Below are 54497 nucleotides of genomic sequence, written 5' to 3' on the forward strand. Positions count from 1 at the left end.
ATGGCGTTGGTCGAACGCCTGTACCCGGCCCTCGATGACATCGTCCGTCGACCCGTCGCGAACCAGATCGTGGTGTCTCACGGGTCCGCATCGAGCTATCTGATTGCTGCCTGGATCGGCATGCCCATGACGTCGACGGACCGGGCCTTCTTCCCCCTGACGTCAGGCAGCATCACCACCCTCCTCCGCAACGACACCCACTTCAGCCACCAGGTCGTCTCCCTGAACGAAACCCAGCATCTACACGACCTCGGAGAGCCGCGGCCGGGCGCGACCTGATGACTCACCTCAGTCCGCGCTTGACCTCTCAATTCGGCTGTAGACAATCCGCTCTTCGGGTGCGTCGGCGGCGGCGTCGTCCGGGTAGTGCCACGTGCCGACGTACTCGGAGTTGTCGTCATTGAAGCGAGCCTCAAAGTACGTGTCCGACGTTTCGTCACTCAGGCTGACGCGGAGATTCTGGCCGTCCAGCACCCATTCGTAGGTGGACTCATCGCCCATGGTGTCCATGTAGTGAGCCCGCAGCATGTCGGCATCTGGATTGTAGGTGATGTGCTGGATGACCTTCATTTCGGTGCCGTTGACAACAAACTCGACGCTCACGACCAGAAGAAGGCCTTCCCGCGCAGACTTGTATTCGGCCTTGCCGTCGATACCGCGTCCTTTGACCCGCCACCGCCCGCTGAGGCGCTCGGTCAACTCGGTGAGCTTTGGGTGTGGCTGCGAGGCCTGCACCGAGACCGCGGACTCGTTGTCGGACACGTCCTGCTCCCTATCGCTCGGATGCTGGATCAGTCGGAATGGCTCGCTGGTAGGAGTTGATCGTCACGCCCGAGTCGCTGACCTGACTGTTGGTGAGTTGGAAGGTGGTCAGCCCAGCCGTGTCGGCGAACATCCGTTTCCCGCCACCGAGCAGGATCGGGAAGATCAACAGCCGGTACTCGTCAACAAGATCACGCTGCTGCAGGAACCGCACCAGCTGCCCGCTGCCGAACACCACGATCTCTCCGTCTCCACCGCCCCGAAGCCGTTCCACCTCGGCCTGCAGGTCCGGACCGAGCCGTAGCGTGTTGTTCCAGGACGGATCGGACAGCGTCCGCGACACCAGATACTTGGGGATCCGGTTCATCGCGGCGATCGCCGGGTCGGTCGCGTCGGTCTGTTCCCAGTCGACGACGAAGTTCTGGTACGTGCGCCGGCCGAGCAGCAGGCCGGCCGCCTGGCTGGTCGCGCTTCCCATGAACGTGGCTACGGTCTTGTCCATGAACGGCTGGACCCAGCCACCGTAGGCAAAGCCGCCGTCAGTATCCTCGTCCGCCCTCAGCGGCGCCTGGATGATCCCATCCAAGGAGATGAAGTTGATCACGACGACGCGGCTCACGGCTGAGTTCTTCCGTTGGTGGCGGTCAGGAGGTAGGTCGCCGGAAGAGAACCAGCGCCGTCGCCGAGACCGGGATACATGTCCGGTTCGGCGAACTCCTGCAGCGATCGAACCGTCAAGCCTGCCGCCAGTACCGCGCTGACGACGCTGCCGATGCTCCAGACGAAGCTCCTGTGTGGAAGATCCGGAACTCCCAACGTCCTGGTGATCTCCGGCGCCTTGAGTGGGTCGGCGTACCCATCGCGGCCCGAGTTGAAGTAGTCGCCGCTGACGCTGAGCTGACCCTGATCCGCGACTGTCAGCACCTCCCACAACGGATGATGCTCACTGACGACCAGCGATCCGCCGGGATTGAGGCGTTGAGCGACCAGCCGAGCCCAAGCGCCGATGTCGGGTGCCCAGCACAAGCCGCCCCAGGAGATGAAGACCAGGTCGAACCCAGTGACGTCCTGGTCCAGGTTCATCATGTCCTGCTCTTGAAAGTCCACGACCAAGCCCAAGACTTCGGCCTTGGCCCTTCCCGTGGCCAGATGGCTCGGCGCAAGGTCGACAGCGGTGACATGTGCACCCAGCTGAGCGAACGTCAGCGCCTCATCGCCCACCGAGCAAGCCAACTGCAGGACCCGGCGCCCTCGAACATCGCCGACCGCAGCCCGCTCGTGATCGTTGAGCACGCTCGTACCGGACAGCAAGGACTCGACCGTCTCCCCCTTGCGGTACGGCGCCATGGCCTCCCAGTACCTGCGGTTATCAAGGACGACACTCGACGTGGTTTCCTCCGACATGGCCGAGACGATACGACCAACCCTCCGCCGGCGCACCGCGATTCCACCGCTCCGCTCACATCGCGCGAAAGTTGCCCACAGCCCCAGACCCTGGCCCCGGCGACGTCGACGCAGTGGCACGGCACGCTCGTTCGGATTATTCCCGAGCAGATGAGCGCGGCCGAGCTAGCGGGCCCGAGACCCACCTAGGCACCGCAGCCATCAGGTTCGACTTCACCCCTCAGTGCCCCAGACGTAGCGGGACCGCGAACCACTGGAACGACAGAAGCCGCGGGCGAGGGACCAGCCTCTGACGTGGGGGTTCAGGTGGAACCGCCTGTCGGAATCGAACCGACGACCTTCTCACGACGAGTCCGCTTCCATGAGCGTCCACTCGCCGACGAACCCCGATCCTGAGCGCCAATTGTGCCCAGTGGTCGAGGGTCGTTGACGGCTGTTCAGGGCCATCCGGAGGCCTCTCGGGGGCCTCGCTGTCCGCGAGATTCAAAGCTGCCGCTGCACTGTTCACCCCGATTTACCGGCTCATCGAAGTTAAGTGAGGTTGCCCGGTCGGTGTCCTGAGTGGACCCGTCGTGCGCAATCGGTGCTTACAGGACCTGCGCCGCGAGTTGTACGATCCTTCGACCACACTCGTCGCCGAGGACGCCGTCACCACGGTCTTGGATCAGTTTCAGGTGAAATATCAGTCTCATCGAGCGGTCGACGATTTAGCCAGGGAAAGGCATTATGAAGCTTCTCCTCACGGACTCAGGCATCAAGAACCCGAGCATTCACGACGCGTTGGTCGACCTGCTGGGCAAACCGATTGCCGAGTGCAACGCTCTCTGCATTCCCACCGCATTGCACGCCCAGCCCGGCGGCGCCGGCCAGGCATGGAAGCTGATCAGCGGACAACAACCCCTCTGCCCCATGACCGAACTGGGTTGGAAGTCCCTGGGAGTGCTGGAGCTCACCGCGCTGCCCAGCATCGATGAAGAGGTTTGGGTTCCCCTGGTTCAGGAGGCTGACGCCCTGCTGGTGGGAGGCGGCGATCCCATGTATCTGTGCTACTGGATGCAGCAATCCGGACTGGCAGACCTCTTGCCGTCGCTGCGTGCGGTCTACGTGGGATTGAGCGCCGGGAGCATGGTGATGACCCCCAGCATCGGGGAGAGGTTCGTTCGCTGGAGCCCGCCCGGTGGTGGCGACAAAACGCTGGGCATAGTCGATTTCTCGATGTTTCCGCACCTGGACTACCCGGGTTTCCTGAACAACACCATGGCCAGCGCCGAGAAATGGGCCGCCACCATGCCGGTACGGGCGTACGCGACAGACGATCAGACCGCCCTGAAAGTGATCGATGGAAACGTCGAAGTCGTCTCCGAGGGGCACTGGAAGCTGTTTACCCGCTAACGGCCGACGTCGCAGCGCATCTCCGCACCCAAGCTCCGCGTCTCCCCATCTGCCGGTCAGCCTGGGGCGAGGAGGCAGAACTCGTTGCCTTCCGGGTCGGCCAGAACCGTCCACGTGACTTCGCTCGGGCCTAGCTCGATGGCGGTGGCGCCGAGAGTCCGCAGTCTGGCCGCCTCGGCCTCTGGGTCGTCACCTGGGTATGGGCGGAGGTCGAGATGGACTCGGTTCCACACGGTCTTCACGTCGGGTGTGCGGCGGAACTGCAGATATGGGCCTACGCCCTTGGCGGAACGCAGTACCGCGTTGTTGTCGGTCACCTCGTGCAGGGTCCAGTCCATGGCCTCGCCCCAGAAGCGGGCCATGGCGCGCGGATCCGCGCAGTCGACCACCACCGTGGCGATCGGTCCGGTGTCTTGGTAGAGCGGTCGGGGGTCCAGCACGCAGAACTCGTTGCCCTCCGGGTCGGCCATGACCGTCCATGGGACGTCGCCCTGGCCTACGTCGGCGGGTGTTGCGCCGAGATCCTTCAGGCGCGTGACCACCTCCGCCTGATGGTCCGCCGAGGTGGTGGCGAGGTCGACGTGCACGCGGTTCTTCACCGTCTTGGGTTCCGGGGAGGCGATGAGGTCGAGGCAGACGGCGACGGGGTCGGGATAGACGAAGCCCTCGGGTTCGAGGTTGGTCACGCCGGGTCCCTCGCTGGAGATTCCCCAGCCGAGCGCCTCCGCCCAGAAACGGCCCAGCGCGGAGTCGTCCCGAGCCTTCATGTTGAATTGAACAAGCCGCGTTGCCATGCCGACGATGCTAGCGGCAACAGCACATCAAGATCAGCCGTACTGATCTCGGCATCTGCGCGCGTAGGCCGGCGTCCCACGATCTCGCCAGGCTTCTAGCCTGTCGCGGAGCCCGCTGTCCACCTGAGGAAGCAACGCACGAATCTGCCGATGAGCGGTGACCAAGATCAGGTCGGTGGCATGGGTCCGAGCACGGCGAGCGCAGCGACGACGGCGGCCTTGTCAGGCGCGAGGAACACGACGCAGGCGGGGTAGCCCGTAGCGCCTTCCACGCCCGCGAGCCGTAAGGATGTGTGAGGCGTCTCCTCCAGACGTTGAACGGCCTCCCGGAACCCCAGAGTCGACAACCCGATGTCTTCAACGTGGCCGGCACGACGGCGGTAGATCGTCAGAAGGTTCGAGGTCGCCACCGGATCCCTGTCCGCCGAGTCGGCATGAACGCTTGCCTCCGGCTCGTCCAAGGCCGCCAAGCATGTCGCCACGGCCTGTCCGTGAGCGTCGGTCAACGCTCGCCTGAGGTCATCTGGAGTCATGACGGCATCATCGCCCAAACGCACTCTCATGCCGCTGTCCGGTGCACTCGCGATGAGTCGACTCCGACCTGAGCTAGCGTGTCGGCGTGCTCCTCACAAGCGACAACATCCAAGAGGAATTCCTCAGGACCTTTCCGCAGGCAGCCGCCGCTGTTGAGGCCGACGCCGGCGCAGATCCCGCGGGGCGCGTCGACTGGGTGTTCCGCCATGATGTGATGCCCCACGCCATTGGCGACCCGGCTGCCCTGCGCGATGTCTTCGCCTGGATTGAGCGGTTGCTGCAGTCCACTGACACCATGATCGAGTACTGGACTGCAATACGCCTCCTTGGTCGGACGTTGGACTGGCCGGAGTGGGTGCCACTCGTTGAGGAGCACGCAGGGCCACTGCTTGCGACAGCCATGAGCAGATAAACCTACGCCTCAGCCGCGCGCTCGTGCCGATGTCCGTGCGCACCGGACGCCGGTCGAGAACCGGACGATCGACAACGGCTGGATGCGTCACATCGCCCGCAGAGATGCAGAACGGCACTTGCGTCGGTCTTGGACGCTGCGGGGGTGCTAGCCGATGGTTGTTGCCAGCTCCTGATAGGGAGGGACGAGCTCGTCCCACCGCGCCCCGGTGTCGCCGCGCTCGCGCCCGGCGAGATAGGCGGCCAGATTTTCGGCGTGGATCTGCCACCCGGCGCCGTAGAAGGCAATCTTGTCCAGGGGCATGCCGTCGGTCTCGATAACCAGGATGGTCTGGCCTCCGTCGGCGGTCAGCGTCGCCTCCACCGTCTGGTCGAAGGGCGGCACGCCATCACCTTGCTGCCAGGACTCGTCGGTTTCCCTGGTCACCACCTGCAGCCGCTGCGGGGGTTCGCACACTGCCACCTGCCCGACCGCGTACAGGCCGGCGGCTTCGAGGTACAGGGTGAACTGCCCGCCACGGCGGAGGTCACCCTCGACGTCGCCGTACCAGCGGGCTAGACGGCGCGGATCGGTGAGGGCGGACCACAGATCGTCGATATCGGTGTCGTAGCGGTCCTCGATGCGTACGACGCCCGTACCACCGGCTGATCGTAGCCTGCCCAGGACGCGCGTACGGCGACCTGCGTTGTCGGTCATCTGGTGCTCCTTTGTTCGTGCTTTCCTCGGGCGATCTCGGTGTGCAGGGCGTCCAGCCGTTGCTCCCACAAGGCCCGGTATCGACCCAGCCATTCATCGACCTCGGCGAGAGCCTGCGGGCGGAGGCTGTAGATGCGCCGCTGTGCCTGCTGGCGGACCTCGACCAGACCCGCGTCACGCAGCACCCGCAGGTGCCGGGACACGCCCGGGCGGGCAATCGGCAGCATGTCCCCCAGCTCACCCGCGGTCTTTTCCCCGTTGGCCAGCGCCTCCAGCACCTTGCGCCGGCTCTCGTCCGCCAGTGCCCGCAATACTGCTTCCACTCGGTCAATGTACCGAGATGGTTACGTAACCGTCAAGGTACATAAGCGTGCAGGTTCGCGAGGACGACGAGTCACCGCACGTCAAGACCTGGTTGAAGGGAGCGTCGCCGAGGACACCAGGGTGTGGGGACTCATCTGGGGGATCACGCTCGGCCTCGCGCTCGCACGCTGGTTCGCCTTCCGTGTCTCGGCACGCATGGTGGGGCCGGCACGGTCCGCTCTTCCGATGTCGAATTGGCTGGAGCCCAGCTGGCCGGCGCGGCCGCCGCCGTCGCATTGATCGTCTCCGCTGGTGTGCTCCTGCTGCCCGACTCCTCAGAACTCGAGGGCGCCGAGTTCCTCCTCACAGCCTTGATCTCCCTGATCGGGTTCGCCGTGGCTCGGAACGCCGGCGCGTCGCTGTCCCGGGCTGTGGCCTACTCGCTCTTTGTGCTTGTGGGCGCGGTCATCATTGCCGCCCTGAAGAACCTGCTGGCCGGTCACTGAAGGCGCGGACGTTGAGCTGAGCGCGGTGCGGTTATCTCCCGGACTCGAGGGTCTGCTGGATCCGGTCCAGCCTCGAGGTGATCTCCGCGAGTTGGGCAGTCAGCTGCTCGATTCCCGCCGCCTCCGCGGTCTCGGAGTCGGCGATCCGCTCCTGGCGCGCCCGCTCCACGAAGCTGGAGGTGATCACCGCGGTCACGATCGTCACGAACGCGATCGCCTCCAGCAGGAACAGCGCCCCCACGAACCGCCCAGCGGTCTTCTCGGGGGTCACGTCGCCGTACCCGACCGTGGTCACCGTCTGCAACGCCCACCACAGCCCCGTGCCCAGGTTCGGGAACTCCTCCGGATCCACCACGGTGATCAGCACGCCGCCGACCAGCACACTCACGAGCGTTGCGGCGACGATCACCGCCATCGCCTTGCGCACAGACAGCGGGTTGTGCCGGAACGCCTCGAACCGGCGCATCACCAACAAACGAACCATGACGTCCGATCCCTCCTGGAGCGCAATAACCACGATCGTCCCACCGGCAACAGTCGATGGCATCGGCGGGAAACCGATCAGGTTCGATGTGGTTCTCGGCGACATGGGTCGGGGCACGCTGCTGCCGTAATGGCTCGTGTTCAACGAGGTTGAGTTGCAGGGCTCGCTACCTGGTATCAGGTGTTGGGCCATCGCCGATTTCCGCTTCCGTTGACCGTCGGCCGGCCTGCTGCCTGCGCTTCGCGCCGGCGGGAAAGTTCCCGTCGCGCTCTGGTGCTGCACTCTGGTGGGGCGCATGGTCGCAGGAAGGGTACGGGGACAACCTCGCCGGGGGGTGAGCCGTCCCCGATCGCCAATGCATTGGCGAGTCCCGCCGAGGGCGAGCCAGTAGACACTGAATCAAACCGCGGGGCCGGGGCGGTCCTACGGGGGGAGGCCCACATGCGGACCATGCAGAAGGAACACGGTTCATGAGCGCCGGGTCAGGATCGGCGCCGGCGCCACCGTTCCCACAGACGCCACAGTTCTGGGTGCTGATGCTGAACGCGCTCGGGCTCGGCGTCTTCGGCGCCGGCGTCGCCCTGCTGTTCATGGGCTTGATCGGGGTCGGGAACAACTGGTACACCGCGTCGGATACGGGGTGGCTCGGCGGGCAGTGGTGGTGGGTGGGCGTCACTGCGGCCGCGGGCGTCGTGGTCGGCCTCCTGCGGATGTGGACCCACCTTCCAGACAAGATCCCGAGCCTGATCGACGACCTCGAGCACGCGCATGTCGACCGCCGATCGGTGCCGGGGATCGTGGCCGTGTCGGCCGTGTCGTTGGTCGGAGGCGCCAGCCTCGGCCCGGAGCAGGCGCTCGGCGCCATGGGCGGTGGGGCCGGCGGGTGGGTCTCGCGTCGACGACGGCTCAACGATGAGGACGGCAAGGTGAACACGCTGGCCGGGTTCGCCGGCGCGTACGGCGGCTTGTTCTCCAGCACGGTCATCGTGGTCATGCTCATCTTGGAGGTCGCCCGCCCCGGCGGACAACGCATGGCCAAGACCCTGGCCGCCACGATCGTCTCCTCCAGCGTCTCTTTCGGGATCTACTTCGTCGTCGCCGGCGCCTTCTTCCTCGACGCCTATCAGGTGCCGTCGTACAAGTTCGAGGACTGGCAGTTGCTGGCCGGAATCGGGCTGGGACTGTTCGCCGCGGTGGTGGTGACGCTGCTGGCCACCGTAATGAAGCTGGCCGTAGTGATGTTCGGCCGGCTCAAAGTGCCGGCCGTCGTACGTCCGCTGATCGGTGGCGTCGCCTTCGGCGTCGTCGGCGTGATCCTGCCACTGACGATGTTCACGGGCAGTGATCAGCTAAAGACCGTGGCGGAGAGCGGCGGGGCGCTCGGTGCGGGCTTCCTGGCCGCCCTGGTGGTCGCCAAGATCCTCACCTTCGCCGTCAGCGAGGCCAGCGGGTTCGTGGGCGGGCCGATCTTCCCAACGCTGTTCATCGGGGGGACGGCCGGAGTGCTCGTGCACCAGGTGATCCCCGGAGTGCCTTTGGGCCTGGCGTTCACGTGCATGCTCGCCGCGGTCCCCGGGGCCGTGATCTCGGCACCGTTCGCGCTGGTGCTGCTTGCCGCATTCATGACCCAGCTGGGGGCCCTGGAGACCGCACCCGTCCTGATCGCCGTCATAACCGCGTTCCTCGCAGTGGAGTCGGTGAAGTACGTCGTAGCCACGCGCCGGAAGAGCAGCCCCTCAACGAATCGGGAGACAGGCTGAGCCAACCTGTGTTGCCGACTGCGGCGAACCGCTTGCCACGCTGCGATATGCCGCGTCCATGCGTGACAGACACCGTCCACAACGCAGAACCTCAGGTCACGACCCCATTCCAAGGTCTGAGCTTAAGGGAACCTATCTTCCAGTCAGGGATTGCCTGCGCAAACGACAGCGGGACGGGGGCATCCTGGACGGCGTGGAGGAGCCCCCGGTCTTGAGGAGACCGTCCAGGCCGCACTTTCATGTTCCGCCCGCCCAGGGCCGCCCGCTGGACCGCTCACGGTCGAATGCCGATACCGCCGAGCGTCGGAAGATCGTCCGGGCGCAGATCGGCCCGTACCGCTGGCGACGGGCGTTATCCAACAGAGCAGTATTCCTCGAGCGGCGTGCAGTGCTCTGCGGCTCAGGCCAGCTCCCAACTTCGCTCCTGATCCTCGTCGAGTGGCAGGACCGGCAGACGCATCAGCAGGTCCGCCAGCACGTCCTGACTGGTTCTCTTCGAGAGCCCCGGCAGCGTGTCGAAATCGGCCAGGCTGACGTCAACCGAGAACAGCCAATCGTTCTCTCCTCTGCCGAGAACCGCTGCGTTGCACCGGAGAACCCCAGGCGACGCGTAGTTATGCGGCACAAGGATGACGCGTTCGACCGTCGCATGGTTCGCCGCCAGCCAAGCCGGCCTGCCGTTCGCACCGCGACCGGCTGCGGTGTTCTTCGCCATGAGTTCGTCCAGCCGATTGACGGGGATGTCCTTGAGTTCGGCGAGCAGCGTGTCGTCGCGCCGATCCCCCGAGCCAAGCACCGACAAGATCACGCGCCGTGCACGTCGCACCAAGGACAGCGCAGTCACTCTCGTCACCCCTTCAAGTTCCGGACGTAGATCCGAGTGTCCCACTGGATCCCCTGGTGAGCCGGCGATGCCGCCCGTCTCAGGAGCTCCAGTCGTCGATGATTACCCTCCATCAACGCATCCGAGTTCGAAGCACCTGGCCACATAGTTCGGTCGCTCGTTGCCACGTGCTCCTCCCGTGTTGGCTGCCACTGCCCAACGCAAACCGCAGAAGGCCGGCCTCTGGATCTGCGGCGGTCCTCTTCAATTCGATGACCTCGTAAGCAGTGATGTCGGGCCCGTTCAGGGCGTCTCGTACCGCCGGAGTGCCGACAGGGGATCCTTGCCCTGCCGTGGAGGAACCACGAGCAGGACCACCTTGACCGGTACACGCAGCGGGGCAGGTATCGGGAACCTGTCAACCATGCCCGCCACGTCCTTGCGAACTGCAGCCGTGAACTTGCGCCCTTCACCACTGGCCCGCGGCAGCCCCGGCAGCGGGATCGAGAGCGGGCTTGAGAGCAGCATCTCTCGATGGTCCGCAGCCGTCTGCTCCAGCGCTGTGTAGATGTCGGTGAATGCGGGGTTGCCTGCGTAAGGGCGTGAGGGTGCGCCCACCCCGGCAATCCAGTGTGATGTTCCGGCGAGCACGCGCGTCAGCACGCCACCTGCGCTGACCAGCAGCTCCTCCTGGTGTCGTGTTGAGGGTGTTGATCAGTACGTGTGCGACACCCATGTCGGGAAGTAGAAGTGCCTGGGTCGATGGCAAGCAGGCTTGCGAATGGGACCTTGGCGCTTTGCCGGATCGCTGCATGGGCGAGCAGATCCAGAGGCGACCGCGCCATCAGGTCTTGCCAGGGTCGTCCGGTTGTGACCACCTTGCACGCGCCAACACGGCCCGGGTCAGTTCGGGCGCGGTCCGGTGGCTCGCAATATCGTCGGGCCAGCCCTCCACCTCGGCCGCCGCCCACTCGGCCCACTGCGCCACCAACGCGTAGAAGTCGGTCAGGAACGCACCCACCAGCAGACTGGTGGCGCGGCGCTCCTCGTAGCGACCCCCGCCCTCAGCGAAGCGTTCGCCCGCAGCGACGCTGTCGGCGTTCATATCGACCGCCCAGGCCCTGGCCCTCGCAATCGTTTCGAGCGCGTCGGCCCGGCTGCCGTGATCGGCGAACATGAGCTTGACCAGCCCCTCGAACTCGAGCACCGGCCCGTCGCCGGGCTCGGCAAGCCAGGCGGCCAGGGCTCGTCGGCCGGCGGCTGTGATCGAGTAGACGGTCCGCGGGCGTCGCCCAACCGTCTCCTCGCGCGCCCTGGCATAGCCGTGCTCCACGAGCTTCTTGGGCTCTTCGAACAGCTTGCTCTCGGCGCGCGACCACACCCGGCCGACGCTGAGCCCCATCGCCTTGGCCAGCTCGTACGTCGAGTACGGACGGACCGCGAGCAGTCCGAGCACGCCGTATGTGGTCGTGGTGAGCACTCTTGACATGACCCTCCCTTTGGGAGTAAGCCTAGCAGATACTCTCTTTGGGAGTATGTGAGGCCAAGGAGGTGACCCGATGAGCAAGGCCATGGCATTTGCCGTCGACCCGAGCAACAGCCGCCAACTCCGCGACTGGGACGGCGAGCACGGCAGCTACTGGGCCGAATACGCCGACTTCTACGACCGCGCCCCGGCCGACTACCACCCTGCCCTACTGGCCGCCGCCAACCCTCGTCCGGCAGACCGGATCCTGGACGTCGGCTGCGGGTCTGGTCAGGTCGCGATCGACCTGGTCCGCGCGTCACCGGGTGCGCGCGCCCTCGGGGTCGACCTGTCCACTGCACAACTCGAAGTGGCCCGCCAGCGCGGAGCCGGGCTGGCGGTGAAGTTCGCCCAGGCCGACGCACAGGTGCACGACTTCGGGGCGGCGGCGTACGACCTGATTGTCAGCCGGACCGGGACGATGTTCTTCGGCAATGCGACGGCAGCATTCGCCAACCTGGCCACCGCCAGTAAGCCGGGCGGTCGGCTTGCGATCTTGGTATGGCGCGGCCTGGCCGAGAACGAGTGGCTCCGCGAGATCTTCGAGGCGTTGCGAGTCGGCCGCGATCTACCGATGCCGCCGCCGGGCGCGCCCGGGCCGTTTGCCCAGAGCGACCCGGCCACGGTCGAGCCATTGCTGGCCGCCGCGGGCTGGTCCGATGTCGCCTTCGAGGCCCTCGACCAATCGATCTGGCTGGGCCGCGACGCCGATCAGGCAACGATTTGGCAGTTGGGCCAGTCAGCCTGGCTCCTGCTCGGCACCGACGAGGCGCAGCGCGCCACAGCCACCGCGAACCTCCGGGCGCTGTTCGCAGCTCACCAGACGCCCGATGGCGTCCGACTCGGCTCGGCTGCCTGGCTGATCACCGCCCGTCGAGCACGCTGAGCGGATCGTTGCAGAGGGGACCCACCGCAAGCTCTGTCCTCGGCAGATCCGGTAGCTGGATCGGCGTGCGGCACGGATCCGCGACGCGGTCTGTCGCGATGATCCGGCTCTGGCACTTCAGTGAGCGCGCGCCGTGGTCCCGACGCTCCCACTCGCCGCCCATCGCGACGCAGAGCAGACGCCGAGGGCCAACTCCGCGACGCTGGACGACCTGACGCGGCGATCAGGTGGGGAGCGTCTCGACATCGCCAGGGGCGGCTGGACCTTGACCAGCGGTGTCTTGCTGCCTTGCCCCAGTGAGTGCTGATCTCGTCCGGCCAGGGATGCCGCGGCCCGGCCGGCTTCAAAAGTTGGCCGATCTCGGCTGACTGGTCGTCCTTGAGCGTGACCGTGCGGCCGACGACCTCGAGCTCCTTGCCGCGATAACGCCCCACCACCAGCACCTCGAGCCGGGTGAGACTGCCTATGGCGACCAGCTGATCGGAGTGCGCAAGCGCGGGGCCCGGCAGTGGCTGCTGGCGTCGCCGGACGCCTTCGTGTGGTTGCGGCCTTATCAGCTCGACCGCGGAACGCCCGGAGGCGGTCAGCCGGTCTGGTTGACGTTGCGCGAGCCGCACCGGCCGCCGGCAGCGACTGACTGAGCTGTCTGGGACTGACCGGGACACCCAATTCCTTGACTGCCCGGACCTAGTGCCGCGTCACGCCATGTTTGCCCTGTTGGTGGCGTACCAACGCTTCGCCTCGGACTAGTACGAGACCGCAGCGATTCCTTCGCAAGGCGTGACCTCTTGGAAGCTCGGTCAGTCGAAGAGCTCGCCGCAGGTTACGTTTGTGACCTCCGCCGTGATCGCGGTGGCATGGTCGGAGGCTAGGAGGACGGCGGCGTTCGCCACGTCGGCCAGCATCGGCAGACGCCGCAGGGCGGTCTTCTCGGCCATCGTTGCCCACCACTCCGCCTTGGACACACCTGCGTTCTCGGCGTGCCGAGTCCAGACTTCCTCCACACCGGGAGTGTCGGGAGAGCCGCCGGAGCGCAGACAGGCGACTCGAACGCCGTGCGGACCGAGCTCGGCGGCAAGCTGACGGCACAAACCCTCAATCGCCGCACCGGTCACACCGAACCCTCCAGTGTTGACGTATGGCACCCGGGCAGCCTGGGCGGTGAGCGCCAGGATCACGCCCGACCCGGCCTCAACCATCTGCCGCCCCGCAGTGGTCGCGGTGATGAAGTGCGCCTCCATCGCGGTGCTGATCGGCCCGACGAACCGTTCTCGCGCCATCTCCAGCAACGGTGCACCTTGCGTCTCGCCGTAGCCGATCAGGTTGAACGACACGTCGAGCCGCCCGGCCTCCGCGACCACGCGCGCGGCATGCCGCTCGACGGCATCGGCATCAAGCGCGTCGACCTGGGCCACGTCCACTGGACTGCCAGCAGTCGACACATCACCGGCCACCGCTTCGAGCGGCATCAGTGTGCGACCGGCGAGGAACAGTTGCGCACCTTCCCGGGCGAACGCACGAGCCACCGCCCCACCCACCGCTCCCCCTCCGCCGTAGATCACGGCCACCTTGTTCTCCAGCAGCATGGTCTCCTCCTCATCTGCCCGGCCGACCCGCGGGCGATTTCATCCGATCGGCATGCGCCGAGCCTCAGTGGCAGTCATGCTCGCTACCGGCGGCCCCGGTGGCGCCCAGGTCGTCGTCACGGCCGGCGGCGAGGCGCGACCACTGCGATGTCGGCCGCCCGTCGAGCCGGAACTGGTCGCCGTCGGTCCGGAAGCCCTGCGGCCACCCTTCCGGCGAGTCCTCCCAGTCCTCCTGGCGACCGTAGACGGTCATGTCGAGCAGCCCGTAAGACGGCGCCATCGCCTCGACGCCCCGCCCGGTGGTCCAGTAGGTCTCGAATACCCGGTCGCCCTGGCGCAGGTAGCACGCCTTCATCCCGAACGCGCGCCCGGCGACGAGGGAGTCGAGCGACTCCGCGGGCACCGAGTACCAGGGCGCCTGCCAGCCCATGAAGTCGCGGTAGCGCGACGTCTGCTCGAACGGCCCCTGGCAGAAGACCGCGAATGTGACGTCGCGCGAGTGCAGGTAGGAGAGCTCGAGCACCTGGCCGGTGAAGAAAGTGCAGCCCTCGCACTGGTCGGCGGCATGCCTGCCCTTGTGCCACATGTGGTACGACGCGAACAGCTGGGTCCTCCCCTCGAAGACGTCGAGCAGGGGCACTGGGCCGTCGGCACCGACCAGATGGGTTGTCGGGTCGACCTCGACCATCGGCAGCCGCCGGCGGGCCGCGGCGATGGCGTCGCCCTCACGCGTTTGCGCCTTCTCGCGGAGCCGGAGGTCGTCGAGTTGCTTCTGCCAGGTCTCGCGGTCGGTGGGCGGGGGTGCCGCTGGCGTGGACATGGGTTCCTCCTCGTATCGGGCGTTATGAGGCTAATAGTGACTGCTATGATCGAGCAAGTACAACCGGAGGTGGTTCCATGCCAGTCCAGCGGGGCTATCGGCAGGCCTGCGGCGTCGCGCGCGGTCTCGACATCGTTGGTGAGCGGTGGTCGCTGCTCGTGGTGCGCGAACTGCTGCTCGGGCCGAAACGATTCACCGACCTCCAGCAGGCGCTCCCGACCGCCAGCCCGAACGCACTGTCCGACCGGCTGCGCGAGCTGGCCGACGCGGGCGTCCTACGCCGTCGGCAGCTGCCTCCGCCAGGCAATTCGCGGGTCTACGAGCTGACCACGTGGGGGCGCGGCCTCGAGCCCATCGTCGTCGCGCTTGGCACATGGGCGCTGGCCGCCCCCCCAACCGCAGAACAGGTCTTCGTGAGCACGGACAGCGCCATGCTGACCATCCGCACCTTCTTCGTGCCGACGCCGGAGCGGCCCGAGGAGACCCTCCGGATCGAACTACGCGACCACGGTCCTGCCGGGGTGTTCGGCGTCCGCCTCACGTCGTCCGGCGCCGCGGTCGCCCACGAGCCGCCCGAACAGCCGGACGCCGTCCTGGTCACCCCGACGGATGCCCTCCTCGCCGCCTTCGGCGGCGACGACCTGGCCGGGCTCGTAGCGGCCGGCGCCGTCATCGTCGGCGATTCCGAGGTCGTACGCCGTCTCGTGGTGAACGTGCGCGTCCCGGCCTACACAGATCAGTACTCAAACGGCACCCCCGGCCCAAAGGGGGAGGGTGGGTAGCGGCCAGACGCTGTCCGAAAAAAAATGACGGTGCCAAGTCAGGTCAGGTTCGCCCTGTTTGATCGACACTCCGGGGCGGGTCCCACCGCGGTCGATGTTGTCGTTTCACGCTGCTAGGTGTGGCATGACGCGTACGGGTCTGCTGCGACGCCATCGATATTCAAGGCGATGGCGTAACAGGACCTAGCCCGTCGAGACGTGTCGCCGACTACAAACTGCCTAGTCCGGATAAGGCACCCACGAGCGCGCGAGCTGCTCGAGTCGTTGCCGCCGGACGGTCCAGCGCTGGGTACGCAGGTCCACTCCCCCGTCGCCAGCAGATCGAACGCGGCATACGCGGCGGGCACCTGCGCGGCTTGGCGCGCGCCCGCGCCGGGCTGGTGACCAGCCGCTGCTGGAGCGCGTCGAAGCTCAGGCGGCCGTCCGCGCCGAGGATGACCAGCTCGCCATTTATCTTTAGCCGGCAGCTGGAGTGTGCTGTACTGCTTGGCCGTGGGCGTCGTGGACGTGTCCACGACGGCGTGGTTTCTGTGGTTTGCCGCAGCTTTCTGCGCTGATCCCTTGGCGAGCGTCAGGTCTGGATCGCGGCGGCGGGTCAGCGACTACCGCAGGAAAAGGAGTTTCGCGCGGCGACATGGATGGGACTTCTGAACTCTTCCGCTGGGCTCAACTACACGCTGGCGCGGGAGCGCTAACCCAGGGAGTCCTACTGTGTCTCGTGTGTGCCCTGACATGGTTCGATCCGCTGGTTCGCCGAGATCGCACGACGGCCGGAATCGCGGTCGGCGGATGGGTTTTCATGGCGGTCGTCGGCGGCTGGCGCTCTGCTTTCGTCGAGAACCCGAGCGGCGTAGTCGCTTGGGGAGTCGCCGGACTCTACTCGTTGATTGTCATCGCGACACTTGGTCGACCGTTGCTCGTGTTGTCGGATCTGCTTGAGGAAAAAAAGGAGGAAGAGAAGGGATTCCTGCTGCCGAGGAACCTCCGGCGTAGATCTCGAGCGGCTCAAGCCATAGTGATCGCAGGAGTCGTCGGCGGCCTGTTCGCGGTGTTCTACCTGTGATCACTCGCGGTCAGTTCAACCGTCAGATTCACACCATATCTGGTCTCTGTCCGGCAGCCTGCCAGCTGCGCGAGCTCGCTCTTAACCGACACCCAGTCGGAAGGAAGCCGAGGGTTTCAGCGAGCTCGGTGGCGGCGGGCATGTCGAGTTCCATGCGGCCCTCCTGGTCAGTCCCGAGGTCACCCAATCTGGTCGTTCGGTCGGCGCTGAGACAGATCCACCACGGATGAATCGCCCAGCACCGTCCACGACTCTTCGCCGGCCTCGAGAGGTGCCACCCGCTGTACCCGCATCGGCTCTCCCGCCGTGTCGTAGACACCGCGAACCTAGAGCGTCCACAACAGGAATCCGGGACGCTCATCGGCCCATCGCAGACGTGTTGTACACGACCCCTGGCACCTCAGATAACGCCGTCCAGAACGACGCCGGCGGGCAGCTGCAGCAGGGCGGCGGTGACGATTTCGGGGAAGCGGTCGCTGATCTCGTTGCGGTTGCGGGTCCAAAGCCGCGCCTGGTCCCCGCGGCGCACGATCACGACCCGGCCAGTTGACTGAACTCTTCGGTGCGCCGATTGGCCCAGCTCGTACTCCCAGCTCACACCCCACGTCGAACATCCTCGACCCCATTCGCAAGCCCCAGAACCGATCGCTGGGAGCCCGTCAGCAGCTACCGTCTGCGGGTGAACATTGACTGGAACGCCGAGGTGGTCGACCAGATCGAGTCGCACTGGCGGCATCGGCTCAGGTCCCGTATGGATGGGCTGACCGACGACGAGTACTTCTGGCAGCCGGTCCCCGACTGCTGGACGATCAGCCGACGAGGCCAAAGCTCCGCGCCGATCTCCTTCGGGGCCGGCGAGTTCACCATGGACTACGGCGAGCCGCCGCACGAACGGGAACCTGTGACGACAATCGCCTGGCGCCTGGCGCACCTGATCGGCGGGTTCGCATCGACCAACGGCAAGCGCTTCGGCCGCGATGACAACAGCGTGGAGACATTCTGCTACGCGGGCACCGCCCAGGAAGCGCTGCAGCAGCTTGATGACGAGTACGAGACCTGGCTCAACGGTGTGCGCAACCTGGGCACGGCAGGACTCGCCCAGCCGCAAGGCGAGCCGCCCGCCTTCGCCCACGCGCCGATGGCAAAGAAAGTCCTGTATACGAACGTCGAGGTCATTCACCACGGTGCGGAGATATGCCTGCTCCGCGACCTCTACCTGCGGAACAGGCCCGGCAAGTCACAAACATAGGGCCACAAGGCGGCCCTGAGATCCCGCCCAAACTCGGAGAGAACGCAGGCCCTGAACTTGACTGGTGCAGTAAAGAAACCCGTCCGACTTCAGCTCGAACCTCGAACCACCCGGCCTGCCCTTCGCCCCGGGCAATTGCTCCTCTGCCCGGGCCAGCTCTAAACCCACCGGCCCGAGCAACTCTGGCGCCAGCGTGCAAAGCTTGCCATTGCTTGCCCTGGGCAAAGTCTCGCGCTACCCCGGGCAAGTCTCAGCCAGCCGGCAGAATCGGTCACAGCTTCCTAAGCCAAGGTCAGTGGCACGATGGCCTGTGAGTGGTGAGCTCGGTGATGGAGGCTGGGTCGAGTTTCAGAGCCAGCCAGTGCGAGTGAGTACGTCTGCCGCGATATCGGTCAACGTCCGTCCGTTTGAGATGACCTCGAAATCGTCGACCGCAGACTGGTCGAGAATCTGGTCGAGCTGTCCGGCCCGGTCAAGGTGCCAGCGCATCTCGGGGTCGGCGCCCGCATGTCGGATCCGAAGACGTCGATGCAACTCGGCGAGGTCGGCACGAAGGCGACACACGCACAGTTCGACGCCCAGTGCTGCGCGATAGCGTGCACGCTCTGCTGTGGTTTCGACCACGCCCGACAGGACCAGCCGGCAGGCGCCAGCCGACAGATAGTTCCGGGCGAGCGACTCAAGGTTTCGGAGCTCCATCGCGAGGTTGAAAGGGTCGTCCGGTGGGGTCGGCCAGGACTGGCTGAGGGCGTCAAGGTCGATCACGGCATGCGGAACACGCGCTTCGGTCAGAATCGATCCGGCGGCGGCCGCAACCGAAGTCTTGCCCGCTCCGACCGTGCCGGTGATCAACAGGGCAGTCGGGTGATCATTGCTCTCCGGCCGCATCCGAGAAGGCTACGGCTCTGCCGCTAGACCCGTCCTCCCGCCCGGTGAGCCCGAGGACGGCGCCACGTCGACCGGCCCGATTAGATCGGCCGGGATCACCTAGGTCTCGCGGCCGTGGGATCAAACGTGGTGCGAAATGAAGTCGAATGAGGTCGACTGGAGGGGCAGAGTCCCTTCGAACACGGACTTCTGACGCCTGGAGAGGTCCGAGCTGGAATGGGGGATCGCCTTTGCGCGCTAGCCGGTGAGCAGTGAGTGCATAGCGCGGCAGCCACCCAGCGGCTAGCCAGACTGTGAGCCAGGCCACCGGTACGAGTCCGCCGATGCAGCCGAACATGAGTCCTTCGACGAGGCGGGGACGTCGCGGTCGACGACGCCGTGCTCGGCGCCCGGTCCGGAGTACTGCGACCGGACCGGTACGACGGCGATCAACTCAGCGCGAGCGGATCCAGCAGCTCCGGGCCGTTGTTGCGGACCGAGTTCACCGCCTTGGACACCGCGTAGATCTCCAGCTCGGATCAGGGCCGGGGGACCGAGTCCCAGGCCAGCTCGGTCACGGTGCCGTCTGAGGCGACGTTGTTCAAGCTGACCCGCACAGAGGTGGCGCCGCCCACCACGTCGGCATTCACATACAGGTGGACCTCCTCACTCTTGCTGTAGCAGGTCACTTGGCTGTAGGTGGTGTCGAGGAGCGTCGAACCGCTATAGCTCTTGGCGATGGTCTGGCGGCAGCCGCTCGTCTCCAACGCCCGCTGTACGCCGTCCACCATCGCCGCACGGTTGTAGAACGTGATGGTCCCCTTGGTGTAGGTGGCGCCATAGGGTGCCTCGTACGGGGCGGTCGGGTAGGCCGTCGAAGCCGCTTGGGCCGCCGAGGCGGTTCCGGCGACAGTCGTGAGGATCGCGAGCAATCCAGTACCAGCGGCGAGAGACTTACGCATCGAGTCCTGCTCCTTCGAGTCGTCCAGCACATCGTCGGGACGATTCTGCCCCGGCAACCCCCTGCCTAAGAACCCTTTTGCAGCTTGTGGCAGCAGGGCGATCCGCTGGGTGGAGCTACTCCCAGGTGAAGCCGTCGGGGTCGATGAACTGTGCGGCTCGGGCTTCATGGGGTGAACCGCATCGGGGCCGGCCAGCGGCCGGGCTCGACTCAGCCGGTGCGTCCGGTTCGCGCGATCCGTGGAGCCTTGGCACGCCGAGCCCGTTGAGCGAACCGCGACCTCCGGGCCGCAGACGCCTCGTGGCATGGCTCTCATGATCCCCCGACCATCGGGTCGAGTCCCCGCGGCCCCCAACGCCCGGATTGCGGCACATCCGGACGTTTCAGTCGGACACCAACCCGGTGGCACTTCGCCGGGGCAAAATCAGCGGCATGGACGAAACTGTGACCGATGGTGTCGCGACCACAGCGCGCGTTGCATGGATGGCCGCCGGAGCGCTGGTCGTGCTGGTCGTGCTGGTGGTCATGGCCGCGGCCTCGATCGTGTCTCGAATCGTCACGCACGACACCTCCAAAGCGTGCAGTACGGACGGATCGATCTGTATCACACGTCTGCAGGCGCCTCGCGTGCTGCAGGTCCGTCCTGTCGACCGCATCTGGGTATCTGTCGATATGCACGATCAATGCGGAACGCTCTACCCCACTCCGTTCCAGCTCCCAGATGCCCCCCTCGATGCGAGGTTCCAATCCGGGTCGGTCGAGCTACACGGATTGGGCGACTCGCGAATCACGTACAACGCCAAGGGTTGTTGACGAAGTCGTCCGCCGGACGCCGCGACCGGCGAATCGCGCCAGAAGCGCTGGGCAGTCTGGCCTGACGGCGTTGCCGGACCGCCCTGCAGCGGCGTGAACCCTTGCCTGTCCGTCGCCGCGACGTTCGCGCCGCTCGCCAGGAGGTTCCTGACCTGGTCGACGGGACCATCTACGGCCGCGTAGTGCAGGGAGGTTCGGCCCAGCCGGTCCGGATCATTAGGAGCCATGCCGACAGTGTGTCGATCGTCAGGCTCACCCGCCCGCACATCGGCTGCGCGCGGAACGCGGCATGACAGGATGTTGGCCGACTCATGTCGCCTGTCGGGCGGCCTTCTTGGCGGCCGCCTCCGCGCGTTGTTCGACGAACCGTGTGGCCTGTACGTCGAGAGCATCGACAGCCGCCGCAAGCTCCTCACGCGCCTGTTCCCCGTCGCCGGCCAGGCCCTCGAGCTCGAACACACCCCACTGACGCAGCAGCGGTGTCACGATGTCGTCGTGGTGGATGCGGAGGTCGTAGATTCCGGCCTTGGCCATCTGCACCGCCTTGCGGGCGAACCCGGGGATGATGCTGCCGGGCATTTGGAAGCCGACGACCTCCTCGGTAATCGCGCGCATGGTCTGGCTGGGCGCGAGCTCAAGAGCCGCCGCGACGATGTTCCGGTAGAAGATCATGTGCAGGTTCTCGTCCATGGCGACGCGGGTGAGCAGCTTGTCGGCGATCGGCTCCTCGGTGAACCTTCCGGTGTTTCGGTGTGAAACGCGCGTCGCGAGTTCCTGGAACGACACGTAGGCGCACACGTTGAGCAGCGGCTTGTCGCCAGAGTCGTAGCCGGACTCCATGGTCGCCATGCGGGCCCGCTCGAGCTCGTCGGGATCGACCCCCCGGGTCACCAGCAGATAGTCGCGGATGCAGAAGGCGTGCCTGCCCTCCTCGGCGGTCCACCGGTTCACCCACGTGCCCCACGCGCTATCCCTGCCGAAGGCTCGCTCGACCTCACGGTGGTAGCTGGGCAGATTGTCCTCGGTTAGCAGGTTGACCTCCAACGCGGTGCGCGCGATTGGCGACAACGCCGACTGTTCGACCGACCATGCCTCTCCACCCAGGTCGGCAAAGTCTCGCCCCAGACTCCAGGGCACGTACTCGTGGGGCATCCATTCTTTAGCGGTGGCCAGGTGCCGGTTGAGGTTCGCTGCGACCGTTGGCTCAAGTTCGGCAAGGAGCTCGGCGCTGTCCAAAGCCGTCATGGGGTGTCCTCCCGGCCGCCGAGATGTCTCGTCATGGGGTGCCGCCGCTGAGAGTCCATAGGCTCATGATCCCTCAACAAGCATTCTCACATCGGCCGTTCCGCGTCTTCGCTGTCCGCGGCATGAGAGTGCGTGGAAGGGGATCGGGCTGATCACCGCAGCCGGAAGGGCGGGTACTCGTCGGTGACCAGCAGGAAGGCGTAGGCGATGACGCGGTTGTGCCAGCGGATCACGCCCTCGACGAAGTCGAACAGCGCCCTGGGGTATCGCCCCGTGAACAGGATGGCGAACCAGGCGATGATCACCACGACGACCGCCGCGATGTCGAGGAAGAACAGCAGCACGTAGTGCGGGATGCCAAGGAGCCACTTGACCAGGGGAAGCCACCGGTTGAGGTCCCGTTGCGCGTCCGGGTAGGGGTTGTCCAGGTGCACCGACTGGTGCTCGTCGGTGGACGGGTAGCGGTCGTCCATGGGCGCGAGATAGGCATTCACCCAGTTTCCGAACCGTTGCAGCTCGAGGTTCCAGTCGAACCACCAGCGCGGGTACTTCTGGCGGAACAGGATCATCAGCAGCGGGCCGAGGAACACCAGGCCGCCGCTTCCAGCGGCGACAGCCGTGGTGTTGTCGTAGCTCCACTGCGACGTCCCGCGGGCGACGCTGCCAGGACGACCAGGATGGGGATGGCGACGAAGATCCGGAAGAAGGTCGTTCCATGAGCGGGATGGGCTACCGAGTTCAGGCGAGCGTACGACCGGCCGCAACGTGCCGCCAGAGCCGGCGGACGAATCCGACGTGATGAGCCGCCGGCCGGCGGGCGAGAAGGCATCTGTCCGAGTGGCCCCACTCCACCGCTCTCTCCGGGCTACGACCTCCGGGAGGTGTGGTTGACGCGCTCGGATGTGATGCTTGATGGTCGCGGGCCGCCTGATGGTGGGCGCGGTCGGCGTTCGCGCCCGGATCGCGGCTACTAGTTCCATTGACCTCAGATCGGGTCCTGGCCAGGGGTCGGTTCAGGTGTCCGGGGTGGTCGCTCGGATTGCGGCTGTCCACGTGCGTCGTGTGACTCTCATTTGGCGTGCGCTGCCCCGGACACCGCCGGGGCAGGAGAGGCTCAAGAAGGGAATGCTCTGCTGGTAGTAGCGGTGCCCTCCTGACTCCACTGACCGCAATCAGTCGAGCTGATGGGAGCCCATGGTGGGCGAGGAAAGCTGTGTAGTGATTGGTATGGATCCGCACAAGCGGTCGGTCACGATCGAGGTGATGACCGGCGACGAGCAGGTCCTTGGAACGGGCCCGCTTGGCCACCGATGTCGAGGGATTCACAGCCATGCTGGCTTATGTCACTGCCTGGCCAGATCGGGTCTGGGCGATCGAGGGCTGTGAAAGGCATCGGGCGTCATGTCGCCCAGCGACTCATCGCCAAGGGTGAGCCGGTGGTCGACGTGCCCGCGAAGCTGTCGGCTCGGGTGAGGGTCTTCGCCACCGGGCAGGGGCGCAAGACCGACGACACCGACGCGCACTCGATCGCGCTGGTCGGCGTGCGGATGAGTGGCCTGCGGCCGGTTGTCGATGACGAGCAGCTCGAGCTCCTGCGGCTCCTGGTCGACCGGCGTCGCCGCATCGGCGAGGAACACACCCGGATGATCTGCCAGCTCCACCAGCTGCTGGAACTCATCCCCGGCGGGGCAAAGAAGGACCTGTCGGCTGCTCAGGCCCGCAGGCTGCTCGCCGGCGTCCGTCCACGCCACCTTGTCGGCAAGACCCACAAGCGGCACGCCCTGGAAATGGTGATCGACCTCGAGCGCATCCACCAGCGGAAGAAGGCAGCGAACAAGGAACTCATCGAGCTCATCAAGACCACCGGCACCAACCTGATCGACCTGCACGGGATCGGGCCCTCCGGCACCGCCCGCCTGCTGGTCAAGGTCGGCGACATCACCCGCTTCCCCGACCGCGGCCAATTTCGCGTCCTGGACCGGGACCGCACCGATCGACGCATCCTCTGGCGACCGAGTCCGCCATCGCCTCTCCCGCGCCGGGAACCGTCAGATCAACATGGTGCTGCACATGATGGCCGTCGTTCAGCTCCGCAACCCCACCGACGCCCGCACGTACTACGACCGCAAAGTCGCTGCCGAGAAGCCCCCCAACGAGACCCTGCGCTGCCTCAAACGACGCCTGTCCGACATCGTCTACCGCACCACGCTCAACGACCTGGCCACCACCACGGCGACCGGCCCAGGAGGACACCGAGGCGCGTCACTTCAATCCAGCGCGGCCGGCTCACATCCCCACGCCGACTCTTCGGACAAGTCACTTCCCGGACCCGCCAAGACCAAGCCTAAACCCCCGCTCCGAAGAGCGTCTTGACACAGAAGGGAGCCAGATGGGGACGCCTGTCCAGCCCCGGGAACGGGACGCGTGGATCCCATGAGCGTCGCCCGAGGTTCGCTTGACGGACGGCGCGCCTAACGGCCCTTTGGAAGGGGAGGCAATCGGGCCACCTCGAAGTGCATGATCTTGGAACTCTGCTGCATCCAGTTCGCCATTTGCTGAGCTTCGTGCTGGGTGGCGAACCTACGCGCCTGCGATTCTCGTCCCCACGCTACGGGCGGTCGTCTTGGGGGATCGCCCTCGAAGTAGTAAGAAATACTCCCGTCGCGAAGGCGCCGGATCACGCACCACTCGGGTCCACGATCTGCCTTACGAGTAGAACCCTTCTTTGACATGCTTCCTCCACAAGGCACCGCCTGCGAGAACCATGATCACCCTGCGCTGCAACGTTCGCTCATCGGCTACTTGTGCGGACGTTCATCGTGGACGCCTGCCTCCTAGGTCGAGGTGTCAACCATCAGGTGGCACGGAACCGTCAAGCCTCAGGTGGCACTCGACAGGATCGGCGGGAATGTGTCCTGTGACGGCTGATGCTTGACAGCCGTGTGCCAGCTGATGGTTGTCATCGGCATGACGCTGACAGCGACATGTCCGGGCATCGGCCGTCAGAGGCGGGACCAAGAACCCAGATCACCGGCGTGGGCGCCACGAGCGAACGCGTCGATGATGCCTGCGGCGCGGGTTGATGTTGAGATGAAGTCACCGGAAAACGACACAACCTCGGCCTGGATCGGGAAGTCGCGCGACCTGTCCCTGGGGACGACGTGGGCACCGTCCAGGAGGAAGCATGCCTCTGCATCAACGAAGCGATGAACTACCGCCAGTTCGTCGCTGATCGACAGCGTGAGGGTCGGATACACCGTCCCCACCTTCCAGACTTCGGAGTAGCACCAGCCTTGCTCCGCCAACTGCCTTAACCGGTCGCCGTATGCCTCGGCGTCCGAGCGCGTCGGCAAAGGGACCGGCCGACCTGACCCGGGAATCGCAAGTGTCCACTCGACATCCATACAAACTCATTCCACCCGCATCTTCGCGCTTCTTGGGGATGCATCCCAACGCCCTGATCTCGGCATGAGCGGACGAGCGTTGTACCCTCCGTCTCCTAGACGAGGGTGTCAACCATCAGGTGGCACCGAACCGTCAAGCATCAACTGGCATACGACACATCAACCGGGGAGTTGTCCTCCGTCGACTGATGCGCGACACTCGTCCGCCAGGTGATCTGCGACAGCCGAAAGCGCGGATCGCGCCACGAGCGGACGTCTCCGAGATAGGTGTGTTGCCTCCCGCGATCTTCAGCGGGCCCCTCGGACCAAGATCACTCGGTCGGGCTCCCCAAGACCTTCAGTTTGGATCCAGCCCGCGCCGTGCACAAAGCCCATAGCGATGAGTTCGGCTTCCTGTCTCCGCGGCGCCCAGTCGCTGCGGTACATGTCCGCCAGCCGTTCACCCGTGTCCTCAAACAGATGGCACGTCGCGTACACCCTCCGTCGGTGCAGCCACTCGTACCTAACGACCGGCCGACGGACGTAAGTATCCAGCAACTCGCATCCCCGGGCCGCGAGGTCGGTCGGGGTGCCTTCTAGAACGAATCCATCACGGGTCGGTGTAGGCGGGAACGTCCGGTCGTGGACGCTGATCCGGTCTCCTCGCAGCCGATTCCCGCTGAGTTCCAAACCGACGTTGACCAGGGCAACGTCGGGCGCGTCGATGTCCAAGGAGAGCAGGAGTCTGTCGTCGTCAAACTCAACGCAATACGGGCAAAGGCGGCCGTCAACCAAGACTCGCAGTGCCGCCAGGAACTTGAGTTGGAACGACGTCAGCTGTGCATCCTCTAACTCGAAGTATTCACGGTCGTCCACGCTGCACACGCTAGTTGAACATGTCGTCCCCTGGGGGTCTAGGGCGCGACCTCTCATCGGCAGTTCCGAGCTTTCACTCTCGAGGCATGTCCGTGCGTTCAGCCGAGCGCGACCCGTTCTGCGTCGATCTGGTCCGCAGGCCAGACGGTGTCAGCAGAATCGACGAACCAGATGGGCGCCTCAAGGCCCCGGGTCAGGATCTCCCCCACCTCAGCCACCCAAGCGGGCGAGCGACACTCAAGCAGCAAGGTCGACATGGTTCGCGGGTCAGGTATCCCATCTGTCGAGTCCCAGTCCTCCCATTCGGCGGGGTTCATGTCGACGGCATAGATGTTCGTCAGTGGTGCGGCTGCGCCGTCACAGTGGATGGTGTCGCCGGCGGCGATGAACCGACTGTCACCCATGAGGGCCCGGCGCACGTCGCCGAACAGGTCGGCGTTGCCGCCGAGGACGATCACATATCGGGACACGCACGGAGGCTACCGAGCCAGGCCCGCATGTGATCGGCATGGGTACTATCCGCGGCTACTTGTTCCATTGACGTCACGACCGGCGTCTGACGAGGCTCGGTCGAGGTGTCTGAGGTTGTCGCTCTCATCGCGGCTGCCCACGGATCGCGTGTGGCTCTCACATGGCCTGCGCAGCCTCGGACACCGCCCCGAGCGGGAGAGGCTCAAGAAGGGATTGCTCTGCTCGAAGTAGCGGTGCCCTCCGGCTCGACGCCCATCGGTTGAACCTGAGGAGGCAACGTGAGCCAGGAATTCCCGCGGGTCGTCATCGGCATGGACCCGCACAAGCGATCGGTGACCATTGAGTTGATGGACGCCGGCGAACACGTCCTCGGTGGAGGGCGGTTCTCCACCGGCACCGCCGGCTATCGCTCGATGCTCGACACCGTTGGTGCCTGGCCGAACAGGATCTGGGCGATCGAGGGCTGCAACGGCATCGGCCGCCACATCGCCCACCGGCTGATCGCGGACGGGGAGCAGGTCGTCGACGTGCCGCCGAAGCTGTCCGCGCGGGCACGTGTGTTCGCCACCGGCCAGGGCCGCAAGACCGACGCCACCGACGCGCACTCCGTGGCATTGGTCGGAACCCGCATGACGGGACTGCGTCCGGTGGCCGCCGATGAGCAGCTCGAGGTACTCCGCCTGCTGGTCGACCGCCGCCGCGCTCTGGGTGAGGAGCACACCCGCAAGGTCTCCCAGTTGCACGCGTTGCTGCTGGAACTCATCCCTGGCGGGGCGAAGGTGTCCTTGTCCGCCGCACAGGCCCGCAAGCTGCTGGCATCGGTGCGTCCGCGCGACGTGGTCGGCAAGACCCGCAAACGGGTCGCAACCGAGCTCGTCATCGACCTGGAGAAGATCTACGCCCGAACCAAGGCCGCCGACAAGGAACTCACCGAGCTGGTCAAGACCACCGGCACCGGCCTTCTGGACCTGCACGGCATCGGCCCCTCCGGTGCTGCTCGGCTGCTGGTCGAGGTCCGCGACATCACCCGGTTCCCCGACCGCGGTCACTTCGCCTCCTGGACCGGCACCGCACCCATCGACGCCTCCTCCGGCGACCACGTCCGCCACCGGCTCTCCCGTGGCGGCAACCGGCAGATCAACCGGGTGCTGCACGTGATGGCCGTCGTCCAGCTACGCAACCCGACCGAAGGACGTGCCTACTTCGATCGCAAGAAGAGCGCCGGCAAGACCTCCATGGAAGCCATGCGCTGCCTCAAACGACGACTCTCCGACCTGGTCTACAAGACCATGCTCGGCGACCTCGTCGCCGCGCAGAAGACAGGCCCGGGAGGACAACCGGGCAACGACTCTGTCTCCAGCGTGACCGGCTCACAGCCCAGTACCGGCTCTTCGGACAAGTCACTTCCCGGACCTGCCAACACCAAGCCTAACCGCACCCTTCCAGCCGCGTCTTGACACAGAAGGGAGCCATGTGCGTGCGTTCGGGCCTCAGTCCGGAGGATGATCTGCATCACCCAGCCATGCGGCACGGTTTGACGGCAGGTTGTCTACCACCGTCATGATCGCCAGATCGAGGTCCGTAGTACGGACAAGCTCGGGCGCCGGTTCATCAGTCACAGCCCACAATGGTTCGACGATGTACTCGTCCGGCCAGGCCGCGATGCAGGGTGAATCGAGGGTGAACGGGTAGTAGGAGCACCTGCTGAAGCACAGGCGGTTCCCGCTGGTGAACGGAAACAGCGCGCGTAGCTCCGGACTAACGAACGCGGACTCGATGACCGGGCGTAGCGCGTCACCGACCCAACTGTCGTCTCCGCCCCAAAGAGAGCGCACGGCAGTCCATTCAGCCAGCAGGGCCTCCTCCAGCGCCTCATTCACGGCGAACAGTGTCGCAGAAGTCCTCGCAATCACGGCACGAACATCGGCATGGTCGTGCTTCACTCTCGGCGGCATGTCCGTACATCCAGCATGACCGAGCACCGCCGGGCATGATCGGCTCATGCTGATTCGCGACGCCGGGGCGGGCTTGTTGACGATGATGGCCGACGCCGGCGTGGCCTCGCGTCCGATCACTTCCGGTGACGTAGGGACCATCGTTGAGGTCTTTCGCCGATTCGCTGCGATCCCTGCCGATGACGCAGCACCTGCTCATGAAGACGGGGACGGCGTCCTCGCTCAGTTCGGCACTTACTCGTTCAGAGGCACGCCAGAATTCGACACAGATCTGACCCGCCAGTTCATCGGACAACAGGTACAGGATCCCCCAATTTGGCAGCTGAGCTGCACGATTCACTGGGACCCCACTCCCGAAACGGCGGCCCTCGCAGACGGCAACGTGTGGTCATTCGGCATGACCCTTGACGACTTCTTCGCCCAGGCGGCCGCGCTTCCCGGCTGGGCGTGGGCCCTCAGTGGGACGGCGACGCCCCAAGACCTTGAGATCTCGCTCGAAGAGATCTGTTAGCCGGTCTTGCAGTACTTCGATCGTGAGCCCGAAGCGGCAGCAGTCGGGCAGGAACGCACGGTCAGCGGTCGGCGCGGATCTTTCACCGCGCCCGATTGGTGTAGTGGAGCAGCGTTCTGGCGTCCTCGTACATCACCGACCTGAGCCGGTCGAGCTCATCGTTGACGGGGCCGACCTCTTGGTCTGCAACCGAATGGCCGTTCAACGGGTGGATGGCGAGATCGTTGAAACTGCCCATGCCCCCAAAACCACTGAGGAGACGGTCTAGGCCGTGAGCGTCGTGCGCCATCAACTCTCGGTGGACGGCGTCCAACCACGGCTCCCACTGCCTATCAGCGGAGTCAATGAGCAGTTCGCACGTCCGTTCGACGTTCCGCAGCAAGCATCGGGAACGCTCACTGGCCTCGCGCTCATCCACACGCTCGACCGTATACGGCCTCGAAGTTTGCTGCCCGCACATCGGCAGATCCGTACGTTGAGACCGTCGGCATGCCGTCGTCGCTACCGGTCTTGGTCGCACGTTGGTGTGCGTAGATCCGTCTCGGATCAGTTGTCGGATCACCGGGCCCGGAGGGAAGAAGCAACGGACCCAGCGCGGACTCCCGGCGGGCGCACGGCTGCGCTCAGCTTGGCTCGTGGGATCAATCGTGGTGCGAAACCGGGTCAACTCGCGTCATCTGGAGAGGCTAGCGACCTGTTGGAATGAGTCTGCTAGAGCCTGAAGAGAGCAGTAGTACGGCACATGGCCCCTTTGAACCGCGGGTCAGGGCTTCGACCCACTCGAGACACGAATTGCACGTTCGGCGAAACGAGCCCGAGCAGGCCCTGCCTGGAGTTCGCACCGCGAACTCCAGGCAGGAAACGTCGGTCAGGCTCGCGTCGAGGTTTCCGGGCCTGCTTGTCGCGGTTAGGCGCCGCCGTTGACGTGAAGGGCGGTGCCGGCGATCCACTGGGCCCGGCTGGACAGCAGGAACGCGATCGCCTCGGCGACGTCACGAGCGTCGCCGCCGCGGCCGAGCGGGATTGAGGCGTACGCCTCCTCCGCCGTTGCCCCCATGGCTGCCACCATCGTCTCCAGCACGTCGCTGCCCCCTGGTGTCTGGACCATACCGAGGACGACGGTGTTGACCCGGATGCCGGAAGGGCTCAACTGGGTGGCAAGGCCCTTCGACCAACTCTCCAACGCCGCCTTGGCCGCGCCGTAGTGCAGGATGGGCGCGGCCGGATTGGCGCTGACGCCCGAGGATACGTTGACGATCGCCGCCCGGTCGCTGTGCTGCAGTGCCGGAAGCGCTGCCGAAGTGACGCGCACCGCCGACAGGAAGTTGATCGCAAGAGAGTCCTCCCACTCCTCGTCAGGGATGCCCGTGAGGTGCACGCGGGCCGCGCCCGCGTTGTTCACCAGGAGGTCAAGGCCACCTAGGGCTTCGAGGGTTCCGTCGACGAGGCGGCGCGCCTCGTCTGCGGTACGGATGTCGGCACTGACGAAGGTGCTGTCCTTCGGGGTGTCCTCGGTGCGGTTGCGGGCACTGGTGACGACCGTTGCCCCGCCGTCGATGAGTTGCTGGGCCACGGCCGCACCGATTCCTCGCGACCCGCCGGTGACCAGGGCGCGCCGCCCTTCGAACTCACCTGGGATCGGGTTGGTCGGGATAAAGGCCTGTGTAACGGACATGTAGATGTTCCTCCGAACATGACTGGTCGTGGTGGAAGAGCAGCAGGGCGCCAGGCCCGGAACCGAGCAGAACCAGGCAGCGGGCCGCAGGCGTTCTCGATGTTGTTGAATCTCAAATCATCATACTTAGAGTCTGATGAAATCAAAACCTGCGGAACCAGAGAGGTGCCAGCTGGCCAGCGGCTAGGCTCGATGCGCGTCGAGCGCGTACAGCGATCGGCGCGACCACGGGTCGGACCAGGAGCGAAGACATGAGTGCGAGTCCGCCAACCAAACGGACCTACCGCTCGGGCATCCGAGCCCGGCACGCCGAAGCAACCCGGCGCGCCATCCTCACTGCGGCATCAGACCTGTTCGCCGCCCACGGATACGCAGGCACCTCGATCGACTCCATCGCCGAGGCCGCAGGCGTCAGCCGGTCGACCGTCTTCACCGCGGCCGGCGGCAAGCCATGGCTCCTCAAAACCGCCTACGACCAAGCCCTGATCGGCGACGACCTCCCCGTCCCACTCGCCGAGCGGCCCGAGTCACAGCATCTGCAATCCCTGGATGACGGCACCGAGATCATCACGGAATACGCCGACCTCCTCGCCCGCATCATGGCCCGAGTGTCGACCCTGTACGACGTCATCCGCATCGCCGCCGACACCGACCCAGACGTAGCCCGACTCTGGGCCGACATCGGCCGCCAACGGCGCGAGGGGGCACAACAGATCGTTGCCCTCCTCACCACCACCGACGCCCTCACCCCCCGGCTCACCCCGGATCGAGCCGCCGACATCATCACCATCTACAACGACCCAGGTCTTCACCGGCACCTCGTCGGCGACCGCAACTGGTCACCCGAGGATTTCCGCCACTGGCTAGCCCGGGCGCTCGGCAACGAACTGCTCACTTGACGAAAACCCGGGCCGATTCGCCGACCCCCATGGCGCATGAGCAGGTGGCGTGGCTCTCATAGGCCCTGGCCGGGCACTCGCTTGGTGATGTGCAGCATCACGGCGAGAGCGCCACATACGTGGTGAGAATCGCCTCGTCGCCGGGCGAGCACCGCTTCTGCCTGATCTGCTGCGTTCGGCCCGGCCGGCACCGTCTCTCGCAGGTACACCCGGTCCTTCGAGATCGGATCCAAGCCGGCGTAAACGCTGACCGTAGCGAGCCGGACGGCAACGTCTCAATCTGGCCGCGCTGACGCTTCGGCTTCGGCTTCCCCTTAGCCACGTCGCGCAGCTTGCGACCGTCTCGCACCATGACCCGCACCACGGGCGGCGAGAAGAGGAAACCCCCAGCGTCAGAAAGTGGCCTCTGACCTGGGGGTTCGGGTGGAGCCGCCTGTCGGAATCGAACCGACGACCTTCTCATTACGAGTGAGACGCTCTGCCGACTGAGCTAAGGCGGCGGGTGGCGCGGACGCCGAGGCAAGAGTGTAGCGGGCGGGTGGGGGTGATTCCGAATCGGATAGGGATCGAACGGCGCCGAGAGGCGTCGGGGGCGGCCTGGCGGGTGGATGGTTGAGGGGCCTGGGGCGGGATGGGCGGTCAGTGGGTGGTGGCGGTCGGTAGTGGAGATCGGGGTACGTCGGCTGGTCGTTGGATGGCGGCGGAACCTGTCGGGGATTGGGTACGTCGGAAGGCGCAGGAAATAGCGTGGGAACAATTGAAACGGCAAATGCGTTGACGTAGTTGTGAGGGATGCGCCAGAATAAACCCCGCAAGGACTACAGACCTAGGAGTGATCGTGTACCGAGAGTGGAACCCGACGAAAGCGTGGCGGTTGGATGCCACGGCTTTGCCGGGGTGCCTGCGATCAGTGCACATCGATGCCTTCTATCACCAGCTCAGCGGGACCGAACTGAGCCCGAGTCCGGGCGGCCCACCTGTGTGATCTCCAGCGGGAGATCATCCCAGGAGCCGTCTGAGCCGGGTCACCGGCACCAGGCGGCTCTTTTCTTTTGCCACATTTCACCACGTCGGTGCGCAATGGTTGCGGACCGGATTCCAAACCCGCGTCACGAGGGTTCGACTCCTTCCACCGATGCTTTTCCGGTATTCACGGATACCAACTCGAACAATTGACAACTGGACATTCATCGCATTTTCTCCCGGGTCACCGACGGCCCAGGAGACCTTCCCTGCGGCGCCGCTCGTGCGCCGGGGAAGACGCCCGGGACCGCCGGCTCGCACGAGCCGGCGAACTCGGGCATCCGTCCCTGGGGCTCGCAACGCCCCGGGGACGTCACCAGCTGTGGGCCAGTGGCCAGGCCACCTCATTTGGGATGAGGACGACGGGGGTTCGAGTCCCTCCAGCTGGACCAGGCGCCCGCAGGATGCTCTGCTACCGGCCGAGCGGGCGCCACGAACGTGCCCTGCGACGGAAATCCGCACCACATCCGGCGCAGGGCGCTCAGCGCCCGTGGCTCAACCGGAGAGAGCACCTGCCTACGAAGCAGGAGCGTGCAGGTTCAAGTCCTGCCGGGCGTGCTGTGTCCGAGGCTGAAGCGGGCGAGGCGCCGGGATGTGGACCCGGAGGAAGCGGGTTCGAGCCCCGCCGGACACCCCCAGGTACGACGGTCAGCCGGGCCCAGTTGGCCCGGTCCGGTCGCCGTACGTGACAGAACGCAGTACCTGCGGCTCTGGCCCAATTGGGAGAGGCGCCTGGCTTAGGACCAGGAGGTTCAGGGTTCGAGTCCCTGGAGCCGCACCACACGACCGACACCGAGATCACCCGACCTGACTGCGAGCTGTCGGGCACACTGGATGGGAGGAGGAACCACATGAGCGGTGTGATCGTGCTCAATGCCTCGTACGAGCAACTGCATGTCGTGTCGGTCCAGCACGCCATCCGGATGCTCGTCCGGGAGGTCGCCGTCGTCGAGGAAGCGCATGACGGCGCGAGCATCGGACCATTCCCCCTCCCCCGGGTGCTGCGTCTCGTCCGGTACGTCGTGACGAAGTGGCGGTACGCGTCCGGCCGGCTGCAGTACACGCGGGCCGGCGTACTGAAGCGGGACAAGTACACCTGCGCCTACTGCGGTAGGCCCGGTGCCACGACGATGGACCATGTGGTTCCGCGGTCGCGCGGTGGACGCGGCGAGTGGCTGAACGCTGTCGCCGCACACTCGTCCTGCAACGAGAAGAAGGGCTCACGCACGCCCGAAGAGGCCGGCTTGCCGCTGCTGTGGCAGCCGTGGATCCCTTCCCGTGCCGAGTTGGCGCTTTGACGCGAACCCCACCCGGTTCTCGCGTCGGAGCGTGATGCCAGGTGGGCGACGGTGACCCACCCTCGGTTCTGACCCGAGGTCCCGCAGGTTCGAGCCCTGCCCTGGCAGCTCTCAGGTGGAATAAGCCGAGCGTTGGCCTACCGGCAGCCGTCTCGAAAACGGTCGATCCTTCACCGGATGTGTGGGTTCGAGTCCCACTTCCACCGCATGCACACGAACGAGGAGGGTGAGGAGATGAACGTGGAGTTTCCGGTGGAGCTGAGCGGGGCCAAGAGCTCCACGCTCATGTGGGCGCAGGAGCACGAGGTGGGTGCGCAGGCACTGCGGCAGCTGCGGAACATCGCCGCCCTGCCGTGGGTGTACGGCGTCCGGGTGATGCCGGATGTGCACCTCGGCAAGGGTGCGACCGTGGGGTCGGTGATCGCGATGTACCAGGCGGTGTCGCCGGCCGCGGTCGGCGTCGACATCGGGTGCGGGATGGAAGGTGTCCTGACCTCGCTGACGGCCGCGGACCTGCCGGATGACCTGTCCTCGATCCGTTCACGGATCGAGGCCGCCGTGCCGGTTGGGTTCCGGGCGCACGAGGACCCGGTGAGCATCCGGCGGCTCGGGCTGGACCCGCGGGGGTGGGAGCGGCTGTGGGGGTCGTTCACCAGCCTGCACGACGGGGTGCAGGACCGGGAGTCGAAGGCGAAGAAGCAGATGGGTTCGCTGGGTGGCGGCAACCACTTCATCGAGGTCTGCCTCGACGACGAGGACCGCGTGTGGCTGATGCTGCACTCGGGCAGCCGAAACATCGGCAAGGAACTCGCCGAGCGGCACATGCGGATCGCGCGGGACCTGCCGCACAACGCGGACCTGCCGGACCGTGATCTCGCGGTGTTCCTGTCGGGTACGCCGGAAATGGAGGCGTACCGGCGGGACCTGACGTGGGCGCAGCAGTACGCGTCGGGCAACCGTGCGGTGATGCTGGCGCTGGTGATGCAGGCGGTGCGGGAGTCGTTCGAGCAGGAGGTGCGGTTCGAGCAGCCGATCTCATGCCACCACAACTACGTGGCCGAGGAGAGCATCGACGGGCTCGACCTGCTCGTCACCCGCAAGGGTGCGATCCGGGCCGGGCGCGGAGACCTCGGGCTGATCCCGGGGTCGATGGGCACGGGGTCGTACGTCGTCCGCGGTCTTGGGTCGGAGCGGTCGTTCTACTCGGCCTCGCACGGGGCAGGCCGGCGGATGAGCCGCAACGAGGCGAAGCGCCGGTACACGGTCGACGACCTGGTCGCGCAGACCACGGGGGTCGAGTCCCGCAAGGACGCCGGGGTGATCGACGAGATCCCCGCGGCGTACAAGGACATCGAGTCCGTCATCGCGGCCCAGTCGGACCTGGTCGAGGTCGTAGCCCATCTCAAGCAGGTCATCTGCGTCAAGGGCTGAAGCGGTGGGCGAGTCCGCGGTCGTGGGCCTGCCTGCTGTGCGCCTCTTCCTTTGCACTAAGCGTACAAGTGCGAGGGCTGAGGACGTGGGAGTTATCCACAGGATGCGCCGCCCGCCGTCGTCAGGGGAGACGGCGGGCGGCGGAGTCGGAGGTCGGCGGAGTCGGAGGTCGGCGGAGTCGGAGGTCGGCACGGAGGTCCCGCGGCGGGCGCGGAGGTCGGGGTGAGGTCGGCGGGGCGCGGCGGAGTTGGGGTAGTGAAGGTGCCTGGTGCGTTGGTTCGGCGTGGTTGGGGGACGTAACGACAGGAGGTACTTGGCGTCGGATGAATCTGTCCGGCGTCGTCAGGCGCAGGACGGGTGGGCGCCGGGGAGTACCTCCTGTCGTTAAGGCACGATTCGAGGTGAGGTCCGCCTGTGGGCAGGGGCAGCGGTTTGCTAAACCGTCGATCGGCTTCGGTTGGTCCGTGAGTTCGAATCTCACTCTCACCGCTGGGGCGGCCGGGATGGACCGGCCGCCCCTGCCAGGCCCCGTTGGTCTAGTGGTCAGGACGTCCGGTTCTCATCCGGAAGATCACCGGTTCGAATCCGGTACGGGGTACGTGGTTCTCCGCAGGTCTGGCCGCACCTGGTTGCGTGGTTCTTCGGAAGCGGAAGCGAGTAACCAGTGCCTACGGTTGGTACCGAGGTGAGCCATGGACGACAGGGCGCGGTTGCTGCGAGGGCTTGCAGTCGATGAGCAGCGGGTTGAGATTGCCGGTGTTCCGACGACGATGCTCGTCGGTGGCGATGGCCCGCCGCTGGTCTTGCTGCACGGGGGAATCGAGTGTGGAGGGATCTACTGGGCACCGGTGATCTCCCGGTTGGTGGAGGAGCACCGGCTCGTCATTCCCGATGCACCAGGGCTTGGCGAGTCTGATCCGGTTGATCGCCTGGATACCGCGACCTTCGACGCATGGTTCACCGATCTGCTTCGGTTGACGTGTGACCGGGCGCCGACCTTGGTCGCGCATTCACTGCTAGGGACGCTGGCGGCGCGATACGCGGGGAGACGTGGAAAGCTGCTCCAGCGGTTGGTGCTCTACGGTGCGCCGGGAGTCGGGGCGTACCGGATGCCACTTGGGCTTCGGGTGATGGCGGTCAGGTTCGCGGTTCGGCCTTCCGAGCGGAACATGGAGAGGTTCGAACGCTGGGCGTTCGCCAACCTGGACCGCGTACGCGAGCGGGATCCGGATTGGCTCAACGCCTTCACCGCCTACACGCGGAGCCGCGCCCGTGTGCCACACGTCAAGCGGACGATGCGCCAGCTGGTGGCAACAGGTACCGAACAGGTCCACGAAATCGTCGACGTGCCGACGACATTGGTCTGGGGAGCGCAGGACCGATTCGTACCGCTGGCGCTTGCCGAGGAAGCGAGGATTCGGCTCGGCTGGCCGTTGCAGGTGATCGATGCGGCCGGACACGTCCCGCACATCGAGCAACCGGATGCCTTCACGCGCGCCATCGAGGAAGCACTACGAACGCCGGTCTGACCGCCGCGCTGCGGAATGTGCCGATCCCCGAAGCCGGCCTGGCCGGCATCGCGGCTGGGATCGCGCTCGAGCAGGTCCGCCCGTGGCGGTTGATGCGCCGGCGCTCGGCTGGATGGGCAGCAGTTGGAGCCGGGAGCCTGATCGTTGCGGCCGCCGTGAAAGCTGCCGCACGGACGGAGCTCGCAGAGCCGGACGAGCTGGTGACGACCGGAGTGTACGGCGTGAGCCGCAATCCGATGTACGTCGGCTGCACCCTGCTGCACCTGGGAATCGGCCTTCTCACCCGGTCCGGATGGGTGCTGGCGACGTTGCCGTTGGCCGCTGCGGCGATGCACCGGGACGTAGTTGGTGAGGAACACAGGTTGAGCGAGAAGTGCCCCATTGAATTTCGGGAGTACTGCGAAGCAGTCCGTCGATACCTGTAGGAGCGCCGCCGTGGGAGAGGCGGGGCGGGCTGTAACCCCGTCGCCTTCGGGCTGAGCAGGTTCGAATCCTGTCTCCTGCACGCACAAGGATGCCTTGGGCAACAAACAAGATGAGAAGAGAGGAGGACCGGCCATGGCCGACCTCAGGAACAGGAAGCGAGTGCCCGGCGGTAGGACCGGTGCTCCAGTGAAGCAGGGTCATGCGCTGCGCCGGGTACACCTTGCCTGTGGGCATGTACAGCGTGATCGGATCGCCCACCGTGGCGATCACGTCTGGTGTGAAGCCGACTGCTCCGACTGGGTCCGCGTCGTCTCGGTCGAGGAGTAGAACGCTGCGGGTACGCCGCTCCCACAGGCGGCGTACCCGAATCCCCCTGGTGACGGATTTCTCGCCTGGCTCTCCGAAGGCCGGGTTCCTGGTTCGACTCCGGGCAGGGGGACTCAGAGGAAGAGTTTGTCGGGGTTCAGAAGGTTGCCGGGGTCGAAGACGGCCTTGATCTCGCGTTGCAGACGCAAGCCCACCGGTCCCAGTTCCTGGGCGAGCCAGTGGCGTTTGAGTTTGCCGATGCCGTGTTCGCCGGTGATGGTGCCGCCTAGCGACAGGCCCAGTTCCATCACGGCGCCGAAGGCTTGCAGGGCTCGGGCCTCGGCGTCGGGGTCGTCGCGGTCGAAGACGACGGTGGGGTGCATGTTGCCGTCGCCGACGTGGCCGGGGCAGCAGATCAGTACGTCGTACTTCGTGCCGATCTCGGCGATGCCGCGGAGCAACGCGACCAGCTTCGAGCGGGGTACGGCGACGTCGTCGATGAGAGTGACACCGAGGGGTTCGAGTGCCGCATTGACCAGGCGCCGGGCCTCGAGAAGCATCCGGGACTCCTCGGCGTCCGACGCCTCGGCGACGTCGATGGCGCCATGCTCGGTGCAGATCGCCGCGATGCGCGCCACGTCCTCCGCGGCGCGCTGACCGCGGTCCGACTGCGCGATCAGCATCGATCCGACGTCGGCGGGGAGTCCCATGTCGCGATAGTCCTGGATGGCCCGTAAGGTCGGACGATCCAGGAATTCGAGCAGGGAGGGGCGGAGGCCGGAGGACATGATCGCGGCCGCGGCAGCGATCCCCTCCTCGATGGACAGGAAGGTAGCCGCCGCGGTCAACGAGGCTTCGGGGGCAGGCCGCAGCGCGAGCGTCGCCTCCGTGACGACGCCCAGCGTGCCTTCGGATCCGACGATCAACCGCGTCAGGTCGTACCCGGCGACGCCCTTCGCCGACCGCCGGCCGGTGCGGACGACCTCGCCCGACGCGAGCACCACCTCCAGTCCACGCACGAAGTCCGACGTCACGCCGTACTTCACACAACACAGCCCACCGGCGTTGGTCGCGATGTTGCCACCCACCGTGGACATTTCCCACGACGACGGATCCGGCGGGTAGAAGAGGTCCTTCTCGAGCACAGCCCGGGACAGGTCGGCGTTCACCACACCCGGTTGGACCACGGCGACATGGTCCTCGACCGAGACCTCCAGGATCTGGTTCATCCGCGCGGTCGACAGCAACAGGCAGCCGTCCACCGCGTTCGCCGCACCCGACAACCCGGTCCGGGCTCCCTGCGTCACCACAGGCACACCGAATGACCCAGCAGCCTTCAGAACCTCCGAGACGTCAGCGGTCGACGACGGCCGCACCAGCAGCCGCGGTACGCCGGCCGTACAGAAGGTCGCGTGGTCATTGCGATGACTGTCCAGTACGTCGGGATCGTCGACAACCGCGTTGTCGCCCAGGGCCGAACGCAACCGGGCGACGAGTGGATCAGCAGGCGTCATGCCTCATCCTGTTCGGCCAGCAGCCGCAGGATCAACTCCGCCCGCCGTACCCGTTCCCGCCCGAGCGCCTCCGCCGTCCCGGTGAGATGCGCGCCCACCGGATAGATGTTCGGTGCGTTCCGCAGACCCATCTTCAGATAGACCGGCGCCGCGACCCGGACGATCTCCGGTACGTCGTAGAACCGCACATGCCCGCCCTGATCGTCAGGGACCTCGATGTACATGTCGATCGGCACCGACGTCACCGACCGGATCTCCGCCAGCACCGGCACCGGCAGGTCGGTCGACACGTTCAGGCTCGTCGCCCCCAACCGCTCGTACAACCGAGCAGTCGGGGCATTGGGCAACGGCATCAGCACCGACGTCTTCAGCACCAGGTCCGACGGCAACGACCCGTCGACCTTCAGCTCACCGAGGATCTCCAGTACGCCGATGTCCCCGACCAGCAGGCTCCGCACCCCGAGCTCGACGGCCCGGAACGCATCACAGAGCGACGCCGCAACCATCTCGTTGCCCCGCGCAACACCGCCGACGGCCGCGGAAACCTTGGCCTGACCACCGATGTCCCACGCACCACGCGGACCGAGGAACAGACAGACCTCGACTCCGGCCGACGTACCGAGCGAGAGCATCTCCTCGATCTCGCCGTCGGTCAGCATCATCACGCCGCTGCCCTGCGACACCCGGTCGATCCGTACGCCGCGGGTCTTGGCTTCCTCCAGCACCGCGGTCATCACCCGCGGCCCTTCACACGAAGGGATCTCCACCTTGTACGGCGCCCCGTCCGGGAACGTGCGCGCGGACGCGCCGCCCGGGCGGAAACCACGATCGGCCAGCAGTGCGTGTGCCTCGCGAAGGTTCATGCGTCTCTCCAGGGTCCGAGCCGGCCGGCCGCTGTCAGGTCCCGCGCCGGCCCGGTGATCTCCAGGTCGAAGCGGTCACTCACCTCGGTCAGCAGTGCCGGCGTCACCATCAACTCGTTCGGGGACAAGGTGTCCTTGATCCGGGCCAGCCGGAGCTCGGACCAGTCGCGCCGGCCGCACATCGTCGCGGCGGCGAGCACAGTGGCCTCGTCGTCTTCCATCACCATCGGCAACCGGGAGCGGCGGGCTCCCCCGGCGCCGGACGTCAGGGCGTTGACATAGCTGACCCGGAAGTCCACCTGCTCCAGCAGACGCGCCGGGATGACGTCGGCCAGGCCGAGGCCGGAGGCGTTCCCGTGCGACGCCGGGGTGAGCGAGTGCACGCTGATCGTCGCGATCGACGGCGACTCGAACTCGGGGATCCCGTGCACCCAGCACCGGCCGATCACGTTCGTGTCCATGCCGGCCCCGGACTTGTCCTTGCCCAGTTCATCGATCACCAGCACGTCCAGCTCGTCGAACGGCAACCGGCCGAGCAACGCGCCTGCCCGTTGCAGCAATGCCTGCTCGGCCACACCAGCGATACCGTCCGGCTCGAGCAGCTCGACCGCGGCGGTCTTCTCCCGTGCGTTCTCCAGGATCGCCAGCCCACCAATGACCTTGCCCTGCGCAACGACCATGCGGGCGGCCGCCTCGACGTTCCCGCCCAGTGACGGGATGCCGCCGGCGTGCAACGAGGCCGCGCCGACGTGGTTGCCCAAGCCGATCGCGAGGATCTTGGCGATCCCGCTCTCGATCGGACCGCGGAAGTCGGTGTGCGGCTTGACCCGGTTCACCAGGAGTACGCCGTCCGCCTTGGCGGCGATCGCATCGTGGTGGATCTCGGTGCCGTCGGACAGCGTGCCGACGACGACCGTCTCCATGGTCGCCTCGATCGGGCAGCCGACGGATTCCGGCGTGATGCCGAGCCCGGCGAGCATCTCCTTCTGACCGTCAGCGGTCGCACCGCCGTGCGATCCCATCGCGGGGATGACGAACGGCGCGGCGCCCGCCGACTTCAGCCAGTCGACAGCCGCCTTGACCACCGGGACGAGGTCGTGGATGCCACGGCTGCCCGCGGTCACGGCGATCCGCGCATCAGGTGCGATGCGGGATCGCAAGGGTTCGAGCGCTGCCTGCGCTTCGGCGTACGGATCTGCTGAGGTCGGGACATCCGAGAGCAACCGGCGGATCGGCGTGACCTGCGGGATCACACCCTTCGGCCGAAGCCCTCGGACAGCTTCAAAAGGGCCCCACGACGAACCCCTCGCTTCGCTCGGAGGTTGTTGTGCGGATGCCATCAGTGGCTCTGCCTGGCTACGGCCGAACCGGTTCGGCCGATGAGGAAGTCCAGGTCGCAGCCCTGGTTGGCCTGCGTCACGTGGTCGACGTACAGCCGGGCCCAGCCGCGATCGGTCGGTGGCGCCGGCGGCTGCCAGTCGGCGCGCCGCTTCTCCAGCTCCTCGTCCGGCACGTCCAGATGCAACCGCCTCGCCGGCACGTCCAGCTCGATCCAGTCACCGGTCCGCACCAACGCCAACGGTCCACCAACAGCCGCTTCCGGAGTGACATGCAGTACGACGGTGCCGTACGCCGTACCGCTCATCCGCGCGTCCGAGATGCGCACCATGTCGTCGACACCGATCTCGGCGAGCTTGCGTGGGATCGTCATGTTGCCGACCTCGGGCATCCCCGGGTAGCCCCGCGGGCCGGAGTTCTGCAGCACCAGCACGGTGTCCTCGTCGACGTCGAGATCCGGATCCTCGACGGCCTTGTCGTACTCCTCGATGCTGCTGAACACGAGCGCCTTACCGCGATGCTGCAACAACCGCTCGGACGCCGCGGACTGCTTGATCACGGCACCGTCCGGCGCGAGATTCCCCTTCAGTACGGCGGTTCCCGCGCCACTGCCCAGCGGATCGCCGACAGGCCGGATCACGGCGGTCGCCGGCTGACCCTCCTGACCACTCCAGTCGGTCCGCTCCGCGTTGGCGACGTTCTCGCCCATGGTTTTGCCGGTCACGGTGATCGCGTCGGCCTTGATCAGCGGCAGGATCTCCTTCATCACCGCGGGCAGGCCGCCGGCGTAGTAGAAGTCCTCCATCAGGTACTTGCCGGACGGCTGCAGGTCGACCAGCCACGGCACGCCGCGGGCCCACTCGTCCATGTCGTCCAGCGTCAGGTCGACGCCGACCCGGCCGGCGATTGCGAGCAGGTGGATGACCGCGTTGGTCGAGCCACCGATCGCCGCGTTCGCCCGGACCGCGTTCGCGAAGGCGTCGCGGGTCAGGATGTCGCTCGGCTTCAGGTCCTCGTGGACCATCTGGACGATCCGCTGACCGGCCTGCTGAGCGATCGAGTAGCGGCGGGAGTCGACCGCGGGGATGGCCGCGGAACCGGTCAGCTGCAGGCCCAGCGCCTCGGCCATGCACGCCATCGTGGACGCCGTACCCATGGTCATGCAGTGTCCGTTGCTGCGGGACATGCCGGACTCGGCCGCCGCGTAGTCGGCCTCGGTCATCCGGCCGGCGTTGCGGTCCTGAGTGAACCGCCAGACCGCGGTACCCGAGCCGATGTCGCAGCCGCGGAATTTACCGTTCAACATGGGACCGCCGGTCACCACCAGGGTGGGCAGGTCGACGCTCGCGGCGCCCATGATCGAGCCCGGTGTGGTCTTGTCGCAGCCGGTCAGCAGGATGGCCCCGTCGATCGGGTTGCCGCGCAGCGACTCCTCGACGTCCATGCTGAGCAGGTTCCGGAACAGCATGGCGGTCGGCCGGAGCATGGTCTCGCCGAGCGACATCACCGGGAACTCGAGCGGGAACCCGCCGGCCTGCCAGACGCCGCGCTTCACCGAGTCGGCCAGCCGGCGCAGGTGGGCGTTGCATGGGGTGAGCTCGGACCAGGTGTTGCAGATACCGATCACCGGGCGGCCGTCAAACACCTCGTCGGAGAAGCCCTGCGCACGCATCCAGGACCGGTGGATGAAGCCGTTGCGGTCCTTCTCACCGAACCAGTGGTCGAAACTCCGCCGCCCGATCGGCGCGTCGGGACGCTCCGGCACGCCCGCCGTACCGGTCTTCTCCGGCGTCGGATCACCGCTGTCCGGCGGCACGGAGGCGTCGCGCGGGTCGCTGGTCGGTGGCAGATCGGTCATCGAGGCACCTCACCTGTAGTCACGGTCCCGTTCACCCGGCGGCTGATGCCGCTCGGGTTCGCATCCTTGAGTACGTCAGGCAGCACCGCATCCGGCGTGTCCTGGTAGGCAACCGGTCGCTGGAACCGGCGGGCCGCGGTCACGCCGACGCTGGTGTGGATCGAGCCGACGGTCGACGGGAACGGCCCGCCGTGGTGCTGTGCCCACGACACGGCGACTCCGGTCGGCCAGCCGTTCCACAGCACCCTTCCGGCCCTTGCCGTCAGCAACGGCAGCAGCTCCGCGGCCAACTCGGTGTCAGACGACTCGGCGTGCAGCGTCGCGGTCAGGTTTCCCTCGAAGGCTTCGACAGCAGCGCGGAGCTCCTCCACGCCGCTGTATTCGACAATGATCGAGACCGGCCCGAAGCACTCCTCGAGGATCTCGTCGCGACGCGCGAGCAGCTCGGGGACTGTCGTCTGCAGCAACGTCGCACTACCGGAGGCCCAGACCCGGATGCCGTCGACCTTCTGCAGCCGGTCGAGGCCTGAGCCGAAGCCGTCCTTGATGCGGTCGTTCAGCATCGGCGCCTCGGCGACTCCACCGACCGCCGACGCCAACTGGTCCTGCAGACCGTGGCCGGCGGGCAGGAAGAGCAGACCCGGCTTCGTGCAGAACTGACCGACGCCGAGGGTGAACGACCCGACGTACCCGGTCGCGATGTCCTTGCCCCGAGCATCGATCGCGGCCTGGGTGACGAAGACCGGGTTCAGGCTGCCGAGCTCACCGTAGAACGGGATCGGCTCCGGCCGGGTGACCGCGATCTCGTGCAGCGCCTTGCCGGCCGGAACCGAGCCGGTGAAGCCGGCCGCCGTGATCCGCGGGTCCTTCAGCGCGGTAACGCCAACGTCGAAGCCCTGGATCAGACCGAACGAACCAGCCGGAGCGCCGGCCGAGGCCAGCGCCGCGACCATCACGTCGGCGGTCCGCGCGGACAGCTCAGGATGACCGGGGTGTGCCTTGACGATCACCGGACATCCGGCAGCCAAAGCGGAGGCGGTGTCACCGCCACAGACACTGAAGGCAAACGGGAAGTTGCTGGCGGCAAACACCAGCACCGGTCCGAGCGGCACCAGGACCCGACGCAGATCCGGCCGGGGTACCGGCTTCGCCTGAGCGTCCGCCGTGTCGATGATGACCTCGAGCAGCGAGCCTTCTTCCAGCACCTCGGCGAACATCCGCAGCTGGCCGGTGCTCCGCGCGACCTCGCCGCGCAGCCGCGCCTCCGGCAGCGACGACTCCCGCATCGCGATCGGCACCAGTTCGTCCGCCGCCGCGTCCAGGGCGTCCGCCACCGTGCGGATCCACCCGGCCCGTACGGCGGGTTCCGCGGCGCCCAGCGCCGGTGCGGCAGCCGCGGCGCCGGCGAGAGCCTGCTCGAGCTCGGCGGGGGTGGTGTCCGGGATCATCGCTTCTCCTCCAGGTTCTCGGTCGCCAGGAACGCGAACGGTTCCCGGCCGACGGCCACCGTATTCGTCAGCGTGCCGACCTCGGCGATCGTGATCGTGATGACGTCGCCCTCGGCCAGCGCAAAGTCCAGCTCGGGCACGATCCCGGTGCCGGTCGCCAGGATCACGCCGTCCGGGAAGTCGTTCGGCACGAACAGTACGTCGATCAGGTCCTGCAGCTCCCGCACCAGCTTCGCGGTGGACGTCGTACCCGCGAACACCTCGTCGCCGTCGCGTTCGATGACCAGGTCGATGCTCAGGTCCTTCGGGTTCGCGACCTCCCACGCGGGCCGGATGCCGGCCGCCAGCGAGCAGCCACCGGCGAACAGCTTGGCCTGCGGTACGTACAGCGGGTTCACGCCCTCGATCGAGCGCGAGCTCATGTCGTTGCACACCGTGAAGCCGACGATCTCGCCGTGGCTGTTGGCGACGACCGCGAGCTCAGGCTCGGGTACGTCGTGACCCGAGTCGACCCGGATGCCGACCGGTTCGCCGTCGGCCACCACACGCCAGGCCGGGGCCTTCTGGAAGAGCTCCGGCCGATCGGCCGTGTAGACCTTGTCGTACACGGACTGCTCGGTGCTCTCCTCCATCCGAGCACCACGCGACCGCTCGTAGGTGACGCCCGCACACCAGACCTCACCCCGCCCGTCGAGAGGCGGCAGGAACTTCAGGCCGTCGACCGCGACAGGCTCCCCGAGCTTGGCGACCGCTGTCTTCAGGTCGTCGAGCGGGAGCCGCAGCAACTCCGCGAAACTGCCGACGCCTTCGACGGGCGCCACGGTGTCATCGATACGCACACCGACAACGGGCCGACCGTCCGGGGACTTGTAACGGACCACATGCATGGAGATGCCTTTCACATCGAGGTGCCGAGGAGACCGCGGGTGATCTGGAAGCCGACGTTGCCTGACGCAACCGCCTTCGGAACGAACTGCCGGCTCGCCACCGCAGCGATGGTGTCCAGGCCGATCCGGGCCTGGTCCGCGGCGTTGCCGGTGGCCACCGCGTCGAGGTCGTCGCCGTACTTCGCCACCGTCTCGGGATCGTTGCTGAACTCAACGACCGGGACGAAGCGCTGCGCGGACAAGGTGCCGCCGGCAACGTGCGCGAGGATCTGCTGGACGCCGGACGCGCCGAAGCCGGTCGCCGTCTCCATCCAGTCCGTGCCAGGCATCCGCATCACGTGCCACCCCCGCGCCGCGAACCGCTGCCCATGCGCGATGGTCGGCCCCACGGCCGCGTCAGAGCCGAACGCCGTACGACGGAAGCCGTCGTGCGCGAGCAGTCCGCCTCGGGACGAGAGGACAACGGATCCACCAGAGCCGACGATGTCGCGACCGACCAGCGCCAGCGCCTCAGCGGTCTCGGCGGTCAGCGGGCCACGCGCCTCCAACCCGATGGTGAGTTCGCCGAGGGTCCCGGCGTACTCGACCGGAGCGTCCAGGTCGAAGCTGTTGAACCAGTCGCGCACCTTCGCGCCGACCGCGTCCAGGCCACCGTCGGCCTGGATGCTCGCCCAGCCGAAGCGGGACGGGTCGGCGCCGGCTTCGACCAGGCGCGAGCGGAAGTAGTCGTTGTGGGTCTTCTCGCAGCCGTGCTCGAGCAGGAGCGCCATCCGCGTGTTGGGGTGGAGCAGATAGCCGAGCATCGTGCGCGCGAACGTCTCCTCGGAGGCACCGCCACTGCTGCCGCAGCCCTCGGTGTGCGGCAGCGCGACCATCCGCGTGACCGCGTCGCCGGCCCACTTCTCCAGTTCACCTTGCGCCGCGAGCCGCAGCGCGATCTGCCCCGAGCACAGGCTGGTCGGCAAGATCAGCCCCACGGCCTCCGGCACCAGCCGGTCGTCAACCTGCAACAGCCGTACCGCAGTCCGGGCGTTGGAGCCAAGACCCGCCAGCGGAAGACCGTCCAGCGGAGCGTCGCGGTCCTCGGCCGGGAGGTCGATGAGCTTGCGGCTCATCCGGCCGTCGGTGGTGATCGAGATGCCTTCGCGCGGACCGCTCTGCTTCCAGTTCCGCCAGATCGACACCTGACTGTGGCCGGCCCGCTCCCCCGCGCTCGGCTCGCCGGACGCGACCCGGACGGTCAGGTCGAAGGTGTCCACGGTCAGCTCGGCCATCGGCGTACCGGTGAGGTAGCGGCCCGCATCCACGTCCATCTCGGCGTGCAGGCGCTCGTACCGGTCGTGGGTGGTGACGAACTTCAGCGTGGGCACGAACGGGAAGTTCGTGATCGAGCCGTTCCCGGTGGTGAAGAAGATCAGGTTGCAGCCGCTGCCGATCTGGCCCGCGACCGACTCGAGGTCGTTGCCGGGGCTGTCCATGAAGATGTAGCCGTTGCCGGGCAGCGGTTCGCCGTAGTCGATCACGTGGTCCAGCCGCACTTCGCGCGGCAGCTTCCGCGCGGCGCCGATCGACTTGAGGACGATGTTGTAGAGGCCGCGGTACACGTTGCCGCCGGACGGGTTGCCCTCCGCGGTGTGACCGTGCCAGCCGACGCGTTCCTTGAACGAGCGAATGGTGGCGAGGAACCGCCGCGCGGTCGCGAGGTCGCGGACGTTCTTCAGCACATAGGGTTCCGCGCCGATCAGCTCGTCGGTCTCCGCGAGTACGGCGGCGCCGCCGTGCTTGATCACCTCCGCACCTACGAGACCGGCGAGCGGGTTGGCGGAGATGCCCGAGAACGCGTCGGATCCACCGCATTGCAAGGCGATCTTGAGGTCGGCGAGCGGGACCTCCTCGCGCTGCTGGGCGTCCACGATGGGCAGCCACGGCTCGACCAGCGCGCCGGCTTCGGTGAGATCGTGCTCGAACCCGGCCCTGCGGGTGAAGTACGCGTACGGGACCTTGATCGACGGATAGCCGTGCTCCGCCATGAAGTCCTTGATCGCCTGGCCGGACACCACGTCGTCCTCGGTGTCGACGATCAGTACGGCGCCGACGTTCGGATTCAGGGTGAAGCCGGCCAGCGTCGCGAGCAGGAAATGCAGGTTGTTCGGGACCTCGTCCTCGCCGCCCTCGGTGTGAGCCACGGGTACGACGCCGTCCCCGGCAGCCGCGCCGTCGAAGCGACGGGCGAGCTCGGTGACGAACCCACTGCTGCGGGAACTGGTCGCCATCACCACGACGTGGTTGCGGGTGCCGGCCGGGCCCTGCTCGCGGGGGTAGCCGAGGAACGTTCCGGGCTGCTCGACACTGGTCACCTGCGCGCCGAAGTTCAGCGCGGACTCGTCCAGCTCGTACGGGTCGAGCGGCTCGTTGGTGGCCGACGGCTCGTCCGGGAGGCCCTCGACCCCGCGGGCGGTGACTGCCGCGAGGCTGGTCGGCGTACACACGTAGTCGCCCGGGACCAGGTCGCGAGAAGCGCGGGCGAACGGGGTGTTCCAGGAAGTCAGCGCCTCACCGGGAGCCACTCGGGTGACTACGAAGCGGTGCCCCTCGAGCACGGTGTGTGGCAGCGTGACCACAGCATCGCCGAGCTCGATCTCCGCCCCGGCTTCGAGCCGGCGGGAGGCGATTGCAACGTTGTCCCCCGGCTCGGGCAGGACTCCGACCTGTTCGAACCTCACCATTCGTTTTCTGCCTTCCCGTAGCTAGCCCGGGTCGAATCGTGCATGATGCATGATTACAGTGCCACCCTGCCGAAGACGACCGGCCGGGTCAAGACCGCGACCAGGATCCGGAGAGAGCCGATGACGGAACCCACCCTCGGGACCGTGGCGCCGCAGGACCGGCGGCTGCTCCGGCGGCAGATGCTCGCCGACGACGTGTACGAGGCGATCAAGACGATGCTGATGGACCACGTCATCCGGCCCGGCGCGCGGATCTCGATCGACGGGCTGGCGCGGGAGTTCCAGGTGTCGTCGACGCCGGTGCGGGAGGCGCTGGCGCGGCTGGAGTCGGAGGGACTGGCGGTCAAGGAACCGCTCAAGGGGTACCGCGCGACGCCGCTGCTCACGCTGGACGAGTTCGACGACCTGTACCGGTTCCGGCTACTGCTGGAGCCGTGGGCGGCACGGCGGGCGGCCGAGCTGATCGACGACCACGGGCGCGACCGGCTGCGGACCGAGCTGGCGAACGCGGTCGAGCCGACGTCGGTCGACTACGCCGGCTACAAGTCGCTGACCGCGCACGACAACCGTTTCCACTCGCTGATCGCGGGGCTGTCCGGCAGCGAGCAGGTCCGGCTCGCATTCGAGCGCACCCACTGCCACCTGCACATCTTCCGCCTCCACTACGACCGCGACATCGGCCCCGAGGTCCTGACCGAACACCGCACACTGGTCGAAACCATCGCCTCCGGCGACCCCGCCGCCGCCGAGTCCGCGATGACCCAACACATCGAAAACTCGATGACGCTCCGGCTGCGCAAGATCTACGAGTGACCCGCCGTCCCTTTCCCCTGGCGGACCAGGTCCCGCCGGAGCTGTCGTCGTACATCCTCGACTTCCACTGGGACCTCTCGCTCCTCCACCAGCTGGACCTGCCGACCCTTCGCGTTCCGCTGTGTGAGCTCGCCGGGCATCTCGACCTCCCCTTCTGGGCGTACGACGGCCGGCCGTTCCAGGTCACGCCGTACCAGGTCGCGGGTGATCCGATGCTGTACCGCGAGCAGTACGACCGGACGATGGCAGCCGACCTGAGTCACCCACTGGACGTCGTACGCCGACCGGACGGACGGGTCACGATCCTCGACGGGATCCACCGGCTGTTGCGGGCCGAACTCGAGGGGCGGACAGCGGTCGACGTACGTGTGCTGCCGTGGGAATTGGTGGATCGGATCGCGGTTCGAGACTGAGGGTTTGGGGTGGGAGGGTTGGGGCACGGCGGGGAGATGGATGCTGTGGAACTCCCTGCTCCGCGGCCCGTTCTGTGGCCGTTGCGGCCGACGGAGTCGGCGCAGGTGTCGACGTCTTCGGACGGTGGGCGGACCGTCGTGACGATCCGGCACGCGCCACTCGACCAGGTGACGCCGGAGATGCTCGCCTGGTGGTACGGCCATGTGCCCGGGACGATGCGGTACGCCGGTGCCACCTGGCCGCGGTACCTCGTCTGGCACCCGTTGGACCACATCTCGTACGAGCTGACGACCCCCGGCCAGGTGGTCGCTCCCGGCGCCCGGCTGCACATCAAGGAGGCGCTGGGCCGTGACCTCGCCAACCTGACCGATCTCCAGGTCACCGTCGAAACGGTCGACCAGCAGTTCGCGATCATCTCCAAACGCATCCTCGGTACGTCGATCGTCCGGTTCGAGAACGAATTCGAGCCATACCACGGCGGCAGCCGCTACACGACCCGCCTCACGCTGGGCGACACCACGGTGCTGGCCGGCCTGTTCCTCAACAGGGTGGCGCACACCCGCGCGTTCCCCGCCCCGAAGCTCGCGGCCTGGATCCGTCACCACATCGAGGAGATCGGCAACCTCGAGAACTTCCTCCCCGACCTCGTCCGCCACCGTGCCGACCACGAACCGTGACCAACCGGCGCTACTCCACCGGGGCGCCGCCGTACGAGATCTCGTTGCCCTCGGGGTCGTAGTACGTGACGTGGCGTACGCCGTTCTCGTAGGTCTCGCGTTTCGCAGGTTCGATGCCGCGCTCGGAGATCGCCTGGATCCGGGCCTCGAAGTCCTCGACGAAGAGGGTGTGCTGAGCGTGGCCGGCGTGCTGGGGCACGACCTCGATGTACAGGAACTGGTGGTCGCCGACCTCCCAGACCGCCTCGATGTCGTTCGGCAGAAAGCTCGGCGGCGCCCCCAGCAGCTTCGTGTACCAATCGACCGCGGCCGCGTAGTCGCTGACCGAGATCCCGGCGAACAAGTCCAGAGCCATACCGGATCCTACTGGTAGAGGAAGGCCGGACGCCGGGCACTCACCAACCGGTGCGGGTGGTCAAGGCGCCCGCTCAAGTCACCCGACGTCCGCCACCTGAGGTGGCTTTGGTGAGTGCTGCAGGTCCGTCACAAGCCAGCCGATAGTCCGCGGGCTCGGCGAACGGAGCTGCCGCGGGAGCACCCGGGGGTTCGTGCTCGCGGGATGCTCAGGCCGGGGCGTCTCCGTGGTCGGGGATCTCGAGTTGTACGCCGCCCTGCAGGGCCGACTGGTGGGCGTAGATGCCGGGGAGGGTGTAGCGGGCGGCGACCCAGGCGTTGACGGGTGGGAGGGTCTTGTCGGCGACCGCGCGGACGAAGTCGTCGGCGAGGAAGTGGTGTGACCCCTCGTGGCCGTTGTGCATGCCGTCGAACTCGGCGGGCAGCCGGCTCCGGTCGTGCACCGGCGACAGGCCGGACCGGAACGCGTCCCGCAGTGCCGGGTCGACGTTCGCCAGGTCGGCGTCGTCCATCGAGCTGCTCGGCTTCGTCTCCATCAGCTGGCTGATGTCCTCGACACCCTCCTTGGTCTGCCAGACCGTGGTGGTGGCGAGTTGCTCGAAGCTGCCCTCGGTGCCGAACACCCGCAGCCGCGACTCACGGATGTGCGACGGGTAGCCGACGCGGCGCATCTCGTTCGTCCGCATCACTCCGCCGTCGGCCAGCTTGAACAGCGCCGTGGCGTTGCTGAAGTCGTTGTCGAACTGGCTGACGTCCTTGTCGAAGACGCCGTCGCCGCGGTCGTCCTTCACACCGATGCAGGACACGTGCGTGGCGTGCTGGCCGGTCACCGAGAGAACGTTGCCGACGGCATGCGTCGGGTAGAGCATGGGCGGGAACGACGCGGTCTTCTTCCACTCCTCGCCGCCGCTGTACTGGTACGCCGCGTAGAAGCCGAGGTCCATGTCGTGGACGTAGTCGCCCTCGGAGTAGAAGACCCGGCCGAACTCACCGGCGGCGAGCTTGTTCCGGCAGTAGACCGACGACGGGTAGTAGAAGCTGGTCTCGCCCATCATGTAGGTCAGGCCGGTCTCCTTGACCAGCTCGATGATGCGGGCGATCTGGTCCGCCTCGATCGCCATCGGGACGGTCGAGTAGACGTGTTTGCCGGCCTCCAGCGCGCGGATCGCCATCTCGCCGTGCAGCCACCGCTGGGTGAAGATCGCCACCGCGTCCACGTCGGAGGCGAGCATCTCCTCGAACGACTGGTAGGTGATCGAGATGCCCTGCTTGGCCGCCATCTCGGCGGTCCGTTCCGGCAGTACGTCGGTCAGTCGCACGTCGGACACGTCCGGGTGCGCGGACCACAGCCGCAGGAACGAAGGGGCGAACTGGCCGGCGCCGACCACACCGATGCTGAATCCCATGCGGATAGGCAATCACACATTTTTCTTCCACGGAAGAACAAATTCAGACGTTGGAACGTGTGACGCGGGCCACGCACCCCCGACTCGCCGGGGAGGCTGGGGTGGGGTGCGGACCGCCAGGCCATCACAATGCGCGGATTCGCGGGAGTGGCACGCTGGGGCTCAACGGGGTGGGTCAGATGTGATGGCCTGGCGGTTCGCTCTATGCCACTCGGCGCAGCAAGTGCGGGTTGTCCGTGGTGATGCCGTTGACGCCGAGGGCCGCCGCCCGGACCAGGGTGTCCTGGTCCGGTACCGGCCAGGCGGTGACCTCCAGCCCCGTGGCCTGGAGCTCCGCCACACCGTCCGCGGTCAGGCCGGCGATCCCGCAGAGCGCCGTACCTGCGTCGGCCTCCTTGGTCAGCATGAGTACGTCGAAGATCGCAGGAGTACGCCCGAAGATCCGGCCGGTGGACGCGGTCGGCATCGCGCGCCGTACCGCCAGCAGGATCTCCGGATGGAACGACGTGACCAGCGTCCGCGCCGCCAGCGACGGATCCGCCTGCAGCGACTCGACCAGCAGCGGGATGGCGTCGACCGCCTTCACCTCGGCCTGGAAGCGGATACCGATTTCGGCGGCCGTCTCGGCCCACGTGGGCACCACTTCACCGAGACCGGCGTCGAGCGACCGCAACTCGTCGTACGACATCGCGGCGATCTCGCCGGACCCGGAGGTCGTCCGGTCGACGGTGGCGTCGTGCATGATCACGAGCTCACCGTCGGCCGTGACCCGCAGGTCCAGCTCGATCTCGTCGCAGCCGTCGGCGACCGCCCGCCGGAAGGACCGCAGCGTGTTCTCGGGTTCGGTACCGAGCGCGCCACGGTGGCCGGTGATGATCACAGAACTTTCTCCTCGTAGAGTCGCTTGACCTCGTCGCCGATCGCCTCGAGCCGCTTGGCGACCGAGCCGAACACCTTCTTCACCGCCGTGTTGTCGGCGTAGATCTGCTGCAGCCCGGTGTAGATCGCGACGTTCGCGTTCCGGCCGTAGAGCCGGATGCCGTCCTGCTGCCGGGCGTTGGTGAGCTGCGCGATCGCGACGCCGAAGTTCGGCTGCTCGGCGATCAGCTTCTTCAGATCCGGATTCTCCCTGGCCTTGTCGACCACCGGGAGGTACCCGGTCTGCGCGGTCCAGAAGGCCGAGTTCTCCGGCAGGGCGAGGAAGGTCAGGAACGTCGCGGCGGCCTGCTTCCGCTCGGTGGAGATGTTGCGCATCATCCCGATGCCGCCTCCGCCGGTGGCGAGCCCGGACGCGACCTCGGACGGGATGAAGCCGGCGCCGACGGGGAACTTCGCCTTGCTGGTCATGCTCTTCAGGCCGCCGGTCGACTCCTGCATCATCGCGACCAGCCCGTTCGCGAAGTCGGTGCTCGGGCTGTGGGCCATGTAGGCCAGCTTGTCCACATGCACCATCTGCCGCTGCCACTCGCCGGCCGCGACCGCACCGTCCTGGTCGATGGTGACGTCGAGGCCCTTGGAGTACGCACCGCCGAACTGCCAGACGTTGCCCTGGAACTGCCAGTCGCCGTCGACCTTGGCGAGCGCGAGCGTGCGCAGCGAGCGTCCACCGGACTGCACCTTCGACAGCTCCGGCCCCCAGGACCGCAACTCGCTCCAGGTCCGCGGCGCCCGGTCCGGCAGGCCGGCCTTCGCGAACACGTCCTTGTTGTAGTAGAGGATCGGCGTACTGCGGGCGAACGGAACCGCCCAGCTCTGCCCCTTCACGACGTACTCGCCGAAGAGCTTCTGCTGGAACACGGCCGGTCCGAACCCGTCGGTGAAGTAGCTGTTCAACGGCTCCAGTGCGTCGTTGAGGAAGAACCGCTCCCAGGTCACGTCGGACAGGATGGCCAGGTCCGGTGCCTGCTTGGCGACCAGCGCTGCGGCGACCTTCTGGGCCACGTCGTCGTAGCTGCCCTGGAACTGCACCTCGACGTACACGTCCTGCTGCGAGTCGTTGAACTTGGCAACGAGTTTGTCGACCGCCTTGCCGTTCGCGCCGCCGTACGACGTCCAGAACACGACCCGGACCCGGTTGCCGTACTTCGCCGGCACCGCACCCGGCGGCTGCGAGTACTCCGCGTCGACCGACCGGTAGCCGCAGCCCGCGAGGGTGGTACCGGCGGCAAGTCCCAAGAACATCCTGCGGCGCATGATTGTGGGCATCGTCATCCCTTCAACGCTCCCTGGGTGAGTCCGCCGACGATGTAGCGCTGCGCGATGAGGAAGATCACCAGCATCGGCGCCAGCATCATCAAGGTGCCGGCCATGATGGTGCCCCAGCTCGCCACGCCCTCCTCGGTCTTCAGGATCAGCAGGCCGATCGGCAGCGTCCGCATCGAGGCCGAGTTGGTCACGATCAGCGGCCAGACGAAGTTGTTCCACTCCTCCACGGCGGTGATCACCACGACCGTGACCAGCATCGGCCGCGACATCGGCAGTACGACGCGCCACAGGGTCCGCAGGTGCCCGGCCCCGTCGACCGCGGCCGCGTCCGTCACCTCGGTCGGCAGGGTGAGGAAGTGCTGGCGCATCAGGAACGTCGCGAACGCCGACCCGATGCCCGGGATGATCAGACCCGCATAGGTGTTGATCCATCCCAGCGTCGCCACGGTGAGGTAGTTCGGCAGCAGGGTCACGTGGCCCGGCACCATCATCGCGCCGAGCACTCCGAAGAACAGCACCTTCTTGAACGGGAACCGCAGGTAGG

General features: G+C 66.7%; 58 protein-coding genes, 10 tRNA genes and 2 pseudogenes (2 of these 70 cut by a window edge). 32 read left to right on the forward strand and 38 right to left on the reverse strand.

Translation table 11 applies throughout. From position 1 onward, the window contains the following. On the forward strand, window positions 1-279 hold the end of the coding sequence (locus ACIBG5_RS18770; RefSeq protein ID WP_396392757.1) for a histidine phosphatase family protein. The gene continues 375 nt to the left of window position 1, outside the view; only the last 279 of its 654 coding nucleotides appear in the window; its start codon lies off the left edge, out of view; the stop codon is at window positions 277-279. 9 nt (window positions 280-288) lie between these two features. Here ACIBG5_RS18770 and ACIBG5_RS18775 read toward each other — a convergent pair whose 3' ends face one another. Genes ACIBG5_RS18775 through ACIBG5_RS18785 form a run of 3 tightly spaced genes read right to left on the reverse strand, consistent with a single transcriptional unit; the run spans window position 289 to window position 2166 of the window. Then, window positions 289-762, reverse strand: coding sequence for a hypothetical protein (locus ACIBG5_RS18775; protein WP_396392758.1), 474 nt, complete (start codon window positions 760-762; stop codon window positions 289-291). Window positions 763-772: 10 nt separating this feature from the next. Next, window positions 773-1381 carry a dihydrofolate reductase family protein gene (locus tag ACIBG5_RS18780; RefSeq protein ID WP_396392759.1) on the reverse strand — a complete coding sequence of 203 codons (609 nt, stop codon included), beginning with the start codon at window positions 1379-1381 and terminating at the stop codon, window positions 773-775. After that, window positions 1378-2166 (reverse strand): class I SAM-dependent methyltransferase, encoded by a 789-nt coding sequence (locus tag ACIBG5_RS18785; RefSeq protein ID WP_396392760.1) that lies wholly within the window; start codon window positions 2164-2166, stop codon window positions 1378-1380. The genes ACIBG5_RS18780 and ACIBG5_RS18785 overlap by 4 nt, the downstream gene beginning before the upstream one ends. Before the next feature lie 726 nt (window positions 2167-2892). Between ACIBG5_RS18785 and ACIBG5_RS18790 the strand changes: the two genes are divergently transcribed. After that, entirely contained in the window at window positions 2893-3558 is a 666-nt protein-coding gene (locus ACIBG5_RS18790; RefSeq protein ID WP_396392761.1) for a Type 1 glutamine amidotransferase-like domain-containing protein, read from the forward strand. A 56-nt stretch (window positions 3559-3614) separates the two neighbouring features. Here ACIBG5_RS18790 and ACIBG5_RS18795 read toward each other — a convergent pair whose 3' ends face one another. Together ACIBG5_RS18795 and ACIBG5_RS18800 are read right to left on the reverse strand one after the other, a co-directional pair. Then, window positions 3615-4352: a VOC family protein gene (locus tag ACIBG5_RS18795; RefSeq protein ID WP_396392762.1), complete on the reverse strand. Its 738-nt coding sequence runs from the start codon at window positions 4350-4352 to the stop codon at window positions 3615-3617. 167 nt (window positions 4353-4519) lie between these two features. Beyond that, window positions 4520-4813, reverse strand: coding sequence for a hypothetical protein (locus tag ACIBG5_RS18800; protein WP_396392763.1), 294 nt, complete (start codon window positions 4811-4813; stop codon window positions 4520-4522). 158 nt (window positions 4814-4971) lie between these two features. Between ACIBG5_RS18800 and ACIBG5_RS18805 the strand changes: the two genes are divergently transcribed. After that, a complete protein-coding gene (locus tag ACIBG5_RS18805) occupies window positions 4972-5298 on the forward strand; it encodes a hypothetical protein (protein WP_396392764.1) in 327 nt (108 codons plus the stop codon). A gap of 147 nt (window positions 5299-5445) precedes the next feature. Here the strand turns inward: ACIBG5_RS18805 and ACIBG5_RS18810 are convergent, their stop codons facing one another. Further along, window positions 5446-5994: an SRPBCC domain-containing protein gene (locus tag ACIBG5_RS18810; protein WP_396392765.1), complete on the reverse strand. Its 549-nt coding sequence runs from the start codon at window positions 5992-5994 to the stop codon at window positions 5446-5448. After that, window positions 5991-6317, reverse strand: a complete 327-nt coding sequence (locus tag ACIBG5_RS18815) for an ArsR/SmtB family transcription factor (RefSeq protein ID WP_396392766.1) — start codon at window positions 6315-6317, stop codon at window positions 5991-5993. The genes ACIBG5_RS18810 and ACIBG5_RS18815 overlap by 4 nt, the downstream gene beginning before the upstream one ends. 234 nt (window positions 6318-6551) lie before the next feature. Between ACIBG5_RS18815 and ACIBG5_RS18820 the strand changes: the two genes are divergently transcribed. Next, window positions 6552-6803, forward strand: coding sequence for a hypothetical protein (locus tag ACIBG5_RS18820; RefSeq protein WP_396392767.1), 252 nt, complete (start codon window positions 6552-6554; stop codon window positions 6801-6803). A 31-nt stretch (window positions 6804-6834) separates the two neighbouring features. Here the strand turns inward: ACIBG5_RS18820 and ACIBG5_RS18825 are convergent, their stop codons facing one another. Next, on the reverse strand, window positions 6835-7287 hold the full coding sequence (locus ACIBG5_RS18825; RefSeq protein WP_396392768.1) for a potassium channel family protein: 453 nt from the start codon (window positions 7285-7287) through the stop codon (window positions 6835-6837). Window positions 7288-7757: 470 nt separating this feature from the next. Between ACIBG5_RS18825 and ACIBG5_RS18830 the strand changes: the two genes are divergently transcribed. Further along, window positions 7758-9047 carry a chloride channel protein gene (locus ACIBG5_RS18830; RefSeq protein WP_396392769.1) on the forward strand — a complete coding sequence of 430 codons (1290 nt, stop codon included), beginning with the start codon at window positions 7758-7760 and terminating at the stop codon, window positions 9045-9047. Between the two features lie 400 nt (window positions 9048-9447). On the opposite strand, the gene ACIBG5_RS18835 is transcribed toward ACIBG5_RS18830, so the two are convergent. The 3 genes from ACIBG5_RS18835 to ACIBG5_RS18845 all read right to left on the reverse strand — a co-directional run bounded on the left by ACIBG5_RS18835 (window position 9448) and on the right by ACIBG5_RS18845 (window position 11359). After that, window positions 9448-9891, reverse strand: coding sequence for a hypothetical protein (locus tag ACIBG5_RS18835; RefSeq protein WP_396392770.1), 444 nt, complete (start codon window positions 9889-9891; stop codon window positions 9448-9450). A 282-nt stretch (window positions 9892-10173) separates the two neighbouring features. Beyond that, window positions 10174-10533 carry a hypothetical protein gene (locus ACIBG5_RS18840; protein ID WP_396392771.1) on the reverse strand — a complete coding sequence of 120 codons (360 nt, stop codon included), beginning with the start codon at window positions 10531-10533 and terminating at the stop codon, window positions 10174-10176. A 181-nt stretch (window positions 10534-10714) separates the two neighbouring features. Beyond that, complete coding sequence (locus ACIBG5_RS18845) at window positions 10715-11359, reverse strand: PadR family transcriptional regulator (RefSeq protein WP_396392772.1); 645 nt, start codon at window positions 11357-11359, stop codon at window positions 10715-10717. A gap of 70 nt (window positions 11360-11429) precedes the next feature. On the opposite strand from ACIBG5_RS18845, the gene ACIBG5_RS18850 reads away from it, so the two are divergent. Next, complete coding sequence (locus tag ACIBG5_RS18850; RefSeq protein ID WP_396392773.1) at window positions 11430-12281, forward strand: class I SAM-dependent methyltransferase; 852 nt, start codon at window positions 11430-11432, stop codon at window positions 12279-12281. An 800-nt stretch (window positions 12282-13081) separates the two neighbouring features. Here ACIBG5_RS18850 and ACIBG5_RS18855 read toward each other — a convergent pair. Beyond that, on the reverse strand, window positions 13082-13867 hold the full coding sequence (locus tag ACIBG5_RS18855; protein ID WP_396392774.1) for an SDR family NAD(P)-dependent oxidoreductase: 786 nt from the start codon (window positions 13865-13867) through the stop codon (window positions 13082-13084). Window positions 13868-13931: 64 nt separating this feature from the next. Further along, window positions 13932-14687: a DUF899 family protein gene (locus tag ACIBG5_RS18860; protein WP_396392775.1), complete on the reverse strand. Its 756-nt coding sequence runs from the start codon at window positions 14685-14687 to the stop codon at window positions 13932-13934. Between the two features lie 77 nt (window positions 14688-14764). Between ACIBG5_RS18860 and ACIBG5_RS18865 the strand changes: the two genes are divergently transcribed. Together ACIBG5_RS18865 and ACIBG5_RS18870 are read left to right on the forward strand one after the other, a co-directional pair. Further along, a complete protein-coding gene (locus ACIBG5_RS18865) occupies window positions 14765-15469 on the forward strand; it encodes a winged helix-turn-helix transcriptional regulator (protein ID WP_396392776.1) in 705 nt (234 codons plus the stop codon). 799 nt (window positions 15470-16268) lie between these two features. Beyond that, complete coding sequence (locus ACIBG5_RS18870; protein WP_396392777.1) at window positions 16269-16532, forward strand: hypothetical protein; 264 nt, start codon at window positions 16269-16271, stop codon at window positions 16530-16532. A 400-nt stretch (window positions 16533-16932) separates the two neighbouring features. Here the strand turns inward: ACIBG5_RS18870 and ACIBG5_RS18875 are convergent, their stop codons facing one another. Continuing rightward, on the reverse strand, window positions 16933-17130 hold the full coding sequence (locus tag ACIBG5_RS18875; protein ID WP_396392778.1) for a hypothetical protein: 198 nt from the start codon (window positions 17128-17130) through the stop codon (window positions 16933-16935). 81 nt (window positions 17131-17211) lie between these two features. Between ACIBG5_RS18875 and ACIBG5_RS18880 the strand changes: the two genes are divergently transcribed. Further along, on the forward strand, window positions 17212-17781 hold the full coding sequence (locus tag ACIBG5_RS18880) for a DinB family protein (RefSeq protein WP_396392779.1): 570 nt from the start codon (window positions 17212-17214) through the stop codon (window positions 17779-17781). 348 nt (window positions 17782-18129) lie between these two features. Here ACIBG5_RS18880 and ACIBG5_RS18885 read toward each other — a convergent pair whose 3' ends face one another. Both ACIBG5_RS18885 and ACIBG5_RS18890 read right to left on the reverse strand, forming a co-directional pair. After that, the gene (locus ACIBG5_RS18885; protein ID WP_396392780.1) at window positions 18130-18669 is read right to left on the reverse strand and encodes a hypothetical protein; all 540 of its coding nucleotides are present in this window, start codon (window positions 18667-18669) and stop codon (window positions 18130-18132) included. Between the two features lie 518 nt (window positions 18670-19187). After that, window positions 19188-19610 (reverse strand): hypothetical protein, encoded by a 423-nt coding sequence (locus ACIBG5_RS18890; protein ID WP_360448033.1) that lies wholly within the window; start codon window positions 19608-19610, stop codon window positions 19188-19190. 431 nt (window positions 19611-20041) lie between these two features. On the opposite strand from ACIBG5_RS18890, the gene ACIBG5_RS18895 reads away from it, so the two are divergent. Further along, window positions 20042-20422 carry a hypothetical protein gene (locus ACIBG5_RS18895; protein ID WP_396393018.1) on the forward strand — a complete coding sequence of 127 codons (381 nt, stop codon included), beginning with the start codon at window positions 20042-20044 and terminating at the stop codon, window positions 20420-20422. Here ACIBG5_RS18895 and ACIBG5_RS18900 read toward each other — a convergent pair. From ACIBG5_RS18900 to ACIBG5_RS18910, 3 genes are all read right to left on the reverse strand, one after another. Then, window positions 20305-20814: an ankyrin repeat domain-containing protein gene (locus ACIBG5_RS18900; protein ID WP_396392781.1), complete on the reverse strand. Its 510-nt coding sequence runs from the start codon at window positions 20812-20814 to the stop codon at window positions 20305-20307. The genes ACIBG5_RS18895 and ACIBG5_RS18900 overlap by 118 nt on opposite strands. Continuing rightward, window positions 20732-21667, reverse strand: coding sequence for an acyl-ACP desaturase (locus ACIBG5_RS18905; RefSeq protein ID WP_396392782.1), 936 nt, complete (start codon window positions 21665-21667; stop codon window positions 20732-20734). Before ACIBG5_RS18905 ends, ACIBG5_RS18900 begins: the two co-directional genes overlap by 83 nt. Before the next feature lie 152 nt (window positions 21668-21819). After that, entirely contained in the window at window positions 21820-22257 is a 438-nt protein-coding gene (locus tag ACIBG5_RS18910; protein WP_396392783.1) for a DUF4389 domain-containing protein, read from the reverse strand. A gap of 750 nt (window positions 22258-23007) precedes the next feature. Here ACIBG5_RS18910 and ACIBG5_RS18915 point away from each other — a divergent pair. The 3 genes and pseudogenes from ACIBG5_RS18915 to ACIBG5_RS18925 form a co-directional block, all read left to right on the forward strand. Further along, window positions 23008-23283: pseudogene (locus ACIBG5_RS18915) on the forward strand (transposase); the annotation flags it as partial. A gap of 376 nt (window positions 23284-23659) precedes the next feature. Then, window positions 23660-23728 (forward strand): annotated as a pseudogene (locus tag ACIBG5_RS18920) (hypothetical protein); the annotation flags it as partial. A 9-nt stretch (window positions 23729-23737) separates the two neighbouring features. Further along, window positions 23738-24040: a hypothetical protein gene (locus tag ACIBG5_RS18925; protein WP_396393019.1), complete on the forward strand. Its 303-nt coding sequence runs from the start codon at window positions 23738-23740 to the stop codon at window positions 24038-24040. A 629-nt stretch (window positions 24041-24669) separates the two neighbouring features. Here the strand turns inward: ACIBG5_RS18925 and ACIBG5_RS18930 are convergent. From ACIBG5_RS18930 to ACIBG5_RS18940, 3 genes are all read right to left on the reverse strand, one after another. Then, window positions 24670-24924 (reverse strand): hypothetical protein, encoded by a 255-nt coding sequence (locus tag ACIBG5_RS18930; RefSeq protein ID WP_396392784.1) that lies wholly within the window; start codon window positions 24922-24924, stop codon window positions 24670-24672. A 435-nt stretch (window positions 24925-25359) separates the two neighbouring features. Further along, a complete protein-coding gene (locus ACIBG5_RS18935) occupies window positions 25360-25926 on the reverse strand; it encodes a hypothetical protein (RefSeq protein ID WP_396392785.1) in 567 nt (188 codons plus the stop codon). 98 nt (window positions 25927-26024) lie between these two features. Then, window positions 26025-26384 (reverse strand): hypothetical protein, encoded by a 360-nt coding sequence (locus tag ACIBG5_RS18940; protein ID WP_396392786.1) that lies wholly within the window; start codon window positions 26382-26384, stop codon window positions 26025-26027. 291 nt (window positions 26385-26675) lie between these two features. Here ACIBG5_RS18940 and ACIBG5_RS18945 point away from each other — a divergent pair, with 291 nt between their 5' ends. Continuing rightward, window positions 26676-27854 carry an IS110 family transposase gene (locus ACIBG5_RS18945; RefSeq protein WP_396392787.1) on the forward strand — a complete coding sequence of 393 codons (1179 nt, stop codon included), beginning with the start codon at window positions 26676-26678 and terminating at the stop codon, window positions 27852-27854. A 33-nt stretch (window positions 27855-27887) separates the two neighbouring features. On the opposite strand, the gene ACIBG5_RS18950 is transcribed toward ACIBG5_RS18945, so the two are convergent. Then, a complete protein-coding gene (locus tag ACIBG5_RS18950) occupies window positions 27888-28277 on the reverse strand; it encodes a DUF6193 family natural product biosynthesis protein (protein ID WP_396392788.1) in 390 nt (129 codons plus the stop codon). 121 nt (window positions 28278-28398) lie between these two features. Here ACIBG5_RS18950 and ACIBG5_RS18955 point away from each other — a divergent pair, with 121 nt between their 5' ends. Next, on the forward strand, window positions 28399-28863 hold the full coding sequence (locus tag ACIBG5_RS18955; RefSeq protein ID WP_396392789.1) for a hypothetical protein: 465 nt from the start codon (window positions 28399-28401) through the stop codon (window positions 28861-28863). Window positions 28864-28945: 82 nt separating this feature from the next. On the opposite strand, the gene ACIBG5_RS18960 is transcribed toward ACIBG5_RS18955, so the two are convergent. Together ACIBG5_RS18960 and ACIBG5_RS18965 are read right to left on the reverse strand one after the other, a co-directional pair. Further along, a complete protein-coding gene (locus ACIBG5_RS18960; RefSeq protein WP_396392790.1) occupies window positions 28946-29281 on the reverse strand; it encodes a DUF6966 domain-containing protein in 336 nt (111 codons plus the stop codon). A gap of 489 nt (window positions 29282-29770) precedes the next feature. Continuing rightward, a complete protein-coding gene (locus tag ACIBG5_RS18965) occupies window positions 29771-30538 on the reverse strand; it encodes an oxidoreductase (protein ID WP_396392791.1) in 768 nt (255 codons plus the stop codon). Between the two features lie 251 nt (window positions 30539-30789). Between ACIBG5_RS18965 and ACIBG5_RS18970 the strand changes: the two genes are divergently transcribed. Next, the gene (locus ACIBG5_RS18970; protein WP_396392792.1) at window positions 30790-31437 is read left to right on the forward strand and encodes a TetR/AcrR family transcriptional regulator; all 648 of its coding nucleotides are present in this window, start codon (window positions 30790-30792) and stop codon (window positions 31435-31437) included. Between the two features lie 424 nt (window positions 31438-31861). Here the strand turns inward: ACIBG5_RS18970 and ACIBG5_RS18975 are convergent. Next, window positions 31862-31937 (reverse strand) — tRNA-Thr (locus ACIBG5_RS18975). Between the two features lie 839 nt (window positions 31938-32776). Here ACIBG5_RS18975 and ACIBG5_RS18980 point away from each other — a divergent pair. The 13 genes from ACIBG5_RS18980 to ACIBG5_RS19040 all read left to right on the forward strand — a co-directional run bounded on the left by ACIBG5_RS18980 (window position 32777) and on the right by ACIBG5_RS19040 (window position 37223). Further along, window positions 32777-32852 (forward strand) — tRNA-Pro (locus ACIBG5_RS18980). A 92-nt stretch (window positions 32853-32944) separates the two neighbouring features. Further along, window positions 32945-33018 (forward strand) — tRNA-Arg (locus ACIBG5_RS18985). Between the two features lie 2 nt (window positions 33019-33020). Continuing rightward, a tRNA-His gene (locus ACIBG5_RS18990) sits at window positions 33021-33094 on the forward strand. 70 nt (window positions 33095-33164) lie between these two features. Beyond that, a tRNA-Leu gene (locus ACIBG5_RS18995) sits at window positions 33165-33241 on the forward strand. A 70-nt stretch (window positions 33242-33311) separates the two neighbouring features. Further along, window positions 33312-33758 carry an HNH endonuclease gene (locus tag ACIBG5_RS19000; RefSeq protein WP_396392793.1) on the forward strand — a complete coding sequence of 149 codons (447 nt, stop codon included), beginning with the start codon at window positions 33312-33314 and terminating at the stop codon, window positions 33756-33758. Between the two features lie 35 nt (window positions 33759-33793). Further along, window positions 33794-33866, forward strand: a tRNA-Gln gene (locus tag ACIBG5_RS19005). A 6-nt stretch (window positions 33867-33872) separates the two neighbouring features. Beyond that, window positions 33873-33964, forward strand: a tRNA-Ser gene (locus tag ACIBG5_RS19010). A gap of 28 nt (window positions 33965-33992) precedes the next feature. Beyond that, window positions 33993-35189, forward strand: coding sequence for an RtcB family protein (locus ACIBG5_RS19015; RefSeq protein WP_396393008.1), 1197 nt, complete (start codon window positions 33993-33995; stop codon window positions 35187-35189). Between the two features lie 400 nt (window positions 35190-35589). Then, window positions 35590-35678 (forward strand) — tRNA-Ser (locus ACIBG5_RS19020). Between the two features lie 36 nt (window positions 35679-35714). Next, window positions 35715-35787 (forward strand) — tRNA-Glu (locus tag ACIBG5_RS19025). 94 nt (window positions 35788-35881) lie between these two features. Next, window positions 35882-36718: an alpha/beta fold hydrolase gene (locus ACIBG5_RS19030; RefSeq protein WP_396392794.1), complete on the forward strand. Its 837-nt coding sequence runs from the start codon at window positions 35882-35884 to the stop codon at window positions 36716-36718. 17 nt (window positions 36719-36735) lie between these two features. After that, complete coding sequence (locus ACIBG5_RS19035) at window positions 36736-37143, forward strand: methyltransferase family protein (RefSeq protein WP_396392795.1); 408 nt, start codon at window positions 36736-36738, stop codon at window positions 37141-37143. Beyond that, window positions 37140-37223 (forward strand) — tRNA-Tyr (locus tag ACIBG5_RS19040). Before ACIBG5_RS19035 ends, ACIBG5_RS19040 begins: the two co-directional genes overlap by 4 nt. Before the next feature lie 361 nt (window positions 37224-37584). Here ACIBG5_RS19040 and ACIBG5_RS19045 read toward each other — a convergent pair. The 7 genes from ACIBG5_RS19045 to ACIBG5_RS19075 form a co-directional block, all read right to left on the reverse strand. Then, a complete protein-coding gene (locus tag ACIBG5_RS19045) occupies window positions 37585-38964 on the reverse strand; it encodes an FAD-binding oxidoreductase (RefSeq protein WP_396392796.1) in 1380 nt (459 codons plus the stop codon). Next, complete coding sequence (locus ACIBG5_RS19050) at window positions 38961-39827, reverse strand: U32 family peptidase (RefSeq protein WP_393384890.1); 867 nt, start codon at window positions 39825-39827, stop codon at window positions 38961-38963. The genes ACIBG5_RS19045 and ACIBG5_RS19050 overlap by 4 nt, the downstream gene beginning before the upstream one ends. Next, the gene (locus tag ACIBG5_RS19055) at window positions 39824-41080 is read right to left on the reverse strand and encodes a DUF2088 domain-containing protein (RefSeq protein ID WP_396392797.1); all 1257 of its coding nucleotides are present in this window, start codon (window positions 41078-41080) and stop codon (window positions 39824-39826) included. Before ACIBG5_RS19055 ends, ACIBG5_RS19050 begins: the two co-directional genes overlap by 4 nt. An 86-nt stretch (window positions 41081-41166) precedes the next feature. Next, window positions 41167-43023 carry an IlvD/Edd family dehydratase gene (locus ACIBG5_RS19060; RefSeq protein WP_360445616.1) on the reverse strand — a complete coding sequence of 619 codons (1857 nt, stop codon included), beginning with the start codon at window positions 43021-43023 and terminating at the stop codon, window positions 41167-41169. Further along, window positions 43020-44471, reverse strand: coding sequence for an aldehyde dehydrogenase (NADP(+)) (locus ACIBG5_RS19065; RefSeq protein WP_396392798.1), 1452 nt, complete (start codon window positions 44469-44471; stop codon window positions 43020-43022). Before ACIBG5_RS19065 ends, ACIBG5_RS19060 begins: the two co-directional genes overlap by 4 nt. Continuing rightward, on the reverse strand, window positions 44468-45292 hold the full coding sequence (locus ACIBG5_RS19070) for a fumarylacetoacetate hydrolase family protein (protein WP_396392799.1): 825 nt from the start codon (window positions 45290-45292) through the stop codon (window positions 44468-44470). Before ACIBG5_RS19070 ends, ACIBG5_RS19065 begins: the two co-directional genes overlap by 4 nt. Window positions 45293-45369: 77 nt before the next feature. After that, complete coding sequence (locus ACIBG5_RS19075; protein WP_396392800.1) at window positions 45370-48084, reverse strand: UxaA family hydrolase; 2715 nt, start codon at window positions 48082-48084, stop codon at window positions 45370-45372. 120 nt (window positions 48085-48204) lie between these two features. Here ACIBG5_RS19075 and ACIBG5_RS19080 point away from each other — a divergent pair, with 120 nt between their 5' ends. The 3 genes from ACIBG5_RS19080 (at window position 48205) to ACIBG5_RS19090 (ending at window position 49988) form a co-directional block, all read left to right on the forward strand. Beyond that, complete coding sequence (locus ACIBG5_RS19080) at window positions 48205-48897, forward strand: GntR family transcriptional regulator (protein WP_396392801.1); 693 nt, start codon at window positions 48205-48207, stop codon at window positions 48895-48897. Continuing rightward, window positions 48894-49310 (forward strand): hypothetical protein, encoded by a 417-nt coding sequence (locus ACIBG5_RS19085; protein WP_396392802.1) that lies wholly within the window; start codon window positions 48894-48896, stop codon window positions 49308-49310. Before ACIBG5_RS19080 ends, ACIBG5_RS19085 begins: the two co-directional genes overlap by 4 nt. 105 nt (window positions 49311-49415) lie before the next feature. Continuing rightward, the gene (locus tag ACIBG5_RS19090) at window positions 49416-49988 is read left to right on the forward strand and encodes a DAPG hydrolase family protein (RefSeq protein ID WP_396392803.1); all 573 of its coding nucleotides are present in this window, start codon (window positions 49416-49418) and stop codon (window positions 49986-49988) included. 10 nt (window positions 49989-49998) lie between these two features. Here ACIBG5_RS19090 and ACIBG5_RS19095 read toward each other — a convergent pair whose 3' ends face one another. From ACIBG5_RS19095 to ACIBG5_RS19115, 5 genes are all read right to left on the reverse strand, one after another. Continuing rightward, window positions 49999-50343 (reverse strand): VOC family protein, encoded by a 345-nt coding sequence (locus tag ACIBG5_RS19095; protein ID WP_396392804.1) that lies wholly within the window; start codon window positions 50341-50343, stop codon window positions 49999-50001. Between the two features lie 208 nt (window positions 50344-50551). Continuing rightward, window positions 50552-51748 carry a Gfo/Idh/MocA family protein gene (locus ACIBG5_RS19100; protein WP_396392805.1) on the reverse strand — a complete coding sequence of 399 codons (1197 nt, stop codon included), beginning with the start codon at window positions 51746-51748 and terminating at the stop codon, window positions 50552-50554. 202 nt (window positions 51749-51950) lie between these two features. Next, the gene (locus ACIBG5_RS19105; protein ID WP_396392806.1) at window positions 51951-52628 is read right to left on the reverse strand and encodes a glycerophosphodiester phosphodiesterase; all 678 of its coding nucleotides are present in this window, start codon (window positions 52626-52628) and stop codon (window positions 51951-51953) included. Next, a complete protein-coding gene (locus ACIBG5_RS19110) occupies window positions 52625-53959 on the reverse strand; it encodes an ABC transporter substrate-binding protein (RefSeq protein ID WP_396392807.1) in 1335 nt (444 codons plus the stop codon). The genes ACIBG5_RS19105 and ACIBG5_RS19110 overlap by 4 nt, the downstream gene beginning before the upstream one ends. Beyond that, a protein-coding gene (locus tag ACIBG5_RS19115) for a carbohydrate ABC transporter permease (protein ID WP_396392808.1) crosses the window boundary here: on the reverse strand, window positions 53956-54497 show its 3' portion. It continues 274 nt past the right edge of the window; the window shows 542 of its 816 coding nt (coding positions 275-816); the start codon falls outside the window, past its right edge; its stop codon occupies window positions 53956-53958. Before ACIBG5_RS19115 ends, ACIBG5_RS19110 begins: the two co-directional genes overlap by 4 nt.

It is taken from the genome of Kribbella sp. NPDC050241 (assembly GCF_044459685.1).
Lineage (GTDB): Bacteria > Actinomycetota > Actinomycetes > Propionibacteriales > Kribbellaceae > Kribbella.

Excerpts from the sequence above, each read along its gene's own strand:
- ACIBG5_RS18785 (WP_396392760.1), bottom strand. The coding sequence starts at position 2,166 with ATGTCGGAGGAAACCACGTCGAGTGTCGTCCTTGATAACCGCAGGTAC.
- ACIBG5_RS18790 (WP_396392761.1), top strand. The coding sequence starts at position 2,893 with ATGAAGCTTCTCCTCACGGACTCAGGCATCAAGAACCCGAGCATTCAC.
- ACIBG5_RS18795 (WP_396392762.1), bottom strand. The coding sequence starts at position 4,352 with ATGGCAACGCGGCTTGTTCAATTCAACATGAAGGCTCGGGACGACTCC.
- ACIBG5_RS18810 (WP_396392765.1), bottom strand. The coding sequence starts at position 5,994 with ATGACCGACAACGCAGGTCGCCGTACGCGCGTCCTGGGCAGGCTACGA.
- ACIBG5_RS18825 (WP_396392768.1), bottom strand. The coding sequence starts at position 7,287 with ATGGTTCGTTTGTTGGTGATGCGCCGGTTCGAGGCGTTCCGGCACAAC.
- ACIBG5_RS18830 (WP_396392769.1), top strand. The coding sequence starts at position 7,758 with ATGAGCGCCGGGTCAGGATCGGCGCCGGCGCCACCGTTCCCACAGACG.
- ACIBG5_RS18845 (WP_396392772.1), bottom strand. The coding sequence starts at position 11,359 with ATGTCAAGAGTGCTCACCACGACCACATACGGCGTGCTCGGACTGCTC.
- ACIBG5_RS18850 (WP_396392773.1), top strand. The coding sequence starts at position 11,430 with ATGAGCAAGGCCATGGCATTTGCCGTCGACCCGAGCAACAGCCGCCAA.
- ACIBG5_RS18855 (WP_396392774.1), bottom strand. The coding sequence starts at position 13,867 with ATGCTGCTGGAGAACAAGGTGGCCGTGATCTACGGCGGAGGGGGAGCG.
- ACIBG5_RS18860 (WP_396392775.1), bottom strand. The coding sequence starts at position 14,687 with ATGTCCACGCCAGCGGCACCCCCGCCCACCGACCGCGAGACCTGGCAG.
- ACIBG5_RS18865 (WP_396392776.1), top strand. The coding sequence starts at position 14,765 with ATGCCAGTCCAGCGGGGCTATCGGCAGGCCTGCGGCGTCGCGCGCGGT.
- ACIBG5_RS18870 (WP_396392777.1), top strand. The coding sequence starts at position 16,269 with ATGGCGGTCGTCGGCGGCTGGCGCTCTGCTTTCGTCGAGAACCCGAGC.
- ACIBG5_RS18885 (WP_396392780.1), bottom strand. The coding sequence starts at position 18,669 with ATGCGGCCGGAGAGCAATGATCACCCGACTGCCCTGTTGATCACCGGC.
- ACIBG5_RS18890 (WP_360448033.1), bottom strand. The coding sequence starts at position 19,610 with ATGCGTAAGTCTCTCGCCGCTGGTACTGGATTGCTCGCGATCCTCACG.
- ACIBG5_RS18895 (WP_396393018.1), top strand. The coding sequence starts at position 20,042 with ATGGACGAAACTGTGACCGATGGTGTCGCGACCACAGCGCGCGTTGCA.
- ACIBG5_RS18900 (WP_396392781.1), bottom strand. The coding sequence starts at position 20,814 with ATGCTCTCGACGTACAGGCCACACGGTTCGTCGAACAACGCGCGGAGG.
- ACIBG5_RS18905 (WP_396392782.1), bottom strand. The coding sequence starts at position 21,667 with ATGACGGCTTTGGACAGCGCCGAGCTCCTTGCCGAACTTGAGCCAACG.
- ACIBG5_RS18925 (WP_396393019.1), top strand. The coding sequence starts at position 23,738 with ATGATGGCCGTCGTTCAGCTCCGCAACCCCACCGACGCCCGCACGTAC.
- ACIBG5_RS18955 (WP_396392789.1), top strand. The coding sequence starts at position 28,399 with ATGCTGATTCGCGACGCCGGGGCGGGCTTGTTGACGATGATGGCCGAC.
- ACIBG5_RS18965 (WP_396392791.1), bottom strand. The coding sequence starts at position 30,538 with ATGTCCGTTACACAGGCCTTTATCCCGACCAACCCGATCCCAGGTGAG.
- ACIBG5_RS18970 (WP_396392792.1), top strand. The coding sequence starts at position 30,790 with ATGAGTGCGAGTCCGCCAACCAAACGGACCTACCGCTCGGGCATCCGA.
- ACIBG5_RS19000 (WP_396392793.1), top strand. The coding sequence starts at position 33,312 with ATGAGCGGTGTGATCGTGCTCAATGCCTCGTACGAGCAACTGCATGTC.
- ACIBG5_RS19015 (WP_396393008.1), top strand. The coding sequence starts at position 33,993 with ATGAACGTGGAGTTTCCGGTGGAGCTGAGCGGGGCCAAGAGCTCCACG.
- ACIBG5_RS19030 (WP_396392794.1), top strand. The coding sequence starts at position 35,882 with ATGGACGACAGGGCGCGGTTGCTGCGAGGGCTTGCAGTCGATGAGCAG.
- ACIBG5_RS19045 (WP_396392796.1), bottom strand. The coding sequence starts at position 38,964 with ATGACGCCTGCTGATCCACTCGTCGCCCGGTTGCGTTCGGCCCTGGGC.
- ACIBG5_RS19050 (WP_393384890.1), bottom strand. The coding sequence starts at position 39,827 with ATGAACCTTCGCGAGGCACACGCACTGCTGGCCGATCGTGGTTTCCGC.
- ACIBG5_RS19060 (WP_360445616.1), bottom strand. The coding sequence starts at position 43,023 with ATGACCGATCTGCCACCGACCAGCGACCCGCGCGACGCCTCCGTGCCG.
- ACIBG5_RS19065 (WP_396392798.1), bottom strand. The coding sequence starts at position 44,471 with ATGATCCCGGACACCACCCCCGCCGAGCTCGAGCAGGCTCTCGCCGGC.
- ACIBG5_RS19075 (WP_396392800.1), bottom strand. The coding sequence starts at position 48,084 with ATGGTGAGGTTCGAACAGGTCGGAGTCCTGCCCGAGCCGGGGGACAAC.
- ACIBG5_RS19080 (WP_396392801.1), top strand. The coding sequence starts at position 48,205 with ATGACGGAACCCACCCTCGGGACCGTGGCGCCGCAGGACCGGCGGCTG.
- ACIBG5_RS19095 (WP_396392804.1), bottom strand. The coding sequence starts at position 50,343 with ATGGCTCTGGACTTGTTCGCCGGGATCTCGGTCAGCGACTACGCGGCC.
- ACIBG5_RS19100 (WP_396392805.1), bottom strand. The coding sequence starts at position 51,748 with ATGGGATTCAGCATCGGTGTGGTCGGCGCCGGCCAGTTCGCCCCTTCG.
- ACIBG5_RS19110 (WP_396392807.1), bottom strand. The coding sequence starts at position 53,959 with ATGACGATGCCCACAATCATGCGCCGCAGGATGTTCTTGGGACTTGCC.